Genomic DNA, 53,003 nt, shown 5'->3' with positions numbered 1-53,003 from the left:
TAATTGGCAACACAACGGTTTCTGGTACCGTCATTCTAGGTTCGAGTCCTGGTATCCCAGCTCTTGTCACCCGCTGTCCGGCGGTCACGTCGGCGCGTGCGGCAGTGTCCTCAAAACCGGCACAGCGCCGAATTTGAGTGACGAACGGTTGATGCTACTGTTCAGTGCAGCAACCACGAGATGAACGGGAAATTAATTTCTGAACATCTCACGGAAAGTACACGGCCCCATCGTATAGCGGCCTAGTACGCCGCCCTCTCACGGCGGTAACGCGGGTTCGAATCCCGCTGGGGTCACCACTGAGGTCCCGGCTTCCACGGAAGCCGGGACCTTTTTCATGCGCCCCGTGCCAGGGGCACGGGCTGGCACAATGTGAGCGTGAGCGACGAAACCACCCCCGCGGTGCCCCTGATCGACGCCCTCGAGGCGACCCGCGACCTGCTGGGGTCCACCACCTTGCCCCTGGCCACCCCCTCCGCCCCCGCCCAGCGTGAGAGCGCGGCCCGCGCCGTCGCCCAGCTGGAGGACTACGTCCTGCCGCGGGTGCGCTCCCTGGACGCGCCCCTGCTGGCCGTGGTGGGCGGCTCCACCGGAGCGGGCAAGTCCACGCTCGTCAACGCACTGGTGGGCCATCCTGTGACCCGCTCCGGGGCCATCCGACCCACCACCCGGCGCCCCCTGCTGATCCACCACCCCCGGGACGCGGGAGCGTTCACCACCCAGCGGGTGCTGCCGCACCTGGCGCGGGTCCGGGGAGTCCTGGCCGACCCCTCCCAGGCGGCGCCGGGCACGGGTGGCACCGGGGATCCCGTGGCGGACACGGGGTCCATCACGCTCATCGCGGACACGAACATCCCGGAGGGTCTGGCGATCCTCGACGCCCCGGACGTGGACTCCGTCTCCGACGACAACCGCGCCCTGGCCGCCCAGCTGCTCTCCGCCGCGGACCTCTGGCTGTTCGTGACCACCGCCAACCGGTACGCGGACGCCGTGCCCTGGCAGCTGCTGCGCAGCGCGGCCGGGCGCGACATCACGGTGGCCGTGGTCCTGGACCGTGTGCAGGCGTCGTCGTCCGCGGAGATCGAGGAGGACCTGCGGCGCATGCTGGGCCAGGAGGGGCTCGGGGGCGCGCCCGTGTTCGTGGTGCCCGAGCTGCCGCTCAACGAGCTGGGCATGCTCGCACCCAGCGCGGTGGAGCCCCTGCGCGCGTGGCTCGTGGAGCTCGGTGCGGACGCGCACGCTCGCTCGGACATCGCGGCCCGCACCCTGGGCGGCGCGGTCCGCGAGCTCGCGGACACCACGGAGCGCACCGCCGAGGCCGTGGCCGCGCAGCAGCGCACGGAGGAGCACCTGCGCCGGGAGGTGGGCCGCTCCTTCGACGAGGCGCTGCGGAGCATCGTGGACTCCACCCGGGACGGCACGCTGCTGCGCGGCGAGGTTCTGGCGCGCTGGCAGGACTTCGTGGGCACGGGCGAGTTCTTCCGCAGCCTGGAGGCGGGCATCGGCCGCGTGCGGGACCGGATGACGGCGTTCCTGCGGGGACGACCTGCGCCGGAGGTGCGCGTGGAGGAGGCCATCGAGTCCGGTCTGCAGGCCGTGATCGTGGAGAACACCGCGCGGGCCGCGGAGCTCGCGGAGCGCCGCTGGCGGGACGAGCCGGCCGGACAGGTGCTGCTCGCGGGCCGTGACGCCGCCGCGCTGCCCGCGGACTACCCCGCTCAGGTTGCGGAGAGCATCCGGGCCTGGCAGTCGGACGTGATGCTCATGATCCAGCAGGAGGGCGCGGGCAAGCGCACCCGTGCCCGGGCCATGTCCCTGGGCGTCAACGCGCTGGCCGTGATCCTCATGATCGCCGTGTTCTCCACCACCGGAGGTCTCACGGGCCTGGAGGTCGGCATCGCCGGCGGCTCCGGTGCGGTGGGGACCAAGCTGCTGGAGGCCGTCTTCGGGGAGGACGCCGTGCGGCGGATGAGCGAACAGGCCCGGAAGAACCTCGAGACCCGGATCCGGGAGCTGCTGGAGCGCCGCGCGAAGACGTTCCTGGACACCCTCGACGAGCTGGGGGAGCACCCGTCCGCCGAGGAGCTGCACGCCGCCGCGCAGCGCGTGCGCACGGAGGGGGAGGCCCTGTGAGCGCCCGCTCCCGCACCGCCGCCGTCACCCTGTCCGAGCGCATCACCGCCCTGGCGGATGCCACCGGGATCGCCCGGGGTCGGCTGGACGACCCCGCCGTGGAGCAGGCCGCACGCACCCTGGACCGCGCGGGTGAACGCCGGGCGCTGTCCGCGGACCACACCGTGGTGGGCTTCTTCGGTGCCACGGGCTCCGGGAAGTCCAGTCTCTTCAACGCCGTGGTGGGCCAGAACCTGGCCCGCAGCGCCGCCCGGCGGCCCACCACGTCCTCGCCGCTGGCCGCGGTGTGGGGCGAGGAGGGCAGCGAGCCGCTGCTCGACTGGCTGGATGTCCCCGACCGCCGCGTGGTGGGTCCCGCCCTGAGCGTGGCCACCGGACGCGGCCGCAAGGCCGCCACGGCGAGCGGGGGTCTGGTGCTCCTGGACCTGCCGGACTTCGACTCCGTGACCCGTGAGCACCGCGAGATCGTCCAGCGCATGGTGGGTCTCGTGGACGTGGTGGTGTGGGTCGTGGACCCGCAGAAGTACGCGGACGCCGTGCTGCACCAGGACTTCGTGCAGCCCCTGGCCCGCCACGGCGCGGTGACCATGGTGGTCCTCAACCAGGCGGACCGGCTCGCGCCGCGGGACGTCCCGGCCGTGCTGGGCTCCCTGGCGGAGCTCGTGGCACAGGACGGGCTGCCGGCCACTGGGCCGAGCGCCCCCGTGGCCGTCTCGGCGCTCACCGGGGACGGCGTGCCCGAGCTGCGGGAGCGCATCCACGCGGTGGCCGCAGGTCGCGCAGCCGCTGGGCAGCGCCTGGAGGCCGACGTGGTCCACGCCGCGACCGAGCTCGCCCGGGCGGCGGGAGAGGGCGATCCGCACGGCATCGACCGCGAGGCCGGGGAGCGGCTCACCGCCGGACTCGCGCGCGCGGCGGGGATCGAGGCCGTGGCGGACGCCGCCGCGCGCTCGTACCGCCTGCGGGCCGGACGCCACACCGGGTGGATCGCCACGCGCTGGCTCTCCCGGTTCCGCAAGGACCCCCTCAAGCGGCTGCACATCGAGAGCCACGACCGCGGCTCGGACCCCGGGGTGCACCGCACGTCCCTGCCGCCCATGAACGCGTCGCAGAAGGCGGCTGCGGACTCCGCGGTGCGCGGCTACGCGGACGAGGTCTCACGGGGCGCCGGGGAGCCGTGGCGCCGCAGCCTGCGCGCCGCCGCCCGCACGGGCGAGCGGACGCTGCCCGACTCGCTCGACCAGGCTGTCGCGCGCACCCGTTTCTCCGCGCGCGGGGCGGCGTGGTGGTGGATCGCGTTCGACGTGCTGCAGTGGCTCGCCATGGCCGTGACCGTGGTGGGCCTGCTGTGGCTGCTCGGGCTGTTCCTCGCGGAGTACTTCCAGCTGCGGCTGCCCCCGCCGCCCACGGTGGAGGGATTCCCCCTGCCCGTGCCCACGCTCATGGTCGTGGCCGGGGTGGTGCTGTCCCTCTTCCTGGCGCTGACCGGCGCTGTGCTCGCCTCGCTCGTCTCCCGGGTGCGTGCCCGCACGGTGCGACGCCGCCTGCTGCGCTCCGTGCGCGAGACCGCCCACGAAGTGGTGGAGGTCCCCGTGGAGCGCGAGCTGGACGCCCACCGGCAGTTCACCCTAGCCGTGGCGCGGGCGGGCGCGCCCACCGGCTGAGCAGGGCCTTCACGCCAGACAGGGCAGCCGCGGGCGCGCGGGACGTCGGGCACGCCCACGGTGACGAGCGGACAGGGGATCCGTGGGGCGGGCTCAGGAGGCGCTGACCCGCACCGCCTCCGAGAGGTGACGGGCGGCCTGGACCACCACGTCGGCGTGCTTCTGCCCGGGCTGCTTGGACAGCCGCTCGATGGGCCCCGAGATGGAGACCGCCGCGATCACGCGCCCTGCGGGCCCACGGACGGGCGCGGAGACGGATGCGATGCCCGACTCGCGCTCGCCGATGGACTGGGCCCAGCCGCGTCGTCGGACGCCGGCGAGGGTGGTGGCGGAGAAGCGGGCGTGCTGCAGACCCTCGATCAGGCGGGCGTGGTCCTCCCACGCCACGAGGACCTGCGCGGCGGAGCCCGCCTTCATGGACAGCTGGGTGCCCACGGGGATGGTGTCCCGCAGGCCGATGGGCCGCTCGGCCGAGGCCACGCACACGCGCCACTCGCCCTGGCGGCGGAACACCTGCGAGGACTCGCCGGTGCTGTCCCGCAGCTGCAGCAGGACGGGGGCGGCCGCCGAGATCAGGCGGTCCTCCCCGGCGGCGGAGGCGAGCTCCCCGAGGCGCGGGCCCAGGACGAAGCGGCCCTGCACGTCCCGGCCCACGAAGCGGTGGTGCGCGAGTGCCACGGCCAGGCGGTGCGCGGTGGGGCGGGAGAGTCCGGTGGCCTCCACGAGGTCCGCGAGCGAGGCGGGACCGGCCTCCAGGGCGTCCAGGATGAGGGATGCCTTGTCCACCACGCCCACGCCGGAGGGGGAGTGGGTGGAGTCCTCACGCAGCCGTGAGCCGGTGCCGTGGCCGCCGAGCGGTGAGCCGAGGGGGGCGCCGGAAGGGTCCATCGCGTGCGTCGTGTCCATGCTTTGATATTGACGTCTCACAATGCGAGAAGCAAGCGCGCGGAGTGGAACCCGGCGGCGCCGAGTGGCGACCATGGGGGAAACGGCGCACCGGGGCGGGAGAGTCCCACCAGGACCCGGCCCCGGGCGCGCAGACACGAGCAGGAGTGATGAGATGACCACCACCACGGACACCACCGCACCCCGGACCCTGGCGGAGAAGGTGTGGGCCGACCACCTGGTCCGCCGCGGCGAGGCGGGACAGCCCGACCTGCTCTACATCGACCTCCACCTGCTGCACGAGGTCACGAGCCCCCAGGCCTTCGAGGGGCTGCGGCTCGCGGGGCGGGGGCTGCGCCGCACGGACCTGACGATCGCCACGGAGGACCACAACACTCCCACGGAGGACATCTTCTCCACCATCGCGGACGAGACCTCCCGCAAGCAGATCGAGACGCTGCGGCACAACTGCGAGGAGTTCGGGGTGCGGCTGCACTCCCTGGGGGACGCCGAGCAGGGGATCGTGCACGTGGTGGGCCCCCAGCTGGGACTGACCCAGCCAGGGATGACCGTGGTGTGCGGCGACTCCCACACCTCCACGCACGGCGCGTTCGGGGCGCTGGCCTTCGGGATCGGCACCTCCGAGGTGGAGCACGTGATGGCCACCCAGACCCTGCCGCTGGCCCCGTTCAAGACCATGGCCATCACCGTGGAGGGAACCCTCAAGCCGGGAGTGACCTCCAAGGACATCATCCTGGCCGTGATCGCGAAGATCGGCACGGGCGGCGGACAGGGCTACGTGCTGGAGTACCGCGGCTCGGCCATCCGCTCCCTGTCCATGGAGGCGCGGATGACCATGTGCAACATGTCCATCGAGGCCGGGGCCCGCGCCGGGATGATCGCCCCGGACCAGACCACCCTGGACTACGTCCAGGGGCGCCCGCACGCCCCCCAGGGCGAGGACTGGGATGCCGCGGTGCGCTACTGGTCCACGCTGCACACGGACGAGGGGGCGCAGTTCGACCGCGAGGTGTTCATCGACGCGGACGAGCTCGAGCCGTTCGTCACGTGGGGCACCAACCCGGGCCAGGGCGTCCCGCTGTCGCGTGCCGTGCCGGATCCGGAGGACGCCGCGGACGACAACGCGAAGGACGCCGCCCGCCGCGCCCTGGACTACATGGGCCTGGAGGCGGGAACCCCCATGAAGGAGATCCCGGTGGACACCGTGTTCCTGGGCTCGTGCACCAACTCCCGGATCGAGGACCTGCGGGCCGCCGCGGAGGTCCTCCGGGGGCGCCGCAAGGCCGAGAGCGTGCGGATGATGGTGGTCCCCGGCTCCGCGAAGGTCCGGCTGCAGGCCGAGGCCGAGGGACTGGACCGGGTGTTCACGGACTTCGGCGCGGACTGGCGCTTCGCCGGGTGCTCGATGTGCCTGGGCATGAACCCGGACCAGTTGGCACCGGGGGAGCGCTGCGCCTCCACGTCCAACCGCAACTTCGAGGGGCGGCAGGGCAAGGGCGGGCGCACGCACCTGGTCTCGCCCGTGGTCGCAGCGGCCACGGCGGTGCGGGGAACGCTCAGCGCGCCCTCGGACCTGACCCCCGTGCCCTGAGACCCTCCCGCACCCCTTCGAGCTGACAAGGACACCACCATGGAAGAGTTCACCACCCACACCGGCGTGGGCGCGCCGCTGAAGCAGTCCAACGTGGACACGGACCAGATCATCCCCGCCGTCTACCTCAAGCGCATCACCAAGACCGGCTTCGACGACGCCCTGTTCGCCGGGTGGCGCAGGAACGAGGACTTCGTGCTCAACCAGCCGGCCTACCGCGGCGCCTCGGTGCTCGTGGCGGGCTCGGACTTCGGCACCGGCTCCTCCCGCGAGCACGCCGTGTGGGCCCTGCGGGACTACGGCTTCCGGGCGGTGATCTCCTCCCGCTTCGGGGACATCTTCCGCGGCAACGCCGGGAAGCAGGGCCTGCTGGCCGCCCAGGTGGACCAGTCGGACGTGGAGCTGCTGTGGAAGCTCATGGGGGAGCAGCCCGGCGTGGAGATCACCGTGGACCTCGAGTCCCGGACCGTCACGTGCGGCACTGTGACCGTGCCGTTCCAGATCGACGACTACACGCGCTGGCGGCTCATGGAGGGCCTGGACGACATCGGGCTGACCCTGCAGCACGCCGAGGACATCGAGGCGTACGAGCGCACCCGCCCGGCGTTCAAGCCCACCACGCTGCCCGCGCGAACCTGAACGGCCGCTGGACCAGGGGGCGCTCGGGGCCGGTAGAATGTCGAGGTCCCGTGCGCGGTCCGCGCCCGGGTGATCACTTCCCCCAGATCGGTAGGACATGACTTCTTTGCGCATCACCGGCGGCGTTCCGCTGACGGGTCAGGTGACGGTTCGCGGAGCCAAGAACCTGGTCCCCAAGGCCATGGTCGCCGCCCTGCTCGGTTCCACGCCCTCCACCCTGGGCAACGTTCCCGAGATCAAGGACGTCAAGGTCGTCACCGACCTGCTGGCGCTGCACGGCGTGGAGGTCACGCGCGACGACGCCCTGGGTCGGCTCACGCTCGACCCCACCAACGTGACCCGCGCCCGCCACGCGGACATCGACGCCCACGCCGGGGACTCCCGGATCCCCATCCTGCTGTGCGGTCCCCTCCTGCACGCGCTGGGCGAGGCGTTCATCCCGGACCTCGGCGGCTGCCGGATCGGGGACCGGCCCATCAACTACCACCTGGAGGTGCTGCGCAACTTCGGCGCCAAGGTGGAGAAGCTCGAGTCCGGGATCCGCATGAGCGCCCCCCACGGGTTGCAGGGCGCCAAGATCGACCTGCCGTACCCCTCGGTGGGCGCCACCGAGCAGGTCCTGCTCACCGCCACCCGGGCCGAGGGCCACACCGAGCTGCGCGGTGCGGCCACGGAGCCGGAGATCATGGACCTGATCGCGATCCTGCAGAAGATGGGTGCGCTCATCACGGTCCAGACGGACCGGGTGATCCGCATCGAGGGTGTCCCCGAGCTCACCGGCTACGTCCACAGCGCCCTGCCGGACCGCATGGAGGCGGCGTCGTGGGGTTCTGCGGCGCTCGCCACCGGCGGAGACATCTTCGTGGCCGGGGCCAAGCAGGCGGACATGATGACCTTCCTCAACACCTTCCGCAAGGTGGGCGGCGGGCTGGACATCCGCGAGGACGGCATCCGCTTCTTCCACCCGGGTGGAGACCTCAACCCGCTCATCGTGGAGACGGACGTGCACCCCGGGTTCATGACCGACTGGCAGCAGCCCCTGGTGGTGGTGCTGACCCAGGCCAAGGGCGTGTCGATCGTGCACGAGACCGTCTACGAGAACCGCTTCGGCTTCACGCGCGCCCTGAACCGCATGGGAGCCGTAATCCAGGTGCACCGCGAGTGCCTGGGCTCCGTGCCGTGCCGCTTCGGGCAGCGCAACTTCCTGCACTCCGCGGTGATCTCCGGGCCCGCACCCCTGAAGGCCGCGGACATCCACATCCCGGACCTGCGCGGCGGGTTCTCCCACCTCATCGCGGCACTGTCCGCCGAGGGCGTCTCCCACGTGACCGGGGTGGAGCTCATCAAGCGCGGCTACGAGCACTTCACGGACAAGCTGGGCGGTCTCGGCGCCACCTTCGACGTCGAGGAGCGGTGAGCGGGCTCTCCCACTGTTCCACGCCAGCCCGGACCCGCGCCGCGCGTCCGGGCGGGCACCCGCCGACAGACCGCATCCCGTCCCCTGAGGAGGGGTTCCCCGCATGAGCAGAACGTCCCAGCGAGCCACGTTCCGGATGATCGCGGCTCTGGTCGTCCCGGCGTACCGGGCGGTGGCCACCCCGCGCTGGCGCGGCACGGAGAACCTCCCGGCCTCCGGCGGCTTCGTGGTGGCAGCCAACCACCTCACGGAGCTGGACCCCATCACGGTGGCCCACATGCTCTACCGGGCCGGCGTGATGCCGCGCTTCCTGGCCAAGGAGTCCCTCTTCCGCATCCCCGTGGTGGGGCGGCTGCTCACCCGCATCGGCCAGGTCCCCGTGTACCGGGGCACCTCCCGCGCCAAGGACTCGCTGGAGGCTGCCTTCGCGGAGCTCGCAGAGGGCGGGGCAATCATCGTGTACCCGGAGGGCACCATCACCCGTGATCCCCTGATGTGGCCCATGCGCGGGCGCACCGGGGCCGCCCGTCTTGCCCTGCAGGCCGGGGTTCCCGTGGTGCCCGTGGCCCACTGGGGCGACCACCAGATCCTCTACCGGGACCCGCAGGGCCACCGCAGCGTGAGCCTGTTCCCGCCCAAGCGGGTCCGCGGCGCGGTGGGGCGCCCCCTGCACACCGAGGACCTCGTGCCCGGTGGACTGCAGCACCCCGGCCACCCCTCCGCCGCCGAGCTCGCGCGTGCCACGAGCACGATCATGGCCGCCGTCACGGGGCTGCTGGCCGAGCTGCGCGAGGAGCCCGCACCCCGCGAGCCGGTGGACCCGCGGGGCGCGGCGGCAGCGTCGTCCGAGGAGACCACGCAGAACGCTGCCGGGCCCGCGCCGCCCGAGGACCGCCTGGGGACCGCGGGCGGGAGCGTGGCACCGTGACCGGGCCCGCCCGCGTCACCGTCCTGGGCGCCGGCTCCTGGGGGACCACGTTCGCCAAGGTCCTGGCCGACGCCGCCGCGGAGGCCGGTGCCGAGCGCACCGTGTGCCTGTGGGGACGCAATGCCGAGTCCATGGCCGTGATGGCCCGGGAGGGGCGCAACGAGCGCTACCTTCCCGGTGTGGACCTGCCGGGGTCCCTGGAGTTCTCGGCGGACCTGGCGGAGGCCCTGCGCGGGGCCGCCCTCGTGGTGGCCGCGGTCCCCGCCCAGTCCCTGCGCGCGCAGCTGGCGCTCGCGGCACCGCACCTGGAGCCGGGTGCCGTGGTGCTGTCCCTCGCCAAGGGGCTGGAGTCCGGGACGGGGCTGCGCATGACCCAGGTGGTCGCCGACGTCCTGGGGCAGGCCACGGTCGCCTCCGCCGAGGACTGGGCGCGGCGCACGTGCGTGCTGTCCGGGCCGAACCTCGCCATGGAGATCGCCCGGGAGGAACCCACGGCCTCTGTGGTGGCAGCCCCCGAGCAGGAGACCGCGGCGTGGGTGGCCCGGTGCTGCGCCGCCCCGTACTTCCGCCCGTACACCAACACGGACGTGGTGGGCACGGAGATCGGCGGGGTGGTGAAGAACGTGATCGCGCTGTGCGTGGGGATCTGCGACGGGCGCGGCTACGGGGACAACTCCAAGGCCTCCGTGATGACCCGCGGGCTGGCCGAGACCACGCGCCTGGCGCTCGCCCTCGGCGGGACCACCGCCACCCTGGCCGGGCTCTCCGGCATGGGGGACCTCGTGGCCACGTGCTCCTCCTCGCTGTCCCGCAACCACACGGCCGGGAGGCTCCTGGGCGCCGGGCTCACGCTCGAGCAGGTGCGGGACGCCATGACCCAGACCGCGGAGGGCATCACGTCCGCGCCCGCCGTGCTGGAGCTGGCCCGCCGCAACGGCGTGGACATGCCCATCACGGAGGCCGTGGTGGGTGTGCTGCGCAACGACATCCCCGTGCACGAGCTGGCCCCCCGGCTGCTCGGCCGGGACCTGACATCCGAAGGGAACACCGCATGAGCGTCACCGACGAGAACTCCGTGCCCACTGCGGAGGGCACCAAGCCGTGCGTGGCCGTGGTCTTCGGGGGCAGGTCCTCGGAGCACTCCGTCTCGCTGATCACCGCGCGCTCGGTGCTGCGCGCCATCGACCGCGAGAAGTGGGACGTGGTGAGCGTGGGCATCTCCCGCGCGGGCGCCTGGTTCCTCTACTCCCAGGAGGAGCTCGAGGCCCTGCTCGACGCGCACCCCATGGCCGAGCTGCCACCGGGTGAGCACCGGGTGAGCCTGCCCCTGCGCGCGGGGGAGAACCGGCTGCTCATCCACGACTCCGGCGAGCACGGGGCCCCCGTGACACGCGGGCGCCACGTGGACGTGGTGTTCCCCCTGCTGCACGGCCCGTTCGGCGAGGACGGCACCCTGCAGGGCATGCTGGAGCTCGCGGGCCTGCCGTACGTGGGCTGCGGTGTGGCCGCGTCCGCGATCGGGATGGACAAGCACTTCATGAAGCTGGCCTTCCAGGCCGCCGGGCTGGAGGTGGGCCCCTACACGGTGGTCCACGACCGCACCTGGCGCACGGACCCGCAGGGCGTGCGGGAGCGCGTGGCGCAGCTCGGCTACCCGGTGTTCGTCAAGCCCGCCCGCGCCGGCTCCTCGTTCGGGATCACCCGCGTGGACGACCCCTCCGGCCTGGACGCCGCCGTGGAGACCGCCCGGGAGCACGACCTCAAGCTCGTGGTCGAAGCGGGCATCGAGGGGCGCGAGATCGAGTGCGCCGTCCTGGGTGGGCACGGCACCGACCCCGCCCGCGCCTCCCTGCCGGGGGAGATCGAGGTCCAGGGCCACGCCTTCTACGACTTCGAGGCCAAGTACATGGACGACGACGCCGCCCGCCTCTCGTGCCCCGCGCGGCTGCCCGAGGACGTGATCGAGACCCTCCGGGCGGACGCCGTGCGGGCCTTCGACTCCGTGGACGGCGAGGGCCTCTCCCGCTGCGACTTCTTCGTGACCCCGGACCACCGGGTGGTCATCAACGAGATCAACACCATGCCCGGCTTCACCCCCATCTCCATGTACCCCCGCATGTGGTCGGCCACGGGGCTGGAGTACGCCGAGCTGATCGACGAGCTCGTGTCCCTGGCGCTGGAGCGCCCCGTGGGGCTGCGCTAGGCGCTCGTCCCGAGCGGGCCCGGGACCACGTCCCGTGGCGAGCCCCGCCGGGTGCCCGCGGCGGGTGCCTGCGCCGGGACCACGGGGGGCCTGGGCGGGGCGCGCCCCAGCCCTCCGCGTTTCGCGGCTCAGGACGTGCCCTGGTCCTCCAGCGTGTCCTTCACGGACTCGCACTTGCGGGTCTGCGGGACGTTCTGCACGGCGGAGCCGGCGTCCACGAGCGCGGTGCTGGAGGGAACACGGTTGCCGTCGAAGAGCACCTCCGTGGCGGGGGAGCGGCCGTAGGTCACCGCCCGCCACTGGCCCTTCTGGTCGGCCACCTCGGAGATGAGCCAGTCCACCCCGTTCACGTCCGTGCACGGGTTCGTGGTGGGCCCGGGCTCCGCCACGCCGCACCGCACGATCATCGCGGACGGGTCGCCGTACGCGGTGGTGCCCTGGCTGGAGGTCTCCCGCTGCGCCAGGTCGCTCACCTTCTGCGGCATGGCGAGCAGCACGGACGCGCACGCCGGGTCGCTGGCGTGGGGGGCGCTGTCCACGGTCACCGTGGACTCGCAGCCGGTGAGGGCGAGCGCCCCGGCCAGGAGGGCGGCGCCGGTGACCGTGCGGCGTCGTGCCGGGTGCGACGCCGCCCGCCCGCCGTGGCGGGCACGGCCCCCCTCCGTGGGGCGGCCTGCGCGCGCGGTGCGGGACACGGGGGCGGACGTCTGCCACGGGGTGCGGGACGGGGGAGTCATGGCATCCAGGATAGGCGAGCACGTGCCCGTGGGCGGTGTGCTGTGCGGGTCGGAGCAGGTGGCTAGGGTTTCGGGTATGACGCACGAGCGCGCAGCACCGGAGGGGGCCACCGTGTCCCGGCTCAGCGAGTCGCAGCTGCTGGACGCCTTCCTGCCCGGGGCCACCACCCACGGCCCGCACGTGCTGGTGGGCCCCGGGGACGACTGCGCGGTGGTCGCCGCACCGGGGGGCCGGGTGGTGCTCACCACCGACACCCTGACCCTGGGCCAGGACTTCCTGCGGACCTGGCCCTGCGGCCATCGCACCACGGGGGAGGAGAGCGGGCGCAAGTGCGCGGCGCAGAACCTCGCGGACGTTGCCGCCATGGGTGCCGTGCCCACGGCCGTGGTGGTGTCCCTCACCCTGCCCCCGGACACGCCGGTGGAGTGGGTCACGGGCTTCGCCTCCGGCCTCTCCCGGGCGTTCACGGACCTCGGGGCCACGGAGTGCGCCCTGGTGGGAGGGGACCTCGGGCGGGGACAGGAGCTGTCGATCACCGCGGCGGTCACCGGCCGCTGCGACGAGGACCCCGTGCTGCGCACCGGCGCGGCGGCGGGCGGGGAGCTGGTCCACGCCGGGGTGCTAGGCCACGCAGCGGCGGGGCTGGACGCCCTGCAGTGCCCCGTTCCCGGGCCGTGGGACGCGGTGCCCCCCGAGCGGCGTCGTGCCCTGCAGGCCGCGCAGCTGCGACCCGAACCACCCGTGGCCGCGGGACCCGCGCTCGCACGGGCCGGGGCCACCGCCATGATGGACGTCTCGGACGGACTCCTGCGGGACGCGGGCAGGATCGCCCGTGCCAGTGGGGTGTGCATCGACCTGGATCCCGCCGCCCTGGAGCCGGCCGTGGCGCAGCTCGCGGCGGCGGGCGAGGCCGTGGGGAAGGACCCCTGGGAGTGGGTGCTCACGGGCGGCGAGGACCATGGAATGCTCGCCGTCCTGCCGGTGGATTCCCCGCTGCCTCCCGGGGTCCGTGCGATAGGCTCGTGTGCGCCCGCGGCAGCCGGGAACGAGCCCCGGGAGAGCGGTACCGCCCAGGCGGACGCGCCGCCGCAGCGGTCCGCGACCCCGGCCGTGACCATCGCCGGACGCCGTGCCGCACAGTGGTTCGGCCGTGACGTCGTCGAAGGATGGGATCACTTTGAGCCATAAGCCCGGCTCCTCCACCACCGAGATGCGCGCGTGGCTGCACACCGCCCACCGGCAACTGTGCGAGCACGCGGACGTGCTGGACAACCTCAACGTCTTCCCCGTGGCGGACGCGGACACCGGCGCGAACCTCAGCGTCACCGTGGGATTCGCCGCGGAGGCCGCCCGCCTCATCGAGGGCCGGGACGTGGGCGAGCTGCTCGCGTACGCGGGGCAGGCTGCCCTGGAGGAGGCCCGCGGCAACTCCGGGATGCTCGCCGCGCTCGTGCTCGCGGCCATGGGGGCCGCGCTCGAGGGCAGCGCGCGCCTCACTGCCGAGCAGCTGCGGGAGGCGTTCGTGGCCGCCCAGGTGCGCTGCTCCTCCGCGCTGACCGAGCCGGTGCCGGGCACCATGCTCTCCGTCCTGCAGGCCGCCGGTGAGACCCCGGTGCCGGACAGCGCCCCGGAGGGTTCCAATCAGCAGCTGGTGCAGTGGCTGGACGCCATGCTCGCCGCGTGCACGCGCGCGGTGGTCCACACCGTCTCCCAGCTGCCCGTCCTGACCGCACGGGGAACCGTGGACTCCGGTGCGCTGGGAATGCTCGTGCTGCTCAGTGCGCTGCGCGCGGAGCTGGGCGGAACGGAGGAGTACACGGATCCCGTGCCGGAGCTGATCCGCCACCACACCCACCCCCTGCGCGCCACCCCGGAGGAGGACCGGGACGGGTACGAGGTCATGGGCACCATGGACCTCTCCGCGCTGGACGCCGCGGAGCTGCGCCACCAGCTGGACAATGCCGGGGACAGCGTGATCGTCAGCGCCGTGGGAGAGCACGGGGAGGGCTACACCTGGCGGGTGCACGTGCACGTGACGGACCCGGAGGTGGCCCTGGACCTGATGCGTGACCGGGGATCCGCGCGCAACGTCACCGTCACCACGCTCACGGCGGAGCCCCGGTGAGCACGGCCGCGTCCGGGGACCGGACGTCCCCGCACGGGGCGGGTGCCGCCTCGGCATTTCTCGGCCCTCTCGAGCAGCCCCTCACCCGCTACGTGCCCGGAACGTCCCCCCGCTCCACGGTGGCGGTGCTCGCCAAGGAGCTGGGGATCACCACGGTGGGCCAGCTGCTGGACCACGCCCCGCGGCGCTACATCCGGCGCGGGCGCATCCAGGCGCTCACGGAGCTCGTGGCCGGTGAACGGACCTCGTTCGTGGCACGGGTGGAGAGCTCCAGCACCCGCCGGATGCGCAGCGACCCGCGCCGAAGCCTCACGGACGTCACGGTCGCGGACGACTCCGGTGCCCACCTGAAGATCACCTTCTTCAACGCGTACTCCGCGCAGAAGGACCTGCCGGTGGGGTCCCTGGCCCTGTTCACCGGCAAACCCGAGTTCTACCGCGGTGAGCTGTCCATGGCGGGCGCGGACTACGCCCCCGTGGAGACCCCGGAGCAGGTGACCGGCTCCACGTCCGGGTCCGGGGAGCTGCTGCCCATCCCGGTATACCCCGAGGCCGGCAAGCTCACCACCCCGCGGATCGCGAAGCTGGTCCAGCAGGTGCTGCTCACCGCCGACCTCGACACCCTGGAGGACCCGCTGGCGCCCGAGCTGCTCGCCGCGGAGGGGCTGCCCCCGCTGGAGCAGGCGTACCGGGACCTGCACCGGCCCGAGACCGTGGAGGCGTGCGAGGCGGCGCAGCGCCGCTTCCGCTTCCAGGAGGCCTTCGTCCTGCAGACCGAGCTGATGCGCCGCCGCGCGGAGCACGCCGCCCACCCGGTGGATCCCCGACCCCCGCGGCAGGACGGCCTGCTCGCCCGCTTCGACGCCTCCCTGCCGTTCGAGCTCACCCCGGGGCAGCGCGAGGTGGGGGAGCAGATCGCGCGGGAGCTGTCCGGGACCGCCCCCATGAACCGGCTGCTGCAGGGGGACGTGGGCTCCGGCAAGACCGTGGTGGCGCTGCGGGCCATGCTGCAGGTGGTGGACAGCGGCGGCCAGGCGGCCCTGCTCGCCCCCACCGAGGTGCTCGCCACCCAGCACCACGAGAAGATCACGGCCCTGCTGGGCCCCCTGGCGGCCCCCGGGCAGCTCGGCGGGGACCCGCTGGCCACCGGGGTCACGCTCCTCACCGGCAGCATGTCGGCGGCTGCTCGACGGCGCGCGCTGCTGGACATCGCCAGCGGTGCCGCCGGGATCGTGGTGGGCACGCACGCGCTGATCCAGGATCGCGTGCAGTTCGCGGAGCTGGGGCTCGCGGTCGTGGACGAGCAGCACCGCTTCGGGGTGGAGCAGCGCGACGCCCTGCGGGACAAGGCCGGGCAGGTGCCGCACACCCTCGTCATGACGGCCACCCCCATCCCGCGCACCGTGGCCATGACGGTCTTTGGGGACCTGGACGTGAGCACCCTGCGCGAGCTGCCCGGCGGGCGCCGGCCCATCGAGACCTTCGTGGTGGGCATCGCCGAGCACGGCCCCGCGTGGGAGCGGCGGGTGTGGGCGCTCGCGGCGGAGCACGTGGCGCGCGGCCGGCAGGTCTACGTGGTGGCCCCCAAGATCGGCGACGACGCCGCCCTGCCGCCCTTCACGTCCCTGTGCGCCTCCGTGGCGGCCCGGCCGGACGAGCCCGAACCGGCCACCGTCGCGTGGCTGCACGAGCTGGTGGGGGCGCGGCCGGAGCTGCGGGGAGCCCGGGTGGCCGCGCTGCACGGGCGCCAGGACGCGCAGACCAAGGCGGGCACCATGGCCGCGTTCGACGCCGGAGAAGTGGACGTGCTGGTCTCCACCACCGTGGTGGAGGTGGGGGTGGACGTCCCCAACGCCACGCTCATGGTGGTGCTGGACCCGGAGCGCTTCGGGATCTCCCAGCTGCACCAGCTGCGCGGGCGCATCGGCCGCGGTGAGCACGCCAGCACGTGCCTGCTCGTGACCCGTGTGCCCCCGGAGCACCCTGCGCGGGCCCGCCTGGACGCCGTGGCCGCCACCACGGACGGCTTCGAGCTGGCAGAAACGGACCTGCGGCTGCGCAAGGAGGGGGACATCCTCGGCGCCTCCCAGTCCGGGGGCCGCTCCGGGCTGCGCTGGGTGGGGGTGCTGCGGGACGAGGAGCTCGTGGCGCGCGCCCGGGTGGCCGCCGAGGACGTGATCCGGGAGGATCCCACGCTGGCGGGGCACCCCGTGCTGCGGGCGGGCATCGAACGGGTGCTGGACGAGGATCGACAAGCATTTCTGGAGCGAGGATGACACGCATCATTGCGGGCCGGGCCGGGGGACTGCGGTTGAAGTCCGTCCCGGGTTCCGCCACCCGACCCACCACGGACCGCGTCAAGGAGTCGCTGTTCGCCCGCCTGGACGCGTGGGGCATGTGTCAGGACGCCAGCGTCCTGGACCTCTTCGCCGGCTCGGGGGCGCTCGGGCTGGAGGCCGCCAGCAGGGGGGCCGCGGCCGTCACCCTGGTGGAGAAGGCCGCCGCCGCGGCGGGCGTGTGCCGCGAGAACGCTGCGCTGCTCGCGGCGTCCTGCCCGGAGACCGCGATCACCACCGTGCACGCGGGGGTGGCCGGTTACCTGGGCCGCGCGGCGTCCCACCACTGGGACCTGGTGCTCGCGGACCCGCCGTACCCGCTGGAGAACAGCGAGCTCGCGCGGCTGCTGTCCCTGCTCGTCGGGCGGCTCGGACCCGGCGGGGTGGTGGCCGTGGAGCGCTCGGCCCGCACCCCGGAGCCCGCGTGGCCCGCGGGGCTGCGCCGTTTCGAGTCCAGCGCGCACGGGGAGACCGTCCTGTGGTTCCTGGAGGCGGACGAGGAGCTGGCCGCGGGCTGAGGCCACGCGGGCCGTCGCCGGTCCCGGGACCGCGCCGGCTCACGGCGCTGCCGCTCCCGACCACGACACCGCAGGTGGCGGCAACCTGCCCCGTGCTCAGACCGCGGCGGCCAGTCCCGCCATCGCCGCCCGCAGCACCTCGGTGCGCTTGCAGAACGCCAGCCGCAGCCAGTCAGCGTAGAGTCCCCGGTTCGCGGGACCCGCGAACGCCGAGACGGGGATCCCCACCACCCCGGCGGCGTCGGCCCAGTGCTGAGCCAGCCCGGCGGCGTCGTCCACCCCGGCCAGCGCGTAGTGGTCGCTCACGTCCGTGACGGCGAAGAACGTGCCGCGCGGCTCCGGCGGAGTGAGGCCCGCCGCGCCCAGCCCCGCCAGGAGCACGTCCCGGCGCTCGCGGTAGTCCGTGAGCAGCCCGTCGAAGAACTCCCGGGGGAGCGTCAGCGCCTCCGCGACAGCGTGCTGCAGGGGCGCCGCGGCGCTGTGGGACAGGTACGTCTTGACGGCGACGACGCCGCGCAGCAGCTCCCGCGGTCCGCTCACCCAGCCCACGCGCCACCCGGTGGCGGAGAACGTCTTGCCGGCCGAGGACACCGTGAGGGTGCGCCCGGCCGCACCCGGCAGGGTGGCCAGGGGCTCGTGCGGGCCGTCGTAGCGCAGGTGCTCGTAGACCTCGTCCGCGATCACCACGGCCCCGTGCTCGGCGGCCAGCTCCACGAGCAGCTCCTTGAACTCCCGGGACGCCACGGTGCCGGTGGGGTTGTGGGGGTCGTTGAGCACCACGGCGCGGGTGCGCGGGGAGAAGGCCGCGCGGAGGTCGTCCGGATCCGGGACGAAGGCCGGGGGCAGCAGCGGGACGGACACGGCGGTGGCGCCGGCGAACTCCACCACCGCGCCGTAGAGGTCGTAGCGCGGCTCGAACAGCACCACCTCGTCACCGGGCTGCAGCAGCGACAGCAGGGCTGCGGTGACGCCCTCGGTGGCGCCCGCGCAGACCACCACCTGCTCCTCCGGGTCCAGTTCCAGCCCGTACCAGGAGCGTTGGTGGGCGGCGACCGCCTCGCGCAGGACGGGCACACCCGTGATGGGTGCGTACTGGTGGTGGCCCGCACGCAGGGCGGCCGCGGCGGCGTCGACCATCTGCTGCGGCGGGTCGAAGTCCGGGAAGCCCTGGCCCAGGTTCACGGAACCGGTGCGGCGGGCCAGCGCCGTCATCTCCTCGAAGACCGTGGAGCGCAGGCGGCCCGCGGGGTCCAGGAGTCCGCCGCCGGCGGCCATGCGCTGCCAGGGGGCGGGGCGTCCCGCTGGCGGGGTGGGTGTGAGGTGCTGTGCGTTGCCGGTCATGGGCCCAGTCTAGGAAGCCCGCCCGCTAGGCTGGTGGGATGCGACGCGCCATCTGTCCGGGATCCTTCGACCCCCTGCACCTGGGGCACTGCGCGGTGATCCGCCGCGCCACCCGCCTGTTCGACGAGGTGGTGGTGGCGGTGTCCACGAACCCGCACAAGACCCACCGCTTCGACGAGCGGGAGCGGATCGAGCTGGTGCGCGAGGTCTTCGCGGACGAGTCCGCCGTGGTGGTGGAGCCGTTGGAGTCCGGGCTGATCGCGGACTACGCCGAGCGCCGGGAGGCCGTGGCGCTGGTCAAGGGGCTGCGCAACGGTGCGGACTACGACTACGAGCTGCCCATGGCCACCATGAACCGCTCGCTCACGGGTGTGGAGACGGTGTTCCTCCCGGGTGAGCCCTCCCTGCTGCACGTCTCCTCCTCGCTCGTGATGGAGGTCGCGGCCCTCGGCGGAGACGTCTCCGCGTTCGTTCCCGAGCCCGTGCTGCGGGCCGTGCTCCGCCGCTGACGGGTCCGTGAGCAGGCGGAAACCGCCCATCGGTGCGAGGTGCAGCCGGGGAAGTTCTTCGGGGCGGCTGGGGGCCGGGATGATCTGTGAGAGTCCCGCGTGCTAAGGTGTTCTGTCGGCCAGTGTCGTTAGCCAGGAGTTCCGTGAATCACCGCAACAGTTCAGCCCTCTCGTTCAACGTCAGGGAACTGGAACACCGCCCGGGGACCATGGACACCCTGGCCGTCGAGGCGCCCGCACCGAAGGACTTCGGGACGGCCCTCATCGGTTCGCCCGAGGGCACGCCCATGGAGCTGGATCTGCGCCTGGAATCCGTCCACGACGGTATCCTGGTGTCCGGAACCGTGATCGTCAGCGTTCACGGGGAGTGCAGCAGATGCCTCGACCCCATCGACTACGAACTGCCGGTCGACGTGCAGGAGCTTTTCGTCTTCGAACCGTCCCCGCAGGGTGACGAGAACGTCGAGGACGAGCAAGTGTACGAGGTGCGGGACGAGGAGATCGACCTCGAACCGATGCTTCGGGACGCAGTGATCACACAGCTGCCGTTCCAACCGGTGTGCCGGGCCGAGTGCCCGGGCCTGTGCGCCCAGTGCGGCGCCCGGCTCGAGAACGACCCTTCGCACCACCACGACGTGACCGACCCCCGCTGGTCCGCCCTCGCAGGGCTGATGACCGAGGCGGGTCAGGGTGGGGACACGTCGGAGTCCACAACCGAGACGAGAGAAGAGAGATAGCCGTGGCTGTTCCCAAGCGGAAAATGTCCCGTGCGAATACCCGCATGCGCCGGTCCCAGTGGAAGGCGCAGGCCCCCAAACTGGTGAAGACCGTGGAGAACGGCAAGGTCAGCTACAGCCTGCCGCACCAGGCCAAGCTGGTCTCCGATTCCGCCGGCACCCCCTTGTTCTACGAGTACAAGGGACGCAAGGTCGCTGACGCGTAACGTGACCACTTTGCCGGATCCCGGCGAACTGCTTGAGCGTCTCGGTGTCGAACTCGACACCGAGACGCTTCGCATTGCGCTGACACACCGTTCCTACGCGTACGAGCACCCGGGGGAGACGCACAACGAGCGGCTCGAGTTCCTGGGGGACGCCGTGCTGCAGCTCGCCGTCACGGACGAGATCTACCACCGCTACCCCGAGTGGGACGAGGGGCGCCTCGCGAAGCTGCGGGCCTCTGTGGTCTCCGCCCGAGCCCTGGCCGGGGTGGCCCGCTCGATGGGCCTGGGGGCCCACATCCGCCTGGGCAGGGGCGAGGTCCGCACCCAGGGCAGCGAGAAGCCCTCGATCCTCGCGGACACCACCGAGGCCGTGATCGGCGCGGTGTACGAGTCCCTGGGGCCGGTCCCGGCGCGCGACCTCGTGCTGCGGATGATCGTGCCCCTGCTGGAGGACGCCACCGTCCTGCACGAGGGCCGCGACTGGAAGACCCAGGTGGTGGAGCTCGCCGCCCAGCACGGCCTGGGGATCGTTCGCTACACCGTGGAGGGCACCGGCCCGGACCACGCCCGCCACTTCACCGCGGATGCCGTGATCGGGGACGAGCTCCTCGGCCACGGCGAGGGAACCTCCAAGAAGGCCGCCGAGCGTTCTGCCGCCGCCGCCGCGTGCGAGGCCATCGAGGCCCGCTTCCCGTCCGGGAGCTGAGCCCGTGCCCGAGCTGCCCGAGGTGGAAGTGGTGCGCCGCGGCGTCGAACGCTGGGTGGTGGGGCGCACCGTGGAGTCCGTGCAGGTCTTCGACGCGCGGTCCCTGCGTCGCCACACGGCGGGCGTCCTGGACTTCCAGGAGCGCCTGGCAGGCCTCACGGTGGACTCCGCGCGGCGCCGCGGCAAGTTCCTGTGGCTGCCGTTGCGCGAGCACCCCGGGACGGCTCCGTCGAGCGCGCTGCTCGTGCACCTGGGGATGAGCGGCCAGCTGCTCGTGACCTCCGAGGAGCAGTCCGCGCCGCGCCACGAGCGCATCCGCCTGGGGCTCTCACCCGCTCCGGGGGAGGACGGCGCCCCCCTGCCCGAGCACCTGCGCTTCGTGGACCAGCGGATCTTCGGCGGCATGATCCTGGATCCGCTCGTCCCCAGCACCGACGGTCGTGGGCTGGTTCCGGAGCACGCGGCGCACATCGCGCGCGACCCCCTGGACCCCCTGTTCGACGTGGCCGCCTTCCACACCGCCCTGCGACGCCGCCGCACCGGACTGAAGCGCGCGCTGCTGGACCAGGGGCTGATCTCCGGGATCGGCAACATCTACGCGGACGAGGCACTGTGGGCCGCGAGGCTGCACTGGGCCGCGCCCACCGAGACCATGACCGCCCCGCGCACCCGCGCGCTGGTGGAGGCGTGCCAGGAGGTCATGCGCCGTGCGCTGGACGCTGGCGGCACGAGCTTCGACTCGCTGTACGTCAACGTGAACGGGGAGTCCGGGTACTTCTCCCGGTCCCTGAACGCCTACGGCCGGGAGGGGCAGCCGTGCCGCCGCTGCGAGGCCGCAGGTGAGGACGGGGTGATCGTGCGGGAGCAGTTCGCCAACCGCTCCTCCTACCGCTGCTCGCGGTGCCAGAGGCGGCCGCGGCGCTTCCGGGCCTGACCCTCCGTCCCCCAAGGGGCCCAGGTGACCCGGCCTGGGAAGCCCCCTACGACGAGCGCCCGCGACCACTCGGTCACGGGCGCTCGTGCGTTGCGGGCTGAGCTCAGTGCACCGTGCGCACGCTCTGCAAGTCCGTGGTCACCGCACTGTGCTCGGTGTCGGAGGCCACCGAGGACTCCTCGGCCCGGGCGCGCTGGTCGTCCGCGACGTCCTCCACGCGCTCCAGCGAGACCGATCCGGTGTGCCGCTGCGGGCGCGGGTGGTCCTGGTAGTAGGCCGCCAGCCGCGCGAAGCCCTCGTCCAGGCTCACCGACGGCGTCCAGTCCAGCAGCTCCCGGGTCTCGCGCTGGTCGAACCAGTGCGCCGTGGACAGCTGCTCGGCCAGGAACTCGGTCATGGGCGGCTCGCCGTCGCCCCCGCGCAGCTTCGCGGGCAGGTGCGGCCACACGGTCTCGATGATGCGCCCCGCCAGGCGCGCCACACCGCCCGGGATGGACAGCGTGGGGGCCTCGGAGCCGGTGGCGCGGCACATCCGGGCCACCAGCTCGCCCACGGGCCGCGGCTCGCCGTTGGTGAGCACCAGGGCACGGCCGTGGACCACATCGATGCGCTCCAGCGCGCGCACGATGCCCTCCGAGGCGTTGTCGATGTAGGTGGTGTCGATCATGGCGGCACCGTGGTCCAGGTTGGGCATCCGCCCGGCGGCCGCGCGGTCCGCCACGCGCTCCACGAGCTGCGTGTCACCCGGGCCCCACACGATGTGCGGGCGCACCGCGGCCACCTTCAGCCCGCGCTGCCCGTCCATGCCCAGCGCCAGCAGCTCCGCGGCGGCCTTGGACCGGGCGTAGTTCCCGCGCGCCGTCTTCGGGTTCGCGGGCTCCGCGCCCGCGCCCTCGATGGACACGCCCGCGTGCGCCACGGACGGGGAGGACACGAACACCACGTTCGAGATCCCCGCGTTCTGCGCCTGGCACAGCAGGATCCGGGTGCCCGTCACGTTCACCCGCACGAAGTCCTCCCAGGCGCCGGTGAAGGACACCTTCGCGGCCAGGTGCACCACGTCGTCCACGCCGTCCAGGGCGCGAGCCACGTCCTCGGGGTTAGTGATGGAGCCCAGCACCTCGTCCACCCCCTCGCGCTCGGCCACGGGTGCGTGGCCGCGCTGGAACACGCGCACGCGCCAGTTGCGCGCGAGCAGGACGCGGGCGACGTCGCCGCCGAGCATCCCGGACGCGCCCGTCACCAGGACGGTGCGTCCGGAGCCGTCCAGGGTGCCCTGGGTGGCGGTGGCGCCCCCGCGGTCCGGGTCCGCGATCTGCACGCTGCCCGCGGCGACTGGCTCGCGTGAACCCTCGGCCGAGGGCGCGGACGCGGTGGTACGGGAACCCGGGGCGGCGGCGTCGGGAGAGCCTGTGGAGGGCTGCTCGTCCGGGGCGCGGTGGCGCCCGGTGCCGGAGCCGCGCCGGGGGGTGGCGGTGGGGTCGTCGCTCACAGTGCACTCAGCTTTCCGGTGGCCAGGGCACGCTCGGCCCAGTCACTCAACTCGGCTCGGTCGATCTTGGAATTGTGGCGGATGTCCGTGGGCTGCTCCGGGATGACCAGCACCGCGCTGACGGGCACACCGGTGGCGAAGTCCACGGTGGCACGGATGCGCTCGCTCAGCTCGGCGTCCGCGAGGGCGGGCTTTGACGTGGGAGGCACGGTCTCGATGACGGCCACCGCGGACTGTGCGCCCGCGGGACCCACACCCACCACGGCCACCCGTCCCACCCCGGGCACGGTCTGCGCGGCGTGCTCGGCGGCCACGGAGGAGACCGGGCCCGAGGACATGGTGATCACGTGCGCCAGCCGGCCCTCGTACCAGAGCCGTTCGCGGGCGTCGAAGTGGCCCACGTCCCCGGTGCGGTGCCAGCCGGGGGTGAGGTCCGACTCGCGCTCGGTGATCCACAGCCGGTCGTAGTGGTCCTTGGCGTGCGGGGCGCGCGCCACGATCTCACCGGTGACCCCGGGTGTCGTCACGATCTCGGGGGACACGGAGCCGTCCGCGCGCAGGGGCAACACGCCCAGCTGGGCGCCCTCCACGGGCGTGCCCACGCAGACGCCGCGACCAGCGCCGTCGACGCCGCGCTGGGCGTCCTCGCGCGCGGCGCGGATCACGTCCAGGCTCACGTCAGTGAGCGGCAGGGCCTCGGTCATGCCGTAGGGCGTGTGCAGCTCCGCCGCGGGCATGAGCTCCTGCAACCGCGTGAGCAGCTCCTCGGGGATGGGAGCCCCGGCGGAGAGCATGAGCTGCACCCGGGCGAGCGCGTCCCGCTCCGCGGGGGAGAGCTCGTGGGCGGTGGCGAGCACGTTCGCGATGGCCGCAGGGGAGGCGAACACGGCGCTCGCGCGGATGGCCATGGTGGCCTGCGCCAGCGCGCGCGCCGTGAGCGTCTTGGGACTCGTGACGTCCATGTCGGGGGTCACGGAGGCCGCTCCGAGGGCCGGGCCGAGCAGCGCGAAGGGCGCGAAGCCGGCCACCAGCCCGGTGCCCGCGCGCAACCCGTAGGTGTCGCGGATGGTGTCCCGCATCCCGGCCATCTGGCGGTGGGTGTAGACCACTCCCTTGGCCGGTCCGGTGGAGCCGGAGGTGAACAGCACGGCGGCCTCGGCGTCCGGATCCACGGCGGGGATCTCGGCGGGATCCACCGTGGTCACCGAGTCCATGAGCTCGGCCACCGTGTGGGAGACCCCCAGCAGCCGCTTGGAGACCGGGTCCATGGGCTCCGCGGCGATCCGCGTGCCGGGCCAGCCCAGCGCGCGGGCGCCCACGAGGGCCTTGCGGATTCCGATGAACCAGCGGGGGGAGGAGCCGCGCAGCGCACGGGTGAGGCCCTTGCGCCCCAGCCCCTGGTCCGCCACCACGATCACCGCGCCGATGCGCAGGCACGCGTAGATCAGCGTGGTGAGCATGGATCCCGGGGGGACCATGAGGTTCACGCGGTCCCCGGGGCGCACGCCGGTGCGCAGCAGGCCCACGGCCAGGCGGTCCACGGAGGAGGACAGCTGCGCCCAGCTCACGCTGCGCTCCACGTTCAGGGACGAGGGGGTGCCGTCCACGGTGGCGGCCACGGGGCCCATGTCCACCACGGCGGGGGAGTCGTCGCGGCGTCGTGCGTCCAGCTCGGCGAAGAACGGGACGAACCCGCCCCGGCCGCGGGCGCGCTGCTCGCGGTGGGCGGAGAGCACCGGCAGCGCCCCGCCGAAGTGCTCGTCCAGCCACGTGAGCACGGGCGTGGCGATGTCCCGGGCCTCCGGGAGCAGGTGCTTGGCGCCCTCGAAGCGGTGCACGTCCGCGTGGGGGGCCCGGCGCAGGAGGTCGTCCAGGTAGCGCTGCTGGAACACGGGATCCCCCGTGCCCCACAGCAGCAGCGTGGGGACCTCGCGCGCGCTCATCCGCCCGGCGATCCGCTCGTACTCCGCGTGCGAGGGGTGGTCCTCGGCGGCGGGGATGTCCGCGACGAAGTGGGCGATCCCCTCCCGGCGCTCCCGCGAGGCGTACGGCGCCTTGTAGGCGCGCTTCACGGCCTTCGACGGCGCCGGGTCGCATAGCGCGAGGGTGGTGTCCAGGAACGCGGTGGTTCCCGCGGTGAGGGGCTCGTGCACGGCGCCGTTCAGGGCCAGGCGCAGCGCGGAGGGGATGGGCTCGGCGTTGTCGTGGTGCACCGCGGTGTTGGTCAGCACGGTGGCCGCGTGGATCTGCGGGTGCTCCTGCGCCCAGCCCTGCGAGATGAGCCCGCCCCAGTCGTGGGCGAGGGTGACCACGGGCAGGCCCGCGGTGTCGATGCCCATGGCCGCGGTGAGGTCGCCCAGGTCCTGGACGCGGTCGCCCAGGCGTCGGAAGAGCCCGGTGCGCTCGGAGAAGCCCATGTCCAGCTGGTCCACGGCCACCACGCGCCACGGCCGCTCGGCCTCCTGGGCGGCCCGCAGCACGTCCCGCCAGAGGTAGGACCAGGTGGGGTTGCCGTGCACGGCCAGGACGATGCCCTGCGGGGTGCGCCCGCTCGCGGCGATGGCGTTTCCGTTGTCCAGCACGTGCCAGCGGCGCCTGCGCCCGGGCACGGGCTCCACGGGGGCGGACGAGGCCACGGTGTGCACGGCGGACCACGCGGGGTCCACGCCGGGCAGGGCCGTGTCCGTGAAGGGCAGGCGGTCGGCGCCGCTGCGCCGGGGGGAGGTGCTGGCGGTCACGGGTGCTCCTTCGCGGTGGGGTGCTTCCTGCGGTGGTTCCCCGGTGCGCGGGGGCTGCGGCGCGCTCACCAGGCGATCTCCATGAGGGTGGTGTTCAGCCCCGAGCCCACGCCGAGGCACAGCACGCGGGCGCCGGGCTCGAGCCGCTCGGCCTCCAGCGCCAGGGTCATGGGCAGGGCGGCCGCGGCCACGTTGCCCCAGTACGGGAACGTCAGCGGCACCTTGTCCGCGTCCAGGCCCATGTCCTCGATCAGCTTGTTGGTGTGGGAGTTGGAGACCTGGTGGGTCACGTAGGAGTCCATGTGGCGCCAGTCCCAGCCGTCCTTCTCGGCCTCGAGCCACGCCTCCACCACGAGGCCCACCCCGTGGTTGAGCAGCCCGGTGGCGTCCGTGAACATGCCGTCTCCACCGCCGATGCACAGGCGGCTGAACTCGGTGCCCGCGCGGGTCACGGAGCCCACGATGCGGTGCCCCTCCGGGTGGCGGTCCGCGGGCCCCACCACGGCGGCGGCCGCACCGCAGCCCAGGGTGAGGGTGGCGAACTCCTGGACCACCTGCTCGCGGGTGATGTCGTCCTCGCTCAGCCGCTCGATGGCCGCCCGGTGCCACGGGGAGGGGTCCTCCCCGGCCACCACGAGCGCGTACTCGATGGCGCCGGCGTCGATCATGGAGGAGGCCACCGTGAGGGCGTTGACGAAGCCCAGGCACGCGTTGGTCATGTCGAAGTTCAGGGCGGAGCTGGGCAGCCCCAGACGCTCGTGGATGCCCACGGCCACGGCGGGCTCGTAGTTGTCGCGGGTGACGGACGCGTTGATGAACAGCCCGATCTGCTCCGGGCGGATGCCCGACTCCGCGAGTGCGGCCTCGCCGGCCTCCGTGGCGCCGTCCGTGAAGTGCCGTCCCGGTGCCCAGCCACGCCGCTCCCTGATGCCCGCGAGCCGCTCCAGCAGGCCCTTGGGCATGCGCAGCCGCCTGAACGTGTGGGCCAACTCCTCATCGAACCGGGTGGACGGGATCACCACGTCCGCCTCCGTTCGGGTGACCGACAGGACGGCGGCGTTTCGGTTTCTGATGGTGGAGTTTCCGGTCAATGTGGCGCTTTCGATCAGACGCCACCCGTACCGTCAAGAATCGATCGTCAATGATGGACCTCGGCGCTCGGGTGAACAAGCGGGTTGGACCGGCCCAGTCTAGCGGCCCATTCCGACAGCTCCCCGGGTCACGGCGCGGCGTCGCCCGGGCGGGTCGCGGCCCCTGCGGGTACTGCGTGCGGTGTCCGGGTCCCGCCCCTGGTGGGACGGGGCGCGGGCACAGGCGCAGCGGGCTCCGGGGCGCCGCCGCGGGCCCGGGTAGACTCGGCGTCCACCCCTCGACCCAGGAGATCTCCCGCGTGCACTTGAAGACCCTCACCGTCCGCGGTTTCAAGTCCTTCGCCTCCGCCACCACCTTCCGCTTCGAGCCCGGGGTGACCGCCGTGGTGGGCCCCAACGGCTCGGGCAAGTCCAACGTGGTGGACGCCCTGGCGTGGGTGATGGGCGAGCAGGGGGCCAAGTCCCTGCGCGGCGGGAAGATGGAGGACGTGATCTTCGCGGGCACCTCGGGCCGCGCCGCCCTGGGCCGTGCGCACGTGTCCCTGACCATCGACAACGCCGACGGCGCCCTGCCGATCGAGTACTCCGAGGTCACCATCTCCCGCACCCTGTTCCGCTCGGGCGGCTCCGAGTACGCGATCAACGGCCGCTCGTGCCGTCTGCTGGACATCCAGGAGCTGCTCTCGGACTCCGGGCTGGGCCGGGAGATGCACGTGATCGTGGGCCAGGGCCAGCTGGACCGGATCCTGCAGGCCACCCCGGAGGACCGCCGGGGGTTCATCGAGGAGGCCTCGGGGATCCTCAAGCACCGCCGCCGCAAGGAGAAGACCCTGCGGAAGCTGGAGTCGGTGCAGCAGAACCTGGACCGGCTGGAGGACCTCACCGGGGAGATCGAGCGCCAGCTCACCCCGCTGGGCCGCCAGGCGCGCACCGCGCGGAAGGCGCAGCGCATCCAGTTCGACGTGCGGGACGCGCGTGCCCGGCTACTCGCGGACGACCTCGTGGCGGCGCGCGCCGGCATGGACACGGATCGCGGCGCCGGTGACGAGGCGCGGCGGCGCAAGGAGGAGCTGGAGGCGGCCCTGGCGCGTCTCGACGAGCGGCTCGCCCGTACCGAGGCCGCCGCCGCCCGCACGGCCCCGGCGCTGAACGCCGCCCGCACGAGCTGGTACGAGCTGAGCACCGTGCGCGACCGCTTCCGGGCGCTGTCCGCGCTGGCGGGGGAGCGGCGTCGGCTGCTGGGCAGCGAGCAGGCACCCGAGGCGCCGGGCCGGGACGCGCAGGCCCTGGAGGAGCAGGCGCAGCGCAGCCGGGAGGAGGCCGAGCGCCTCGCCGAGCGCGTGGCGCACGCCCAGCAGGCGCTCCACGACGCGCAGGCCGCGCGTCAGGAGGCCGAGGACGCCGCACGGGAGGCCGAGCGGCGCACCGCGGAGCTCGTGCGCCGCGCCGCGGACCGCCGGGCGGGGCAGGCGCGGCTCGCCGCGGCCGTGACCTCCGCCCGCTCTGCGCTCACGGCCGCAGAGTCGGACGTGGAGCGCGTGCGCGCGGAGATCGCGGACGTCGCCTCCCGCGCGGAGCAGGCCACCCTGGACACCTCCTCCCTGCGCGACGCCGCAGACACGAGCGCCGGGGCGGTCGAGCGCTCCGCCGCGCGCGCCCGGGAGGCCGAGGAGCAGGCGGAGGCGGCACGCGCGGCGGCCCGCGCCGCGGAGTCCGCCCGTCAGGCCGCGGCGAGCGAGCTGCACGCCGCCCAGGTGCGACTGGACACCCTGCGCCAGTCCGTGCGCCAGCCGGACGGCTCGGACGCGGTGGCTGGTGCCACCGCGGTGCTCGGCAGCGTGCCGGCCGCGGTGCGCGTGGCCCCGGGGTGGGAGCGAGCGGTCACCGCGGCCCTCGGTGCGTGGTCCGAGGCCCTCGCCGTGGGGTCCGCGGCGAACGCCGCCACGGTCTTCGCCGCGCTGCGCGAGGCCGGGTCGGGCCGGGTCCACCTCGTCCTCGCCGGGACCGCGCCGGCCCCCTCCGCACCCTTGAACCTCTCTCTCCCGGAGGGCTGCGTCCCGGCCGCGTCCGTGCTGTCGCCCGCTCCGGGAGCCGGGGACGACGACGTCGTCCTGCGCAGCGTGCGCGCGGAACTCGCCTGCACCGTCCTGGTCCCCGGGCCCGCGGAGGCGCTCGCCGTGCTCGACGCCGCGGCAGCGGCCGGCGGGGAGGCGTCCCTGCTGCGCGCGGTCACCCGCGACGGGGACGTCCACGGGACCCGGACCGCGCAGGGGGGCGCCACCGAGGCGGCGGGCAACCTGGAGATCCTTGCGCGCATCGAGGACGAGGAAGCGCGTCTCGACGGGCTGCGCACCGCGGCGGAGAAGACCACCGCAGAGGCCGAGCGTGCCGAGACGGGGCGTGCCGAGGCGGCCCGCGCCCAGCGGGAGGCCTCCCAGCAGGCCCAGAAGGACCAGCAGGCGGCCGCCGCGGCCGGGGCGGCGCTGAGCAGGGCGGAGGCCACGGCGTCGTCGGCGGACTCCGAGCTCGCCCGGCGGCGGGAGGTGCTGGGCACCGCGGAGCAGCGCATGGCCCGGCAGCAGGAGGAGCTGCGGGAGGCGCTGGAACGCGCGGAGTCCGCCGAGCACGGGGACGAGGCGGAGCTCGAGCGGGAGCAGATCACCGCCGCGGGCGCGAAGGACCGGGCGGACGCCGCGGCGAAGACCGCCCGCGAGGCGGAGACCGAGGCCCGGCTGTCCCTGCGCGGTCTGGAGGAGCAGCACCGGCACGTAATCTCCCGGGCGGAGGGCCAGCAGCGCGCGGCGCGCACCGAGCGGGCCGCGCAGGCCGAGGCGGCCCGCCGCGCCGAACGACGCCGTGTGCAGGCCGCCGTGGCCCGGGCCGTGGGAACCGCCGCGGACCACCTGAGGACCCGCGCCGAGGAGTCCGCGCGGGAGGCAGCGGCCCAGCGGGACGCCATCGAGACCGAGCGCGCGGGACTGGACGAGGCCGCGCACCGGCTGCGCACCGAGCGGGACGGGACCATTCGCGAGCTGAGCGAGCTGACCGAGCGGCTGCACCGCGCGGAGCTGGAGCTCGCCCAGCGCAGGGCCCGCGTGGAGGCGCTGGAGACCACCGCCCTGGAGGAGCTGGGGCTGACACCCGACTTCCTGGTGGAGCACTACGGCCCGCACCTGCCCGTGCCGGACGCGGACGCGGCCATCGAGGCGGCCCGGGCTGCCGACGAGTCGGACGGGGCCGCGCAGCTGGCCCTGCCGAGCATGGGCGACCCCGGGACCCCGTTCCGCCGGGACGAGCAGGAGACCCGGCTGCGCCGTGCCCAGAAGCAGCTCAAGGCCCTCGGCAAGGTGAACCCGCTGGCGCTGGAGGAGTTCGCGGCGCTGGAGGAGCGGCACAGGTTCCTGGTCACGCAGCTGGAGGACGTGAAGAACTCGCGCGCGGACCTGCGCAGCATCATCCGGGACGTGGACCGGCACGTGGAGGAGGTGTTCTCCCAGGCCTACCGGGACACTGCGGAGCAGTTCGTCTCCGTGTTCGCCACCCTGTTCCCCGGGGGCGAGGGCCGCCTGCGGCTGACCGACCCGGACGACATGCTCAACTCCGGCGTGGAGGTGGAGGCGCGCCCCGCGGGCAAGAAGATCAAGCGGCTCTCCCTGCTCTCCGGCGGCGAGCGCTCGCTGACCGCGCTGGCGCTGCTGGTGGCCATCTTCAAGGCCCGCCCGTCCCCGTTCTACGTGATGGACGAGGTGGAGGCCGCCCTGGACGACCGCAACCTGGGCCGCCTGCTCACCATCTTCGAGCAGCTGCAGGAGAGCTCGCAGCTGATCATCGTGACCCACCAGAAGCGCACCATGGAGATTGCGGACGCCCTCTACGGGGTGTCCATGCGCGGGGACGGTGTGAGCCTGGTGGTGGGCCAGCAGCTGTCGCAGCTGCGCTAGCAGGGACGGCAGCGTCTCCACCCACGCCGGCGGACGACGCCGCACGGGTAGTTCACGGGGCGGCGCACCGGGGCGGCCGGTGCGTCGCGCGGAAAGGCTCCCGCTCAGGCCGGCGCGTCGGTCCCGCGGGTGGCCTCTCCGGTGCGGCGGATGAGGGTTGCGGCGCGCCGCTGCACCTCGTTCTCGACGAACGGCTGCGGTGGGGCGGCATACCACCCCAGGTCGTCCCGGGCCTCCGCGTGGATCAGCGACCCGGCATTGTGCGGCTCCACCCGGAAAGTGGCTGCGAGGGGAAGTGCGGCCCAGCCCTTGTCCGAGGCGGACCCCTTCACCCGGTACACCTCGTCGGAGCCCATCCGGACGTGCAGAGTCTCCGCCGACACGGTGAGTTCGGTGGCCTGATCGCGCAGTGCGCGGTCGATGCGGGCCAGTGCCTGGGACGGGTCCAATGGGGACTCCCACGAGTCGGTGCGCGAAATCCGGGGATCCACCGATTCCTTGCGCGAGAGCCGTGGGATCACCACGTACCGCCCGACCGCCAGGCCCACCGCGGTGAGTCCCACGGCCATGGACAGGGCCCACGGCCAGGTGATGATGCCGCGTCTCATGAGCTCCTGGAACCCGAGCTGGCCGACGATGTACAGGAGAATTCCCACGATCCAGACCCACTGGCGGTCTCGCCGCGCGTCCCGCCGTTTCTCCGCCATGGTGCTCAGCCCCTCGTCGTCTCTTGACGTTCGCCCTCCGGCAGCGTCTCCCGCACCGGCAACCACGCGAGGGCCGCGAGCAGCATCAGCGCCCCGGACACCCCGAACGCCCAGCCGAACCCGGCGGAGTCCGCCAGCGCGCCGGCGAGAACGGGTCCGAGGATCTGCCCGGCGTCCGCGCACATCTGGTAGCGGGAGAGCACCTTGCCGCCGGCGCGGTCCGGGCCGATCACGTCCGCCACGGCCGCCTGCTGGCCCGGGTTGAGGGTTCCGGAGCCCACCCCGGAGAGCAGCGACAGCACCGCGAACGCCACCACGGAGGTGCTCAGGCCCACCCCGATGGTCGCGAGTCCGCACACGAGCAGCCCGGTGAGCACCAGGGGCTTGCGCCCGAGCCGGTCGGTGAGCCGTCCGGTCACGGTCAGCGCGGCGGCGTTGCCCACCGCGAACAGCGCCAGGGCCAGCCCGGCCACGGCGGGACCCTCACCCACCACCTGCGCGGCGAGCAGCGGGACCAGGGCCACGCGCACGCCCATGGCGGTCCACCCCGAGGAGAAGCTGGAGGCGAGTGCGGCGCGGTACGCCCCGGCGTCGAGCGCGTCACGGACCCGCATGGGCGGCTGGGCGGAGCCCGCGCGACCGGCTCCGAGCGTCTCGTCCTTCAGGCGCAGCCACACCACGAGGACCGCCACGAACAGGGCGCCCGCGTAGATCAGGAAGGGGGCGTGCATCCCCAGTCCGGCCAGGAGGCCGCCGAGCACCGGTCCCAGGATCCCGCCCAGGAGGAACGCCGTGGCGTAGTACCCGGAGACCCGCCCCCGCATGGTGGGCGGTGCGAGCCGCACGATCAGCCCCATCGCGGAGACCGTGAACATGGTGGAGCCGATGCCCCCGAGCCCCCGGAACACGAGCAGCTGCCAGTAGTCCTGGGCGAAGGCCGTGGCCGCCGAGGACAGCGCCACCACGATGAGCCCGATGAGGTAGGTGGGGCGCTCGCCGAGCCGGTTGACCACGCTGCCGCTCGCGGGCGCGAACACCAGGCGGCACAGCGCGAAGGCGCTGATCACGGCGGAGGAGGCGGCCACGCCCACGCCGAAGCTCGCGGCGAACTGGGGCAGCACGGGCGCCACGAGGCCGTAGCCCAGGGCGATCACGAACGCCGCGGCGATCAGGACCTTGATGGGCTCGGGGACCGTCTGCGCGTGAGGTGCGCGGGCGGCGTCGTCGTGGGAGGGGGTTTCGGGGCGGGACACGCCTGGCAGTTTATGGGAGATTGGACGGGTGATGACTCCTGAACTGATGTGGATACTGATTGCCGCGGCGGTGGTGGTCGTGCTCGTGGTCGCGGGTGTGCTGCTGCTGCGCCGGCCCAAGGCGCCGCGGGGCGGGTACGCGGACACCCGGGACCTGGACGACATCCCGGAGGTCTCCGGGGACACCGCGCTCGAGGACCGTCCGGTCAGCACCCTGGAGCGCCCCGAGTCCGCGCGCGGGCGCCTGGCCCGGCTGCGGGGCCGCCTCGCCAAGTCCAACTCGATGCTCGGCAAGGGCCTGCTGGTGCTGCTGTCGCGTGAGCGCATCGACCAGGACACCTGGGACGAGATCGAGGACACCCTGCTGATGGCGGACCTCGGCACGGAGGCCTCGCTGGAGCTCGTGGAGAACCTGAAGAAGCGCGTGCGCGTGGAGGGCACCAGGGATCCGGCCGAGCTGAAGTCCCTGCTGCGCGAGGAGATGCTCGCGCTCGTGGACCCCACCCTGGACCGTTCGGTGCGCACGCAGGCCACCCCGGGCAAGCCCGCCGTGGTGCTCGTGGTGGGCGTGAACGGCGTGGGCAAGACCACCACGGTGGGCAAGCTCGCGCGCGTGCTCGTGGCCGAGGACAAGGACGTGCTGCTCGGCGCCGCGGACACGTTCCGCGCCGCCGCGGCGGACCAGCTCGAGACCTGGGGGGCGCGGGTGGGCGTGCCCACGGTGCGCTCCGAGCAGGAGGGCGCGGACCCGGCGTCGGTCGCGTACGACGCCGTCAAGGCCGGGATCGAGCAGGAGGCGGACGTGGTCCTCGTGGACACCGCCGGTCGGCTGCAGAACAAGGCCGGGCTGATGGACCAGCTGGGCAAGGTCAAGCGCGTGATCGAGAAGGCCGCCGCCGTGGACGAGGTGCTGCTCGTCATCGACGCCACCACGGGCCAGAACGGCATGACCCAGGCGCGGGTCTTCGCCGAGGCCGTGGACATTACGGGCATCGTGCTCACCAAGCTGGACGGCACCGCCAAGGGCGGGATCGTGGTGGCCATCCAGCGCGGGCTCGGCGTGCCCGTCAAGCTGATCGGCCTGGGGGAGGGCCCCGACGACCTCGCCCCCTTCGACGCCGAGCAGTTCGTGGACGCGATCATCGACTGACACCCGCCACGCGTCCGACGGCGCCCGCTCCCGCACCCGGGGGCGGGCGCCGTTCCCGTTCCCGGCCGGAGTTAACGCACCCGTCACACGGGCCCGGCAGATGAAACACGTCCGTCACGAATGCGCGGCCCCGCCGGTAACACCCGCCCCGTTGACTGGGGAGCACGCGGCGCAAGGGATGCGCCGGACGACGACGAGGGACAGGGGTGATCCGGGTGGAGCTGACCGCCGGACACGTGTGGACCGTGGTGGCGGCGGGGCTGGTGCTGTTCATGACCCCCGGCCTCGCACTGTTCTACGGGGGCATGACCCGCGCCAAGGGTGTGCTGAACATGATGATGATGAGCTTCGTGGCGCTCGGTGTGGTGGGGGTCGTGTGGGTGCTGTGGGGCGCCTCGATGCTCAGCGGGGACCCGGTGCTGGGGGGTGTCACCGCCAATCCCTTCGCCCACGCGGGGCTGCACGGGCTGCTGGGCACGGAGGACCTGCTGAGCTCGGACTTCTCCGTGACATTCGCGATCATCACCGTGGCGCTGATTTCCGGTGCCATCGCGGACCGCACCCGCTTCGGCACGTGGGTGGCGTTCACCCTCGTGTGGGTCACCCTGGTCTACTTCCCGCTGGCGTACATGGTGTGGGGCGACGGCCTGTTCTCGGAGAACGGTGCGCTGGGGAAGGTCTTCGGTGAGCCCATCGACTTCGCGGGTGGTCTGGCGGTGCACATCAACGCCGGTGTGGCCGCGCTGGTGCTCATCCTGCTCATCGGCGCCCGCCGCGGGTTCGGCCAGGACTCCGGCCAGCGCCCCCACAACCTGCCGCTCGTGATGCTCGGCTCCGCCATCCTCTGGTTCGGCTGGTTCGGCTTCAACGCCGGGGCCGCCACCACGGTGGAGCAGGCCGCGCTGATCTGGACCAACACCCTCGTGGCCCCGGCCGCGGCGATGCTTGCTTGGCTGCTGACCGAGCGCATCCGGGACGGGCACGCGACGTCGCTGGGCGCGGCGTCGGGCCTCGTCGCGGGTCTGGTGGCCATCACCCCGGCGTGCGCGAACGTGACACCCGTGGGAGCGATCGTGCTCTCCGCGGTGGCGGGCGTGTGCTCCGCGCTCGCGGTCGGGTTCAAGTACCGCATCCACCTGGACGACTCGCTGGACGTGTGCGGCGTGCACCTGGTCTCCGGGCTGGTGGGCACCGTGGCGCTGGGGTTCCTGGCCATCCCGTCCGAGGGCCGCGCCGGGGTCCTCTACGGTGGCGGGTGGTCCCTCCTGGGCACCCAGCTCGCCGCCACGGTCTTCGTGGTCCTCTACACGGGGGTGCTGACCCTGGTGATCGGGCTGGTGCTCAAGGCCACCATGGGGCTGCGGATCACCCGGCGGGACGAGGTCATCGGCGTGGACCTCACCCAGCACGCCGAGTCGGCCTACTCCCTGAAGGACGAGGCCACGGGCTACTTCGCGGGCCACGCCCCGCAGCGGCCCCTGCCCGGCACCGCCGAGGCACCCGTTCCCGTCACGAAAGGACACGACCAGTGAAACTCGTCACCGCAGTGGTGCGACCCGAGAAGTTCAGCGACGTCAAGGACGCCCTGGAGACCCACGGCGTGCAGGGCATGACCGTGCTGACCGTCCACGGCTACGGCCGCCAGCGCGGGCACCGGGAGGTCTACCGCGGTGCGGAGTACACCGTGGACCTGCTGGAGAAGGTGCGCATCGAGACGGTCGTGGAGGACCACCAGGCCCAGGATGTCGTGGCCGTGGTCGTCGAGGCCGCACGCACCGGTGAGCCCGGGGACGGGAAGGTGTGGATCACCCCCGTGGAGTCCGCGGTGCGCGTGAGCACGGGGGAGCGGGACGGCGTCGCGCTGTGACCCCCGCGGGGCCCGGTCCACCCCGCCCGGGGTGAGCCGGGCCCCGGCATCGCTTGCTAACCTGGGACACTGAATTCACCCGTCGTCCGACGAAAGCAGCGACCACCCCGTGTTCAATTCACTGTCCGACCGGCTCACAGCGACCTTCAAGAACCTGCGCGGCAAGGGCAGGCTCTCGGAGGCGGACGTCGACGCCACCGTGCGCGAGATCCGCAGGGCCCTGCTCGAGGCGGACGTCGCCGTGCCCGTGGTCCGGGAGTTCACGGCCGTCATCAAGGAGCGCGCGCTCGGCGCGGAGGTCTCCGAGGCGCTGAACCCGGGCCAGCAGGTCGTGAAGATCGTCAACGAGGAGCTGCAGAACATCCTCGGCGGGGAGACCCGGCGGATCAACCTGGCCAAGACCGGGCCCACGGTCATCATGCTCGCGGGCCTGCAGGGTGCGGGCAAGACCACCCTGGCGGGCAAGCTCGGCAAGTGGCTCACGGACCAGGGCCACAAGCCCGTCCTGGTGGCCTCCGACCTCCAGCGCCCCAACGCCGTGACCCAGCTGCAGGTGGTGGGCCGCCGCGCCGGTGTGCCCGTCTTCGCGCCGGAGCCCGGTGCCACCTCCGAGTTCGACGACCCCACGGGCGATCCCGTGAAGGTGGCGCGGGACGGCGTGGACTACGCCCGCTCCAAGCTGCACGACGTGGTGATCGTGGACACCGCCGGACGCCTGGGCATCGACCAGGCCCTGATGAACCAGGCCCGGGACATCCGCGACGCGGTGGACCCGGACGAGGTCCTGTTCGTGATCGACGCGATGATCGGCCAGGACGCCGTGAACACCGCCAAGGCGTTCGACGAGGGCGTGGACTTCACCGGCGTGGTGCTCTCCAAGCTCGACGGCGACGCCCGCGGCGGTGCCGCCCTGTCCGTGCGCGCGGTGACCGGCAAGCCCATCATGTTCGCCTCCACCGGCGAGGGTGTGGACGACTTCGAGCAGTTCCACCCCGACCGCATGGCCTCGCGCATCCTGGACATGGGCGACGTCCTCACGCTCATCGAGCAGGCCGAGCGGCAGTGGGACAAGACCGAGGCCGAGCGGATGGCCAAGAAGTTCACCGACCAGGAGGACTTCACCTTCGAGGACTTCCTGGCGCAGATGCAGCAGCTGCGCAAGATGGGCTCCATGAAGAAGATGCTCGCCATGATGCCCGGTGCCGCCGGGATGCGGGAGCAGCTGGAGAACTTCGACGAGCGGGAGATCGACCGCGTGGAGGCCATCGTGCGCTCCATGACCCCGCACGAGCGCGTGGCCCCGAAGATCATCAACGGCTCCCGTCGCGCGCGCATCGCCCGCGGCTCGGGCGTCTCGGTGTCCGAGGTCAACCAGCTCATGGAGCGTTTCGCCCAGGCCCAGAAGATGATGAAGCGCCTGGCGCAGGGCAAGGGTGTGCCGGGCATGCCCGGAGGCATCCCCGGGATGGGCGGCGCCGGTGGCGGCGCGTCCAAGAAGGGCAAGGCCAAGAAGAAGGGCTCCCGCTCCGGCAACCCGGCCAAGCGCGCGCAGGAGCAGGCCGCGCTCGCCGCCGGGCAGAAGCCGGCCGCGAAGGGCAGCGCGTTCGGCGCCCAGGAGACGGACCTGGACGTCGAGTCGCTGAACCTGCCCAAGGGTTTCGAGAAGTTCCTCGGAAAGTAGGCGATCATGGGTTCATACCTCCCCGACGACGAGCTGCGCGAGTTCATCGCCACGCTGCCCACCCGGCGGCTGGCCTCCGCGGCGGTGATCCGCGACGAGAACGGGCGTGTGCTCGCGGTGGAGCCCAACTACAAGGACGGCTGGACCCTGCCCGGCGGCACCGTGGAGGCGGGGGAGGACCCCCGCACCGGCTGCTTCCGCGAGGTCGTGGAGGAGGTGGGTCTGCACCTGCCGGAGGGACGTCTGATCGCCGTGAGCCACGGGCTGGGCATGGGCATGTGGGGAGACTCCGTGTCCTTCCTCTACGACGGCGGCACGATCCCGGCGGACACCCCCATCACCGTGCAGGAGGAGGAGCTGCTCTCCTACCGGTGGGTGGCCCCCGAGGAGCTGGAGACCGTCATGAACCACTCCATGGCCGAGCACATCCGCGCGGCCGTGGCCGCTCTGGAGTCCGGCTCCGTGGTGGAACGGGTGCTCCATGGGGGGTCCCGCGCATGAGCGAGCTGCCGGCACCGCGCTCCGTGGTGCTCGTCCGCGCGGACGCACCGCAGCTGCCCTTCGTCGCCACAGCGCTCGGCACGGGCTTCACCGCCGTGGCCCGCGAGGGCTGGTCCACCGTGGTCCTGCCCGAGGGCACGGACCCCGCCGCGCTCGCGGCCGCCGGGGACCCGCGCAGCATCGCGGTGGAGCTCTACTCGGACGGCAGCGCCCGCAGCCTGCGGGTCTACCCGCCCGTCGCCTCCCTGGACGGGGGCAGGGACTGGGGCGAGCAGTTCGCGGAGCTCGCACGGAGCACCACGCTGCACTGGGCCCCGGTCCACGAGGGCTCCGTGGCCGAGCTGGTGGCGGAGTCTTCCGACCTCACCCCGGCGGCGCCGGCGGAGGGCGACGCCGCGGCGTCGGCTCCCGCGGCCCAGGCGCCCGCCGCGGTCGGGACCGAGGGTGCCGACGCCGCGACGGAGGCCGCGGTCGCCTCGATCGCGTCGCTGTGCGACCTGGACCCGGCGGCCGCCGCCCGGCTCGAGAACTACGCCCGCTCCGCGAGCTCGGCGCTGCTGCTGGAGTCCGTGGTCCAGCTGCTGGGGCTGCCGCCCGTGGCGGCGAAGATCGTGGAGGGGCAGCGGGAGCTGTCCGAGCTCGACGGCGTGGCGGAGTTCACCCCGCGCCCCACGGGCCTGTCCCTGCTGGACTCGGCGAGCGTGGAGCCGAGCGGCACGGACGTGCTCTCCCGCATCCAGCGCGCGTACGTCCGCCGCCCGTCCCTGCTGCTGGCCGTGGGCGGTGCGGAACTGGCACTGGGTGCAGGCCTCGCCGGGCTCGCCGCGCGCGGGGGCAGGGGAGCGAGGCTCCTCGGCTCAGCATCTGCGCTGATGCTCTCCGACGCCGCGGTGCAGGCGGCACTGTGGGCCTCCGTCCGCGCCCGCCGCAGCCGCTGAGGCCACCCGCCGCGCCCCGGGCCGCGCTGTTTGACAGCTGTGGCACAATGGAGGGGTACTCGAGCCGTGCGGACCCTCTCACCGTGCGTGTCCTCGTGTCCACAGGAAACCCACGTGCTGCCCGCCCCACGGGCTGGTGTGTGCGGTGACCGATTCCATTCGAAACAGGAGTAACCACACAAGTGGCAGTCAAGATTCGTCTCAAGCGTATGGGCAAGATCCGCGATCCCCGCTACCGCGTGGTGGTCGTGGACTCCCGCAAGAAGCGCGACGGTCGCGTGATCGAAGAGGTCGGGGTCTACCAGCCCACCGAGCACCCCTCGTACATCAACCTGGTCTCCGACCGCGTGCAGTACTGGCTCGGCGTGGGCGCACAGCCCTCCGAGGCCGTGCTGGCTCTCATGAAGATCACCGGTGACTGGCAGAAGTTCAAGGGTGAGCCGGGCGCCGAGGGCACCCTGAAGCAGCCCGAGGCCAAGAAGGAGTTCGTGGCTCCGGACAACGGCTCCGTGATCATCCCCGAGGCCATCACCCCCAAGACCGAGAAGGTCGAGGAGGCTCCTGCCGAGGACGCCGCTCCCGCTGAGGACGCCGAGAAGGCGGAGTGAGCATGCTCGCCGAAGCCCTCGAGCACCTCGTCCGCGGCATCGTGGACAACCCCGAGGACGTCTCGGTGCGTTCCCGCGACAACCGTCGCGGGGAGACGCTCGACGTGCGCGTGCACCCGGATGACCTGGGTCGCGTGATCGGACGCTCGGGACGCACGGCCAAGGCCCTGCGCACCGTGGTCTCGGCACTGGCTTCCGGCGAGAACGTCCGCGTGGACGTGGTCGACACCGACCGGCGTCGCTGAGCGGACACCGCAGCGCACACGGCCCCCGTTCCTCCCCGGTGAGGAACGGGGGCCGTGTGCGTCCGGGGCGGCCCCCGGTCACGGGCCGCGAGCAGCCAGACACTACGAAGGACCTCGAGGAGATGCCATGAGCGTTCGGGTCGCCCGAATCGGCAAGCCGCACGGTGTGCGGGGTGAAGTGACCGTGGAGCTGTTCACGGACGATCCGCAGGCGCGGTTCGCCCCCGGCTCCGTGCTGAGTGTGCACCCGGGTCGCGGACCGGCGCAGACCCCCGGACAGGGCTCGCGCCCCGAGCCGCTGCGGCTGGACTCCCTCACGGTCGTGGGGGCGCGCTGGAACAAGTCCGTGCTCGTGGCGCGCTTCGAGGAGCTCACGGACCGCAACACTGCGGAGGCCGCCCGAGGCGCGGAGCTGTTCGCGGAGGTGGCGGACCTGCCGCTCGACGACGACGAGTGGCACCAGGACGACCTGCTGGGGCTCACCGCCGTGGACCTCACCCGTGGTGAGGCGCGGATCGGCACGGTGAAGGCGCTCATCCAGGGCCGGGCCCAGGACCTGCTGGAGCTCACGCCCGAGGGCGGCGGTCAGCCGCTGCTCATCCCGTTCGTGGAGGAGATCGTGCCGGAGGTGGACCTGGAGCGCGGCCTCGTGCTGGTCACCCCGCCCCCCGGGCTCCTCGAGCTGCGCGAGGACTCCTGAGCCGTGCGCATCGACGTCCTGAGCATCTTCCCCGAGTACCTCGAGCCGCTGCGGCTGTCCCTGATCGGCAAGGCCGTCACGGACGGACTGCTCCAGCTGCAGGTCACCGACCCGCGCGCCTTCGCCACGGACCGGCACCGCACCGTGGACGACACCCCCTACGGGGGCGGCGCGGGCATGGTCATGAAGCCCGAGCCCTGGGCGCAGGCCCTGGAGTCCGTGGTGCGCGCCGGCGCCGTCGACACCGCGTCACCCGAGAGCGGGGCGGGCGGCAGCACTGCCGCGTCCGCCGTCCCCGCGGACCGGACTCCCGCGGACGACGCCGCCCGTGCCCTCCCGGAGGCGGGCGCGGCACCCGGGCCCGCGGCGTCGTCGCGACCTGTGCTCGTGGTGCCGTCCCCGGCGGGGGAGGTGTTCACGCAGGAGGTGGCCTACGAGCTGGCGGCCGAGGAGCACCTGGTCTTCGCGTGCGGGCGCTACGAGGGGATCGACGAGCGCTTCGTGGACTGGGCCCGGAACGAGGTGCGCGTGCGCCCGCTGAGCCTGGGGGACTACGTGCTCAACGGCGGGGAGGTGGCGGTGCTCGCCATGGTCGAGGCCGTCACCCGGCTGATCCCGGGGGTGATAGGAAACCCCGAGTCGCTCGCCGAGGAGTCGCACACGGGGGGTCTGCTCGAGTACCCCGTGTACACCAAGCCCGCCGTGTGGCGGGACCGCGAGGTTCCCGAGACCCTGCTCTCCGGGCACCACGGACGGATCGCGCGGTGGCGGCGGGACCAGCAGCTCACGCGCACGGCGCGCCGCCGCCCCGACATGGTCCTGACCCTGGATCCCCGCACCCTGGACCGCGCGGACCTGGCCGTGCTGGCCGCGGAGGGCTTCCACCCCGACGGGCAGTCCTGGCACCGCGCCTCCGCCCCGGACAGCGCCGGAGGGACCGCCGATATGGCATAATGAACGGCTGTGTGTGCGTCGGGCACGCCCCTGCCGCAGGGGGGAGAGCGACCAACGGCGCACCACCCGGGACGGCCACCACATGATCCGCCCCGGACCCTGGAGCGTCGGCACCCCCGAGCGGGGTGGCGCGCGAACCACACGTGAGAGACCTGCGGCGATCACGAGGAGTCACATCATGAACATTCTCGACCAGCTCGATGCCAAGTCCCTGCGGGACGACGTCCCCGACTTCCGCCCCGGCGACACCCTCAACGTGCACGTGAACATCGTGGAGGGCAACCGCTCCCGTGTCCAGGTGTTCAAGGGCTTCGTCATGGGCCGTCAGGGCTCCGGCGTCCGCGAGACCTTCACGGTCCGCAAGGTCAGCTTCGGCGTGGGCGTGGAGCGCACCTTCCCGGTGCACTCCCCGATCATCGACAAGATCGAGCTCGTGAGCCGCGGCGACGTCCGCCGCGCGAAGCTGTACTACATGCGCGACCGTCACGGCAAGGCTGCTCGCATCCGCGAGAAGCGCGAGTCGAGCGCATCGGGCAAGAGCAAGTAAGACTCACCGGGTGCCACAGCACACGGAACACGCGGAGGGCCCGGCAGCTGCCGGGTCCTCCGCCGTGAGAAGGCCCGTTTCCACCCGCCGCTGGTGGGTTCGGGTGGTGGCAGTCGCCCTGCTCGCGGCACTCGTGCTCACGGTCCTGGTCCGCGGACTCGTCCTGGACGTGTACTGGGTGGGCTCCGGCTCCATGGAGCCCACGCTCGAGGGCGGGGACCGTGTCCTGGTGGACAAGCTCGCCCCGCAGGACCGCCTGCGGCGCGGCGAGCTCGTGGTCTTCGACGGCCGCGGCTCCCTGGACCCGTTGCACTCCACCGATCCCTGGTACCGGCAGGCGCTGCACACGCTCGGGCGCTGGACGGGCCTGGCCGGTTCGGACACCGCCTACGTCAAGCGGGTCGTGGCCGTGGCGGGGGACGACGTCTCCTGCTGCACCTCCGACGGTCTGCTCACGGTCAACGGTCAGCCCCAGCACGAGGAGTACGTCTACCCTGGTGATGCGCCGTCGGACATCCCGTTCACGGTGCACGTGCCCGAGGGGCGCGTGTGGCTCATGGGAGACCACCGCAGCGTCTCCGTGGACTCGCGTTCGCTGCTCGGGGGTCCGGGTGGCGGCCTGATCCGCACGGATCGCATCGTGGGCACCGCCGAGCGCATCGTGTGGCCCCTGGACCGGGCCCGGTCCCTCCAGGGCTGACGGTCCCCACCGGTTCGCCGGTTTCGTCGGGAGAGAGAAGAGGAACGCGCAGTGGCTGAGCAGCACGGAGCGGGCGCCCCAGGCGCCCCGGGCACGGACGGCACCTCCGGCGGGCGGTCGTCCGCGGGCCAGGACACCCGGGAACCGGGACGCGCCCGGCGCGGCCGCGGCCGCAGGACCTCCCGCTCCTCGGGCGGCTGGGGTGCCATCCGCGAGATCGCGGTCGTGGTGGTGCTCGCGCTGCTCATCGCGTTCGTCGCCAAGACCTTCCTGGTCCGCGGCTACTACATCCCCTCCGGCTCCATGGAGCAGACCCTGGAGCTCGACGACCGGATCTTCGTGAACGTCCTGGGTGCCCGCACGGGACACATCGACCGCGGTGACATCGTGGTCTTCGACGACACCCAGGGGTGGCTGCCGGAGGCCCCCGCCACACGCGCCAACCCCGTGCGGCAGGGCCTGGAGTTCGTGGGGCTCCTCCCGGACAGCAGCCAGCAGGCTCTCGTGAAACGCGTCATCGGTGTGGGCGGGGACCACGTGGCGTGCTGCAGCCCCGCCGGGAAGGTCACGGTGAACGGCAAGGAGCTCGACGAGCCGTACCTCTACCCGGGCGCGGCGCCCTCCGACTTCCCCTTCGACGTGACCGTGCCCGAGGGCAAGTTCTTCGTCATGGGCGACCACCGCAACGCCTCGGCGGACTCCCGCTACCACATCGGCACCGGCACCGAGTTCGTCAGCGAGGACGACGTGGTGGGAACCGCGTTCGTGACCGCCTGGCCGCTGAGTCGCTTCCACTGGATCCACAACCCCGAGGACGTCTTCCGGAGCGTTCCCGCCCCCAGCGGCTCGTGAGCTCCGTCCGCGCCGCGGCACCGGATCTCCGCCTGGAGACCGAGCTGGCCCGCAACGGTGCGCGCCTCGTCGCCGGGATGGACGAGGTGGGCCGCGGGGCCCTGGCGGGCCCGGCGAGCGTGGGAGTGGTGGTGCTCGACGTTCCTGCACTGCTCGGAGCCCGCCCCTCGGCGGAACCCCCGAACTCACCCGCCCTCGAGGGCAGAGTCACCGCCGCCGGGGCTTCCACCTCGGCGGCGAGTGTGTCCGAGGCCGCGGCGCGGACGACGCCGCCGGGCCTTCCCGCGGCCTCTGCGCCCCGAGGGCTGTCGGCAGCATCCACCACGGGCGGGCGGCGCTCGGCACGGAGTCCGCGGGCGGCGTCGTCGCCGTGGGACGGTGTACGGGACTCGAAGGCACTGAGCCCCGCGCGGCGCGAAGCCCTCGCCGCTGCAATTCCCGGGTGGACGGCGGCCACCGCCGTCGGCCACGCCGCCCCCGGGGAGATCGACGCCCTCGGAATCACCGCCGCGCTGCGCCTGGCGGGACTGCGCGCACTGGCGGGCGTGCGGCGGCAGGGCGTGCCCGTGGATGCGCTGATCCTCGACGGCTCGCACAACTGGCTCGCGGCGGCACCCGTGCTGGGCCAGGAGGCGGACCCCACCGAGCTGCCGCCAGTGGTGCGCACGCTGGTGAAGGCGGACGCGCAGTGCGTCAGCGTGGCGGCGGCGTCGATCCTCGCGAAGGTGGAGCGTGACGCGCTGATGACAGACCTCGCGCGTGACCACCCGCAGTACGCCTGGGAGGCCAACAAGGGGTACGGCAGCGCCACCCACCGTGACGCCCTGCTGGTCCACGGGGCCACGGAGCACCACCGGCGCAGCTGGAACCTCGGACCGGGCGTGGTCTGAGCCACCGGCGCCTCGGTCGACGGGAGCGGGCACCGCCTCGACACCCCTGGAGCCGGGGGAGGCCCGACCTCTCGGGTGCGCGGCATCCGCACTGCACATGTGGTCGGGACGGCGGGACCCGAGCGGCCCGGAGACCACAGTGGGTCCATGAGCGCACCCACCACACCCCGTGGCAACCCGTCTCCGGCCGCCCGCACTGCATCGGAACGCGTGAGCGTGGGCCGCGCGGGGGAGGAGCTGATCGCGCAGCTGCTGGATCGCTCCGGCTGGACGGTCCGGGACCGCAACTGGCGCCCGGCCCGTGGGCGGAACGCGCCGCGCGGCGAGCTCGACATCGTGGCCGAGCGGCAGGGCCGGGTGACGGTGTTCGAGGTCAAGACACGCTCCGGCAGCGACCACGGACACCCCTTCGAGGCCGTGGGCCCGGAGAAGCTGCGGCGGCTCCACCTGCTGGCGGGTGCGTGGGCGCGGGAGCACCACGAGGACCGCGTGCCTGGCGTGGACGTGGTGGCTGTGCACTGGCCCCGCGGCCGTTCGCCCCGTGTGGAGCACGTGGGGTCCCTCGGGTGGCCGTGAGGTGCGGCCCCCGGCCCTGCTGCTCAGCGGGTGCGTCGCTGGGATGCAGTGCGACCACCGGAGCACTCGTCCGTGACCGGGACCTCTCGCCACGGGGGGCTCATGTTGCGCACCGCGGTGACATGATTGGGATTTTGCCCGATGTCGTGCCACGGTGTTTTGCGAGCGGTCCACCGTGGCCGGTGAACGGGGGATCACATGGAGTCCGGGGCGTTGTCATCGCGCGTGCTGTCTGTCACCGCACTGTCGGTGGCCGCAGTCGCGTGCCTGGTGGGGTGCTCGCACGAGTCCTCCGGGCCGGAAGTGTCGCCCTCCGTGAGTGCATCCAGTGCCTCCTCCCGGGAGAGCCTGCACCCCGGAACCTTCCACGCCGACCTGCCCAACGGGGCCACCGTGGCCGTCACCGTGCCCGCGACCCGCATTCCCGACGACTCCCTGGAGCGTCTGCGTCAGGACGCCCGGGTCCCGCGGGCCACCTATGCCACCGTTGACATCGACAACAGCCACGGACAGTCACCCGTGTCCGTGAGCCGACTCGTCCTCACGGCTCGGGACGGCGCCACCTACCAGCTCGAGCACCCTGCCCGCGCGCTCAAACGGTGGTACCCGCGCGCGTCCGGGGACACCCACCGCGCCAAGGACGGCACCTCCCTGGATGCCCGCACCGCGCAGGACCTCGTCCGCCGTCTCGACGACGCCGCGAGCCGGGCCGTGGGCGACATCGCCGTGGGGGAGAAGGGCCGCAACATCCTCATCGGGGACATCTCCGCCGTTCCGCGGGACTTCGCGAGCCTGGAGATCGTCCCGCTCATCGGGGACCGGGAGGTCGCACCGGTCCAGGTGCACCCCCGGGAGGCCGAGGACTCCGCCTCGGGCTCTGGTTCCCCGGACGCCTCGGAGCGCGACGGCACCGGGGGGTCCGGTGCCGGTGCGACCCCGGCACCGGGGCAGGAGGTGCCCCCGGACAATCCCCTCCCGGGCGAGGACCCGCAGCCCTCCACGAGTCCTACCCCCACGTCCCCCGCTCGGCCCGAGGACCCCGTGGCACCCAAACCGGTCGTTCCCGAGCCGGTGGTGCCGGACCCCGTGGTCCCGCAGCCCGTGGTGCCGGATCCGGTCGTTCTGGACCCGGTGGTTCCGGATCCGTCAGTCCCGCGTGAGGCAGACCCGGCCCCCGCGGCCCCAGGGGTGGCGGCCCTCGGGTCTGCCGTCACGGCTCCGTCCGTGGCGAGACCCGCCGCGGAGTCCGATGACGAGCCCGTGCCCACAGCATCGCCGACCGCCCCGTAGCTCCTCCACCCCGGGCGTCTCGACGTTCCCCTCGTTGGTACTGCGTCGGTGGGCTTCACCGTTGCAGCCGCGCTGATCCAGTGCCCGTGTGCGCAGCCACGGTGGCGTTGCGGTGCGGATCGGGTCACTCCAGGCTCCAGCCCGTGGGCCCCCGCGGCGACCGATCTGCACATCCGTGGCAGCGTCTCGCCCGTTCGGCCCTGCCGGGGGGACGGTGGGGCCATGACTTCCACCATCTCCAGTCCGAACGCGACACGGCCATCCGCCCCGACAGCAGCGGGTGGTGAGCGGTGAGCGGCTTCGCCCGCAGCCGCAGCATTGCACTGGTGGGCCTCGAGGGGCACGTGGTGGACGTGGAGGCGGACATCGGCCAGTCCCTGCCCGGGTTCACGATCATCGGGCTGCCGGACCAGGCGGTCAACGAGTCCAGGGAGCGCATCCGTTCCGCGGCCCGTCACGCGGGAGCGCCCCTGCCGCCCCAGAAGATCACGGTCAACCTGTCGCCCGCCACCCTCCCCAAGCGCGGCTCGCACTTCGACGTCGCGGTGGTCATGGCGGTCCTGGGAGCCCGCGGCATCGTACGGGTCCCGCGGGACACCGTGTTCTACGGCGAGCTCGGCCTGGACGGCTCACTGCGCCCGGTGCGCGGGGTCCTGCCCGCCGTGCTCGCGGCCGTGCGGGCGGGTTTTCCCCGGGTCGTGGTGGCAGGAGCGGACCGGGCGGAGGCGGAGCTCGTGGCGGGTGCCTCGGTGAGTTCTGCGGAGCACCTGGCGCAGCTGCTCGTGGAGTTCGGTGCGGATCCCGCCCTGCTGGGCCACGTTCCCGCGCGGCCCCCGGTGGACCGCGCGGGGATTGGGTCCGCGGGGGAGAACCGTCCCGCGGACGGCCCTGCACCCGACCTGCGGGAGGTGGTCGGGCAGGTGGAGGGACGCCAGGCACTCGAGATCGCAGCCGCCGGCGGGCACCACCTGCTCATGGTGGGCCCGCCGGGCGCGGGCAAGACGATGCTCGCGGAGCGGCTGCCGGGCCTGCTCCCGGACCTGGGGGACGAGGAGTCCCTGGAGGCCACCTCCGTCCACTCCCTGCGCGGCGACGGCGCCGGGTCCGTGCTGCTGCGCCGCCCCCCGTTCCAGGCACCGCACCACAGCATCACCATGCCGGCGCTGTGCGGCGGCGGGAGCGGGATGCCCCGACCCGGTGCCATCTCACTCGCGCACCACGGGGTGCTCTTCCTGGACGAGGCACCGGAGTTCGACCGCCGGGTGCTGGATGCCCTGCGGCAACCCCTCGAGTCCGGCACCGTGACCATCGCCCGTGCGCAGTCGGTGGCCCACTACCCGGCGCGCTTCCAGCTGGTGCTGGCAGCGAATCCCTGCCCGTGCGGTCACGCCGGTGGCACGGGGCAGGCGTGCAGCTGCACGGGCATCCAGCGGCGTCGCTACTTCAGCAAGCTCTCCGGGCCACTGCTGGACCGGGTGGACCTGCAGCTGCGCGTCCCGGCCGTGACCTACCGGGAGCTGAGCGGCGTGCACGGGGAGCCGCCCGAGGACACCGCCACGGTGGCCCGCCGGGTGTGCGTCGCCCGTGCCGCCCAGCGGGAACGGCTGGGGTCGCTGGGGTGCCGCGTGAACGCGGCGGTTCCCGGTTCTTTGTTGCACAAGCGTCTCTCTCCCGGCGCCCGGGCGGTGGCGCCCCTGAAGTCGGCGATGGAGAACAGGACGCTCACCGCCCGCGGGTTCGTGAAGGTGCTGCGCGTGGCGTGGACGCTCGCGGACCTCGCCGGGGCCACGGTTCCCACGCCCGAGCACGTGCGCCTGGCGCTCTACTTCAAGACCACGGTGACGGCATGAGCGCGCACCACGACGCCCGGGTGCCCCATCCTGGCGGGGAGCCCGGCGCGGCGGATCTCGAGACCGTGCGGGCGTGCCGGGTGCGCCTCGCGCGGCTCATCGAGCCCAGTGACACCGCGGGTCTGCTCCTGCTGCACGGACTGGGTCCCGTGATGCTGTGGCGCAGCATCTGCGAACTGAGTGCACCCACCCCAGCCCTGCGCTCCCTCCTGCGCAAGACCGCCGAGGACCTCTCCCCGGGAACCCGCACACCCGACCTGGACCGGCGCTTCGCCGCATGGCGGGCCCGGCTGCCCGTCCCTGCACCGGAGGTCGAGGCCCGGCACGCACGCAGCCTCGGCGCATGGACCGTCGTTCCAGAGGATTCCGACTGGCCCCCTCAGCTGGCAGACCTCGGGGTGCAGCAGCCCGTCGTGCTGTGGGGGCGTGGCAGGCGGGACGCGCTGGCTCACCTGGGGCAGGGGGTGGCCGTGGTCGGCTCGCGCAACGCGAGTGCCTACGGCTCGGCGGTGACCCGCGACATCGCACGCGAGCTCGTGACGGCCGGGTGGTGCGTGGTCTCCGGGGGTGCCTACGGCATCGACGCCGTGGCGCACGCCGCGGCCCTGGAATCGGATGCGGGGCCCGTCCCCACGGCGGCGGTGCTGGCCGGCGGTGTGGACAGGTTCTACCCTGCGGCCAATGCGGAGCTGCTGGCCACGATCAGTGAACGGGGAGTGGTGCTGAGCGAGGTCCCGCTCGGCTGCGCGCCCACCCGGTACCGCTTCCTGCAGCGCAACCGGATCATCGCCGCACTCACCCGCGCCACCGTGGTCACGGAGGCCGCGTGGCGTTCCGGTGCTCTGAACACGGCCCGGCACGCGGGCGTGCTGTCCCGGGACGTGGCAGCGGTCCCGGGTGACGTGCTCGTCGGGGGATCGGCGGGCTGCCACCGTCTCATCCGGGACGACCACGCCGTGCTCGTGAGCAACGGTGCCGAGGTCCTCGAACTGGTGGAACCCCTCGGCAACGACGCCGCACGGGGACCGTGCAGCGCCGCCGCCCAGGCCGCTCGACGCCCCCAGGACGACCTGGGACCCGCACTGCTGCGGCTGTTCGACGCCCTGCCCCTGCACACCGACGCCGACCCGTCCCAGCTGTGCCGGGTGTCCGGGCTGAGCCCGGGAGAGGTCCTCTCCGGCTTGGTGACCCTGCAGGACCGGGGGCTGGCGGTCGACTCCCTGCTGGGGTGGCGGCGGGTAGGCTCCCAGCATGGGCGAACGATCAGAGGTCATCCCGGCGCGCGCCCCTGACCCCGGGATTCCTGCACCTCCAGCTGCCGGACGCAGTGGGAGCCCCCAGCGCGGCGCGGGCGGTGTCCGAGGGCGGGGCGTCCCTGCCGCCGGGGCCCAGGACCGCCACGCTGCCACGAACGGTGCCCCGAACGGGACCGGGAAGTGGGGCGGCGGGGCGGCGGCGTCGTCGTTCGGCGGCAGCCACGGCGGCGCGGAACGTCCTGACAGTGGTGACGTCGCGCAGGGGGCGGGGGAGCAGACCGGGGAGCCGGCCGGTCCGCTGGACCACCTGCTCCCTCGGTTCCGGGCACACCTGAGCCTGGAGCGCTCCCGGAGCGAGAACACCGTGCGCTCCTACGCCTCGGACGTGGCGGACCTCTCGCGGTGGATGCGGGAGAACGGGATCGAGGCCCCGGACCTTCTGGACCGTGACGCGCTGCGCGGCTGGCTCGCCCAGCGCCACCAGCGCGGACTGGCCCGCAGCTCGGTGTCCCGCGGCATCGCCGCCGTGCACACCTTCTTCCGGTGGGCCGTGGACACCCAGGGCCTGCGCCACGACCCCGCCGCCGGGCTGAGCGGACCCCGCCCAGCCCGGCACCTCCCCGAGATCGTGGGGGCCGGCGCACTCGCCGACATGCTCAACGGCCTCGCGGACCGCGCCCTGGCCGATCATGAGGACGAGCAGGCCGCCGCGCTCGCCGCCCGGGACTGGGCGCTGCTGGAGCTGCTGTACGCCACCGGGGCCCGCATCAGCGAGCTCGTCGGGCTGGACCGGCACCAGGTGGCGGCGGCGGATCACGTCCTCACCGTCACGGGCAAGGGCAACAAGCAGCGCCGTGTGCCCTACGGCGACACCGCGGGAGAGGCACTGGCCCTGTGGGAGCGGCGTCGTCCGGTCCTTGTCTCCCCGTCGGCCGGGGACGCCGTGTTCGTCGGTGCCCGCGGCGCCCGGATCGACCCCCGGGTGGCGCGGCGTGTGGTGGCGCAGGCACTCGAGGGGGTCCCGGACACGAGTGCCCGCGGGCCGCACAGCCTGCGGCACAGCGCTGCCACCCACCTGCTGGACGGGGGAGCGGACCTGCGCAGCGTCCAGGAGCTGCTGGGCCACGCGACGGTCGCGACCACCCAGATCTACACCCACGTGTCCGTGGAACGTCTCAAGCGCGCATACTCCCAGGCGCATCCCCGCGCTTGACATTTGGCGCGCACGTGATCTCGGGTTGACCGCTGGAGGGCCCTCCTGGACAATGAGTGCCGGTGGGCCACCGCCGCGGCCTCGAATCCGCGGTGGACGCACCCACCGCACCACAACCGCATAGCAGCGCCGGGTGACCACCCTGGGCCTTTCGAGCAGGACGTTGGGGAAGACGTACCTACACGACGGAGGAACAGGCTATGTCTTCACCCACCACGCGGGGTGTGCTCTACGTGCACTCGGCACCGCAGGCGCTGTGCCCGCACATCCAGTGGGCCCTGGAATCCGTTTCGCACCGGCGCACGGATCTTCAGTGGACTCCGCAGAACGCGCAGCCCGGTTGCGTGCGCACCGAGCTGGAGTGGTCCGGCCGCCCCGGCACCGGGGCTCTGCTCGCCTCCGCCCTGCGGACCCTGGGCCGGGTGCGCTTCGAGGTCACCGAGAACGCCAGCCAGGGCCACGACGGCTCCCGGTGGTCCTTCACCCCGGACCTGGGGATCTTCCACGCCACCACGGACGCGGCCGGGAACATCTGCGTGAGCGAGGACCGGATCCGCTACGCCTTCGAGGCCTCTGCCGGGGATCCTGCCGCGGTGGTGGCCGAGCTGTCCCTGGCTCTGGGCGAGGCGTGGGACGAGGAGCTGGAACCCTTCCGGCACGCCGCGGAGGGCGCCCCCGTCCGCTGGCTGCACCGCGTGGGCTGACGGCGCCGGGGAACGAAGCCTCCCCGCCGGAGCGCCCGGCCCGAGACAGGTGCCAGCCCGAGCCTTGTCAGAAGCACTCCGAATCCGTTGCGGAGCTGCAGGAGAACCCCGGGAAACCGTCGTGACGGTGTCCCGGGGTTCTTCACCTGCTGGACCGTCGTTGTTCGCCTCCCGTGGCGCAGCGCCACCGGGCACGGCTCACAGCGAGCGGAACGCCGCCACCGAGTTGTGGCCGCCGAAGCCGAACGAGTTGGAGATCGCCACCATGTCCCCGGAGGGCAGCTCGCGGGGAGTGGTCACCACGTCCAGGTCGATCCTGGGATCGTGATTCTCCAGGTTGATGGTGCGCGGCGCCACACGTTCTGTCAGCGCCAGCACCGTCAGCACGCCCTCCACCGCACCGGAGCCACCCAGCAGGTGCCCGGTCATGGACTTGGTGGCGGAGACGGCCATCTCGTCCACGGCGTCCCCGAACGCGGCGCGCATGGCACCGGCCTCGGCGACGTCGCCCACCGGCGTGGACGTGGCGTGCGCGTTGACGTGCTTGATGTCCGAGGGGGCGATGTCACCGGAGACCATGGCCTCGCGCAGGGCGCGGGCGGGGCCGCCGTCGTCCCCGGTGGCCGGAGCCGTGATGTGGTGCGCGTCCGCTGTGAGACCCGCGCCGGCGAGCTCGGCGTAGATGCGCGCGCCGCGGGCACGCGCGTGCTCCTCCGACTCGAGGATCACAGCGCCCGCCCCCTCGCCCATCACGAAGCCGTCGCGGTCCGCGTCGAAGGGACGCGAGGCGCGCTCGGGCTCGTCGTTGCGGCGGGACAGCGCCTGCATGGAGTTGAACGCGGCAATGGTCATGGGGTGGATGGCGCTCTCCGCACCGCCCACGACCACCACGTCCGCCTTGCCGCCGCGGATCAGGGAGAGACCCTGGTAGAACGCCTCGGTTCCGGACGCGCACGCGGACACCGGGGTGATGGCGCACGCGCGGGCCTTGAACTCCATGCTCACGGAGGAGGCGTTGCCGTTGGGCATCAGCATGGGAACGGTCATGGGCTTCACGCGGCGGGGGCCCTTCTCCAGCAGCGTGTCCCAGGCGTCCAGCAGCGTCCAGACGCCGCCGATGCCCGTGCCGAAGGCCACGCCCACGCGGGTGGGGTCCAGCTCGTCGCTGGTGTCGGCGTCACGGCCGGAGAACCCGGCGTCCGTCCACGCCTCGCGGGCCGCGGCCACGGACAGCTGCCCGGAGGGATCCAGACGCTTGGCCTGCACCCGGGACACCACGTCCTCGGAGGGCCTGGGCGACTGGGCGCCGATGCGGACGGGGAGGTCGTACTTCTCCACCCAGTCCTGCGTGAGGGTGTGGACACCCGAGACGCCCGCGAGGGCGCTCTTCCAGGTCTCCTGGACGTTCTCGCCGATGGGCGTGATGGCACCGAGACCGGTGACCACTACTTTGCGGGACATGTTGTGCACTTCCTCGTGTCCGAAATCGCAGGTTCTCCGACGGACGCTGCCGCGCGACCGTCCGGTGTGACGGCGGTGGGGCCCCCCCCCCCCCGGGCGGGGGGCCCCCCCCCCCCCCGCCGCCCCCCGGGGCGGGGGGGGGGGGTTTTTTTGGCGGCGCGCCCGCC

Annotated in this window: 47 protein-coding genes and 1 tRNA gene; 39 read left to right on the top strand and 9 right to left on the bottom strand. The window is 73.2% G+C overall.

Annotation, left to right across the window (positions count from 1 at the left end):
• Positions 1-223 precede the first annotated feature (223 nt).
• The 3 genes from Q4A22_RS03220 to Q4A22_RS03210 all read left to right on the top strand — a co-directional run bounded on the left by Q4A22_RS03220 (position 224) and on the right by Q4A22_RS03210 (position 3,797).
• Positions 224-299, top strand: a tRNA-Glu gene (locus Q4A22_RS03220).
• Between the two features lie 79 nt (positions 300-378).
• Positions 379-2,133 carry a dynamin family protein gene (locus Q4A22_RS03215; protein WP_303177176.1) on the top strand — a complete coding sequence of 585 codons (1,755 nt, stop codon included), beginning with the start codon at positions 379-381 and terminating at the stop codon, positions 2,131-2,133.
• Positions 2,130-3,797 (top strand): GTPase, encoded by a 1,668-nt coding sequence (locus Q4A22_RS03210; protein WP_303177175.1) that lies wholly within the window; start codon positions 2,130-2,132, stop codon positions 3,795-3,797. The genes Q4A22_RS03215 and Q4A22_RS03210 overlap by 4 nt, the downstream gene beginning before the upstream one ends.
• A gap of 93 nt (positions 3,798-3,890) precedes the next feature.
• Here Q4A22_RS03210 and Q4A22_RS03205 read toward each other — a convergent pair whose 3' ends face one another.
• Complete coding sequence (locus Q4A22_RS03205) at positions 3,891-4,703, bottom strand: IclR family transcriptional regulator (RefSeq protein WP_303177174.1); 813 nt, start codon at positions 4,701-4,703, stop codon at positions 3,891-3,893.
• Positions 4,704-4,857: 154 nt separating this feature from the next.
• On the opposite strand from Q4A22_RS03205, the gene leuC reads away from it, so the two are divergent.
• From leuC to Q4A22_RS03175, 6 genes are all read left to right on the top strand, one after another.
• Positions 4,858-6,294, top strand: coding sequence for a 3-isopropylmalate dehydratase large subunit (gene leuC, locus Q4A22_RS03200; RefSeq protein WP_303177172.1), 1,437 nt, complete (start codon positions 4,858-4,860; stop codon positions 6,292-6,294).
• Between the two features lie 39 nt (positions 6,295-6,333).
• Positions 6,334-6,933, top strand: coding sequence for a 3-isopropylmalate dehydratase small subunit (gene leuD, locus Q4A22_RS03195; protein ID WP_303177170.1), 600 nt, complete (start codon positions 6,334-6,336; stop codon positions 6,931-6,933).
• A gap of 97 nt (positions 6,934-7,030) precedes the next feature.
• Positions 7,031-8,350, top strand: a complete 1,320-nt coding sequence (murA, locus tag Q4A22_RS03190; RefSeq protein WP_303177169.1) for a UDP-N-acetylglucosamine 1-carboxyvinyltransferase — start codon at positions 7,031-7,033, stop codon at positions 8,348-8,350.
• Between the two features lie 103 nt (positions 8,351-8,453).
• A complete protein-coding gene (locus Q4A22_RS03185; RefSeq protein ID WP_303177168.1) occupies positions 8,454-9,278 on the top strand; it encodes a 1-acyl-sn-glycerol-3-phosphate acyltransferase in 825 nt (274 codons plus the stop codon).
• On the top strand, positions 9,275-10,333 hold the full coding sequence (locus Q4A22_RS03180; protein WP_303177166.1) for an NAD(P)H-dependent glycerol-3-phosphate dehydrogenase: 1,059 nt from the start codon (positions 9,275-9,277) through the stop codon (positions 10,331-10,333). The genes Q4A22_RS03185 and Q4A22_RS03180 overlap by 4 nt, the downstream gene beginning before the upstream one ends.
• The gene (locus tag Q4A22_RS03175; protein ID WP_303177165.1) at positions 10,330-11,481 is read left to right on the top strand and encodes a D-alanine--D-alanine ligase family protein; all 1,152 of its coding nucleotides are present in this window, start codon (positions 10,330-10,332) and stop codon (positions 11,479-11,481) included. The genes Q4A22_RS03180 and Q4A22_RS03175 overlap by 4 nt, the downstream gene beginning before the upstream one ends.
• 128 nt (positions 11,482-11,609) lie before the next feature.
• Here Q4A22_RS03175 and Q4A22_RS03170 read toward each other — a convergent pair whose 3' ends face one another.
• Positions 11,610-12,218: a DUF3515 family protein gene (locus Q4A22_RS03170; protein ID WP_368410542.1), complete on the bottom strand. Its 609-nt coding sequence runs from the start codon at positions 12,216-12,218 to the stop codon at positions 11,610-11,612.
• Between the two features lie 76 nt (positions 12,219-12,294).
• Between Q4A22_RS03170 and thiL the strand changes: the two genes are divergently transcribed.
• The 4 genes from thiL to rsmD all read left to right on the top strand — a co-directional run bounded on the left by thiL (position 12,295) and on the right by rsmD (position 17,198).
• On the top strand, positions 12,295-13,407 hold the full coding sequence (gene thiL / locus Q4A22_RS03165) for a thiamine-phosphate kinase (protein ID WP_303177163.1): 1,113 nt from the start codon (positions 12,295-12,297) through the stop codon (positions 13,405-13,407).
• On the top strand, positions 13,397-14,344 hold the full coding sequence (locus Q4A22_RS03160; protein WP_303177161.1) for a DAK2 domain-containing protein: 948 nt from the start codon (positions 13,397-13,399) through the stop codon (positions 14,342-14,344). Before thiL ends, Q4A22_RS03160 begins: the two co-directional genes overlap by 11 nt.
• A gap of 92 nt (positions 14,345-14,436) precedes the next feature.
• A complete protein-coding gene (locus tag Q4A22_RS03155) occupies positions 14,437-16,620 on the top strand; it encodes an ATP-dependent DNA helicase RecG (protein ID WP_303177395.1) in 2,184 nt (727 codons plus the stop codon).
• Positions 16,617-17,198: a 16S rRNA (guanine(966)-N(2))-methyltransferase RsmD gene (gene rsmD / locus Q4A22_RS03150; RefSeq protein ID WP_303177158.1), complete on the top strand. Its 582-nt coding sequence runs from the start codon at positions 16,617-16,619 to the stop codon at positions 17,196-17,198. The genes Q4A22_RS03155 and rsmD overlap by 4 nt, the downstream gene beginning before the upstream one ends.
• 96 nt (positions 17,199-17,294) lie before the next feature.
• On the opposite strand, the gene Q4A22_RS03145 is transcribed toward rsmD, so the two are convergent.
• Positions 17,295-18,539, bottom strand: a complete 1,245-nt coding sequence (locus Q4A22_RS03145) for an aminotransferase class I/II-fold pyridoxal phosphate-dependent enzyme (RefSeq protein WP_303177156.1) — start codon at positions 18,537-18,539, stop codon at positions 17,295-17,297.
• A 38-nt stretch (positions 18,540-18,577) separates the two neighbouring features.
• On the opposite strand from Q4A22_RS03145, the gene coaD reads away from it, so the two are divergent.
• From coaD to mutM, 5 genes are all read left to right on the top strand, one after another.
• Positions 18,578-19,048, top strand: coding sequence for a pantetheine-phosphate adenylyltransferase (coaD, locus tag Q4A22_RS03140; RefSeq protein WP_303177155.1), 471 nt, complete (start codon positions 18,578-18,580; stop codon positions 19,046-19,048).
• A gap of 143 nt (positions 19,049-19,191) precedes the next feature.
• Positions 19,192-19,785, top strand: a complete 594-nt coding sequence (locus Q4A22_RS03135; RefSeq protein ID WP_303177153.1) for a DUF177 domain-containing protein — start codon at positions 19,192-19,194, stop codon at positions 19,783-19,785.
• A 2-nt stretch (positions 19,786-19,787) separates the two neighbouring features.
• Positions 19,788-19,991 (top strand): 50S ribosomal protein L32, encoded by a 204-nt coding sequence (gene rpmF, locus Q4A22_RS03130; protein ID WP_012398114.1) that lies wholly within the window; start codon positions 19,788-19,790, stop codon positions 19,989-19,991.
• A gap of 1 nt (position 19,992) precedes the next feature.
• On the top strand, positions 19,993-20,697 hold the full coding sequence (gene rnc, locus Q4A22_RS03125; protein WP_303177149.1) for a ribonuclease III: 705 nt from the start codon (positions 19,993-19,995) through the stop codon (positions 20,695-20,697).
• A gap of 4 nt (positions 20,698-20,701) precedes the next feature.
• Positions 20,702-21,631: a bifunctional DNA-formamidopyrimidine glycosylase/DNA-(apurinic or apyrimidinic site) lyase gene (mutM, locus tag Q4A22_RS03120; RefSeq protein ID WP_303177147.1), complete on the top strand. Its 930-nt coding sequence runs from the start codon at positions 20,702-20,704 to the stop codon at positions 21,629-21,631.
• 103 nt (positions 21,632-21,734) lie between these two features.
• Here the strand turns inward: mutM and Q4A22_RS03115 are convergent, their stop codons facing one another.
• The 3 genes from Q4A22_RS03115 to Q4A22_RS03105 form a co-directional block, all read right to left on the bottom strand.
• Positions 21,735-23,123 (bottom strand): NAD-dependent epimerase/dehydratase family protein, encoded by a 1,389-nt coding sequence (locus Q4A22_RS03115; protein ID WP_368410541.1) that lies wholly within the window; start codon positions 23,121-23,123, stop codon positions 21,735-21,737.
• Entirely contained in the window at positions 23,120-25,861 is a 2,742-nt protein-coding gene (locus Q4A22_RS03110; RefSeq protein WP_303177146.1) for an alpha/beta fold hydrolase, read from the bottom strand. Before Q4A22_RS03110 ends, Q4A22_RS03115 begins: the two co-directional genes overlap by 4 nt.
• Positions 25,862-25,926: 65 nt before the next feature.
• Positions 25,927-26,952 carry a 3-oxoacyl-ACP synthase III gene (locus Q4A22_RS03105; RefSeq protein WP_303177145.1) on the bottom strand — a complete coding sequence of 342 codons (1,026 nt, stop codon included), beginning with the start codon at positions 26,950-26,952 and terminating at the stop codon, positions 25,927-25,929.
• A 299-nt stretch (positions 26,953-27,251) separates the two neighbouring features.
• Between Q4A22_RS03105 and smc the strand changes: the two genes are divergently transcribed.
• On the top strand, positions 27,252-30,893 hold the full coding sequence (gene smc, locus Q4A22_RS03100) for a chromosome segregation protein SMC (protein ID WP_303177144.1): 3,642 nt from the start codon (positions 27,252-27,254) through the stop codon (positions 30,891-30,893).
• A 104-nt stretch (positions 30,894-30,997) separates the two neighbouring features.
• Here smc and Q4A22_RS03095 read toward each other — a convergent pair whose 3' ends face one another.
• Together Q4A22_RS03095 and Q4A22_RS03090 are read right to left on the bottom strand one after the other, a co-directional pair.
• Complete coding sequence (locus Q4A22_RS03095; protein WP_303177142.1) at positions 30,998-31,600, bottom strand: hypothetical protein; 603 nt, start codon at positions 31,598-31,600, stop codon at positions 30,998-31,000.
• Between the two features lie 5 nt (positions 31,601-31,605).
• Positions 31,606-32,853: an MFS transporter gene (locus Q4A22_RS03090; RefSeq protein WP_303177140.1), complete on the bottom strand. Its 1,248-nt coding sequence runs from the start codon at positions 32,851-32,853 to the stop codon at positions 31,606-31,608.
• A 31-nt stretch (positions 32,854-32,884) separates the two neighbouring features.
• On the opposite strand from Q4A22_RS03090, the gene ftsY reads away from it, so the two are divergent.
• The 20 genes from ftsY (at position 32,885) to Q4A22_RS02990 (ending at position 51,375) form a co-directional block, all read left to right on the top strand.
• Positions 32,885-34,003, top strand: coding sequence for a signal recognition particle-docking protein FtsY (gene ftsY / locus Q4A22_RS03085; protein WP_303177138.1), 1,119 nt, complete (start codon positions 32,885-32,887; stop codon positions 34,001-34,003).
• A gap of 215 nt (positions 34,004-34,218) precedes the next feature.
• On the top strand, positions 34,219-35,535 hold the full coding sequence (locus Q4A22_RS03080; protein WP_303177393.1) for an ammonium transporter: 1,317 nt from the start codon (positions 34,219-34,221) through the stop codon (positions 35,533-35,535).
• Positions 35,532-35,870 (top strand): P-II family nitrogen regulator, encoded by a 339-nt coding sequence (locus tag Q4A22_RS03075; RefSeq protein ID WP_303177137.1) that lies wholly within the window; start codon positions 35,532-35,534, stop codon positions 35,868-35,870. Before Q4A22_RS03080 ends, Q4A22_RS03075 begins: the two co-directional genes overlap by 4 nt.
• 109 nt (positions 35,871-35,979) lie before the next feature.
• Positions 35,980-37,551 (top strand): signal recognition particle protein, encoded by a 1,572-nt coding sequence (gene ffh, locus Q4A22_RS03070; RefSeq protein ID WP_303177136.1) that lies wholly within the window; start codon positions 35,980-35,982, stop codon positions 37,549-37,551.
• Positions 37,552-37,557: 6 nt separating this feature from the next.
• Positions 37,558-38,052, top strand: coding sequence for an NUDIX hydrolase (locus Q4A22_RS03065; RefSeq protein WP_303177135.1), 495 nt, complete (start codon positions 37,558-37,560; stop codon positions 38,050-38,052).
• A complete protein-coding gene (locus Q4A22_RS03060; protein WP_303177134.1) occupies positions 38,049-38,990 on the top strand; it encodes a hypothetical protein in 942 nt (313 codons plus the stop codon). Before Q4A22_RS03065 ends, Q4A22_RS03060 begins: the two co-directional genes overlap by 4 nt.
• 182 nt (positions 38,991-39,172) lie before the next feature.
• Positions 39,173-39,598, top strand: coding sequence for a 30S ribosomal protein S16 (rpsP, locus tag Q4A22_RS03055; protein ID WP_303177133.1), 426 nt, complete (start codon positions 39,173-39,175; stop codon positions 39,596-39,598).
• Between the two features lie 2 nt (positions 39,599-39,600).
• Positions 39,601-39,843 carry an RNA-binding protein gene (locus Q4A22_RS03050; protein WP_303177131.1) on the top strand — a complete coding sequence of 81 codons (243 nt, stop codon included), beginning with the start codon at positions 39,601-39,603 and terminating at the stop codon, positions 39,841-39,843.
• A 127-nt stretch (positions 39,844-39,970) separates the two neighbouring features.
• Complete coding sequence (gene rimM, locus Q4A22_RS03045) at positions 39,971-40,543, top strand: ribosome maturation factor RimM (RefSeq protein ID WP_303177129.1); 573 nt, start codon at positions 39,971-39,973, stop codon at positions 40,541-40,543.
• 3 nt (positions 40,544-40,546) lie between these two features.
• Positions 40,547-41,497 carry a tRNA (guanosine(37)-N1)-methyltransferase TrmD gene (gene trmD, locus Q4A22_RS03040; protein WP_303177126.1) on the top strand — a complete coding sequence of 317 codons (951 nt, stop codon included), beginning with the start codon at positions 40,547-40,549 and terminating at the stop codon, positions 41,495-41,497.
• 178 nt (positions 41,498-41,675) lie between these two features.
• Positions 41,676-42,044, top strand: coding sequence for a 50S ribosomal protein L19 (gene rplS, locus Q4A22_RS03035; protein WP_303177123.1), 369 nt, complete (start codon positions 41,676-41,678; stop codon positions 42,042-42,044).
• Between the two features lie 10 nt (positions 42,045-42,054).
• Entirely contained in the window at positions 42,055-42,744 is a 690-nt protein-coding gene (gene lepB, locus Q4A22_RS03030) for a signal peptidase I (RefSeq protein ID WP_303177121.1), read from the top strand.
• A gap of 51 nt (positions 42,745-42,795) precedes the next feature.
• A complete protein-coding gene (gene lepB / locus Q4A22_RS03025; protein WP_303177119.1) occupies positions 42,796-43,596 on the top strand; it encodes a signal peptidase I in 801 nt (266 codons plus the stop codon).
• Complete coding sequence (locus Q4A22_RS03020; protein WP_303177118.1) at positions 43,593-44,486, top strand: ribonuclease HII; 894 nt, start codon at positions 43,593-43,595, stop codon at positions 44,484-44,486. Before lepB (Q4A22_RS03025) ends, Q4A22_RS03020 begins: the two co-directional genes overlap by 4 nt.
• A gap of 147 nt (positions 44,487-44,633) precedes the next feature.
• Positions 44,634-45,062: a YraN family protein gene (locus Q4A22_RS03015; RefSeq protein ID WP_303177116.1), complete on the top strand. Its 429-nt coding sequence runs from the start codon at positions 44,634-44,636 to the stop codon at positions 45,060-45,062.
• Positions 45,063-45,377: 315 nt separating this feature from the next.
• Positions 45,378-46,352 (top strand): hypothetical protein, encoded by a 975-nt coding sequence (locus tag Q4A22_RS03010; RefSeq protein ID WP_303177114.1) that lies wholly within the window; start codon positions 45,378-45,380, stop codon positions 46,350-46,352.
• 290 nt (positions 46,353-46,642) lie between these two features.
• The gene (locus Q4A22_RS03005) at positions 46,643-48,202 is read left to right on the top strand and encodes a YifB family Mg chelatase-like AAA ATPase (RefSeq protein WP_303177112.1); all 1,560 of its coding nucleotides are present in this window, start codon (positions 46,643-46,645) and stop codon (positions 48,200-48,202) included.
• Positions 48,199-49,494, top strand: coding sequence for a DNA-processing protein DprA (gene dprA / locus Q4A22_RS03000; RefSeq protein ID WP_303177111.1), 1,296 nt, complete (start codon positions 48,199-48,201; stop codon positions 49,492-49,494). Before Q4A22_RS03005 ends, dprA begins: the two co-directional genes overlap by 4 nt.
• Positions 49,454-50,671 (top strand): tyrosine recombinase XerC, encoded by a 1,218-nt coding sequence (locus tag Q4A22_RS02995; protein WP_303177109.1) that lies wholly within the window; start codon positions 49,454-49,456, stop codon positions 50,669-50,671. The genes dprA and Q4A22_RS02995 overlap by 41 nt, the downstream gene beginning before the upstream one ends.
• Before the next feature lie 200 nt (positions 50,672-50,871).
• Positions 50,872-51,375 (top strand): DUF3145 domain-containing protein, encoded by a 504-nt coding sequence (locus Q4A22_RS02990; protein ID WP_303177108.1) that lies wholly within the window; start codon positions 50,872-50,874, stop codon positions 51,373-51,375.
• A gap of 198 nt (positions 51,376-51,573) precedes the next feature.
• On the opposite strand, the gene Q4A22_RS02985 is transcribed toward Q4A22_RS02990, so the two are convergent.
• Positions 51,574-52,836 carry a beta-ketoacyl synthase gene (locus Q4A22_RS02985; RefSeq protein WP_303177107.1) on the bottom strand — a complete coding sequence of 421 codons (1,263 nt, stop codon included), beginning with the start codon at positions 52,834-52,836 and terminating at the stop codon, positions 51,574-51,576.
• Between the last annotated feature and the right edge of the window lie 167 nt (positions 52,837-53,003).

This window comes from Kocuria sp., from assembly GCF_030530945.1.
In the GTDB taxonomy this organism is placed as follows: domain Bacteria; phylum Actinomycetota; class Actinomycetes; order Actinomycetales; family Micrococcaceae; genus Kocuria.
This window is presented reverse-complemented; position numbering and strand designations above follow the sequence as displayed.

Coding starts and splice junctions, on each gene's coding strand:
- Q4A22_RS02995 (WP_303177109.1), top strand. CDS start 49,454: ATGGGCGAACGATCAGAGGTCATCCCGGCGCGCGCCCCTGACCCCGGG.
- Q4A22_RS02990 (WP_303177108.1), top strand. CDS start 50,872: ATGTCTTCACCCACCACGCGGGGTGTGCTCTACGTGCACTCGGCACCG.
- Q4A22_RS03065 (WP_303177135.1), top strand. CDS start 37,558: ATGGGTTCATACCTCCCCGACGACGAGCTGCGCGAGTTCATCGCCACG.
- Q4A22_RS03185 (WP_303177168.1), top strand. CDS start 8,454: ATGAGCAGAACGTCCCAGCGAGCCACGTTCCGGATGATCGCGGCTCTG.
- rplS (WP_303177123.1), top strand. CDS start 41,676: ATGAACATTCTCGACCAGCTCGATGCCAAGTCCCTGCGGGACGACGTC.
- Q4A22_RS03175 (WP_303177165.1), top strand. CDS start 10,330: ATGAGCGTCACCGACGAGAACTCCGTGCCCACTGCGGAGGGCACCAAG.
- leuC (WP_303177172.1), top strand. CDS start 4,858: ATGACCACCACCACGGACACCACCGCACCCCGGACCCTGGCGGAGAAG.
- ftsY (WP_303177138.1), top strand. CDS start 32,885: ATGACTCCTGAACTGATGTGGATACTGATTGCCGCGGCGGTGGTGGTC.
- thiL (WP_303177163.1), top strand. CDS start 12,295: ATGACGCACGAGCGCGCAGCACCGGAGGGGGCCACCGTGTCCCGGCTC.
- Q4A22_RS03050 (WP_303177131.1), top strand. CDS start 39,601: ATGCTCGCCGAAGCCCTCGAGCACCTCGTCCGCGGCATCGTGGACAAC.
- Q4A22_RS03015 (WP_303177116.1), top strand. CDS start 44,634: ATGAGCGCACCCACCACACCCCGTGGCAACCCGTCTCCGGCCGCCCGC.
- leuD (WP_303177170.1), top strand. CDS start 6,334: ATGGAAGAGTTCACCACCCACACCGGCGTGGGCGCGCCGCTGAAGCAG.
- Q4A22_RS03170 (WP_368410542.1), bottom strand. CDS start 12,218: ATGACTCCCCCGTCCCGCACCCCGTGGCAGACGTCCGCCCCCGTGTCC.
- rsmD (WP_303177158.1), top strand. CDS start 16,617: ATGACACGCATCATTGCGGGCCGGGCCGGGGGACTGCGGTTGAAGTCC.
- Q4A22_RS02985 (WP_303177107.1), bottom strand. CDS start 52,836: ATGTCCCGCAAAGTAGTGGTCACCGGTCTCGGTGCCATCACGCCCATC.
- Q4A22_RS03095 (WP_303177142.1), bottom strand. CDS start 31,600: ATGGCGGAGAAACGGCGGGACGCGCGGCGAGACCGCCAGTGGGTCTGG.
- rimM (WP_303177129.1), top strand. CDS start 39,971: ATGAGCGTTCGGGTCGCCCGAATCGGCAAGCCGCACGGTGTGCGGGGT.
- dprA (WP_303177111.1), top strand. CDS start 48,199: ATGAGCGCGCACCACGACGCCCGGGTGCCCCATCCTGGCGGGGAGCCC.
- Q4A22_RS03145 (WP_303177156.1), bottom strand. CDS start 18,539: ATGACCGGCAACGCACAGCACCTCACACCCACCCCGCCAGCGGGACGC.
- murA (WP_303177169.1), top strand. CDS start 7,031: ATGACTTCTTTGCGCATCACCGGCGGCGTTCCGCTGACGGGTCAGGTG.
- coaD (WP_303177155.1), top strand. CDS start 18,578: ATGCGACGCGCCATCTGTCCGGGATCCTTCGACCCCCTGCACCTGGGG.
- Q4A22_RS03205 (WP_303177174.1), bottom strand. CDS start 4,703: ATGGACACGACGCACGCGATGGACCCTTCCGGCGCCCCCCTCGGCTCA.
- Q4A22_RS03060 (WP_303177134.1), top strand. CDS start 38,049: ATGAGCGAGCTGCCGGCACCGCGCTCCGTGGTGCTCGTCCGCGCGGAC.